The organism is Kitasatospora sp. NPDC001664, assembly GCF_053596675.1.
In genome coordinates this window covers 113,762-165,433 of record NZ_JBSFGS010000021.1, presented here as the reverse complement: position 1 = coordinate 165,433, position 51,672 = coordinate 113,762, and the positions used below count along the sequence as shown (strand labels likewise).

Annotated in this window: 35 protein-coding genes (1 of these 35 running past the window's edge); 6 read left to right on the top strand and 29 right to left on the bottom strand. The window is 73.0% G+C overall.

All coding sequences use genetic code 11. The features are described from left to right. Window positions 1-199: 199 nt before the first annotated feature. Window positions 200-1,036: an HAD family hydrolase gene (locus ACWCYY_RS27605; protein ID WP_345290593.1), complete on the top strand. Its 837-nt coding sequence runs from the start codon at window positions 200-202 to the stop codon at window positions 1,034-1,036. Window positions 1,037-1,043: 7 nt separating this feature from the next. Here the strand turns inward: ACWCYY_RS27605 and ACWCYY_RS27600 are convergent, their stop codons facing one another. The 13 genes from ACWCYY_RS27600 to ACWCYY_RS27540 form a co-directional block, all read right to left on the bottom strand. Next, complete coding sequence (locus ACWCYY_RS27600) at window positions 1,044-2,828, bottom strand: GAF domain-containing sensor histidine kinase (RefSeq protein WP_345290592.1); 1,785 nt, start codon at window positions 2,826-2,828, stop codon at window positions 1,044-1,046. Between the two features lie 9 nt (window positions 2,829-2,837). Further along, window positions 2,838-6,644: a thiol reductant ABC exporter subunit CydD gene (gene cydD, locus ACWCYY_RS27595; protein WP_449797565.1), complete on the bottom strand. Its 3,807-nt coding sequence runs from the start codon at window positions 6,642-6,644 to the stop codon at window positions 2,838-2,840. 27 nt (window positions 6,645-6,671) lie between these two features. Next, a complete protein-coding gene (cydB, locus tag ACWCYY_RS27590; protein ID WP_449797564.1) occupies window positions 6,672-7,676 on the bottom strand; it encodes a cytochrome d ubiquinol oxidase subunit II in 1,005 nt (334 codons plus the stop codon). 21 nt (window positions 7,677-7,697) lie between these two features. Further along, a complete protein-coding gene (locus ACWCYY_RS27585) occupies window positions 7,698-9,236 on the bottom strand; it encodes a cytochrome ubiquinol oxidase subunit I (RefSeq protein WP_345290589.1) in 1,539 nt (512 codons plus the stop codon). A 195-nt stretch (window positions 9,237-9,431) separates the two neighbouring features. Continuing rightward, the gene (locus ACWCYY_RS27580; protein ID WP_345290588.1) at window positions 9,432-10,880 is read right to left on the bottom strand and encodes a sensor histidine kinase; all 1,449 of its coding nucleotides are present in this window, start codon (window positions 10,878-10,880) and stop codon (window positions 9,432-9,434) included. Between the two features lie 17 nt (window positions 10,881-10,897). After that, window positions 10,898-11,662: a response regulator transcription factor gene (locus ACWCYY_RS27575; RefSeq protein WP_345290587.1), complete on the bottom strand. Its 765-nt coding sequence runs from the start codon at window positions 11,660-11,662 to the stop codon at window positions 10,898-10,900. Window positions 11,663-11,795: 133 nt separating this feature from the next. Next, window positions 11,796-12,485 carry a hypothetical protein gene (locus ACWCYY_RS27570; RefSeq protein WP_449797563.1) on the bottom strand — a complete coding sequence of 230 codons (690 nt, stop codon included), beginning with the start codon at window positions 12,483-12,485 and terminating at the stop codon, window positions 11,796-11,798. A gap of 7 nt (window positions 12,486-12,492) precedes the next feature. Next, window positions 12,493-13,692, bottom strand: coding sequence for an ABC transporter permease (locus tag ACWCYY_RS27565; protein WP_345290585.1), 1,200 nt, complete (start codon window positions 13,690-13,692; stop codon window positions 12,493-12,495). Beyond that, entirely contained in the window at window positions 13,689-14,426 is a 738-nt protein-coding gene (locus tag ACWCYY_RS27560; RefSeq protein ID WP_345290584.1) for an ABC transporter ATP-binding protein, read from the bottom strand. The genes ACWCYY_RS27565 and ACWCYY_RS27560 overlap by 4 nt, the downstream gene beginning before the upstream one ends. Window positions 14,427-14,443: 17 nt before the next feature. Continuing rightward, the gene (locus ACWCYY_RS27555) at window positions 14,444-15,763 is read right to left on the bottom strand and encodes an efflux RND transporter periplasmic adaptor subunit (RefSeq protein ID WP_449797562.1); all 1,320 of its coding nucleotides are present in this window, start codon (window positions 15,761-15,763) and stop codon (window positions 14,444-14,446) included. Between the two features lie 276 nt (window positions 15,764-16,039). Next, the gene (locus ACWCYY_RS27550) at window positions 16,040-16,432 is read right to left on the bottom strand and encodes a hypothetical protein (protein ID WP_345290582.1); all 393 of its coding nucleotides are present in this window, start codon (window positions 16,430-16,432) and stop codon (window positions 16,040-16,042) included. Window positions 16,433-16,546: 114 nt separating this feature from the next. Further along, window positions 16,547-17,263 (bottom strand): hypothetical protein, encoded by a 717-nt coding sequence (locus tag ACWCYY_RS27545; RefSeq protein ID WP_345290581.1) that lies wholly within the window; start codon window positions 17,261-17,263, stop codon window positions 16,547-16,549. Continuing rightward, on the bottom strand, window positions 17,263-24,270 hold the full coding sequence (locus ACWCYY_RS27540) for an RHS repeat-associated core domain-containing protein (RefSeq protein ID WP_449797561.1): 7,008 nt from the start codon (window positions 24,268-24,270) through the stop codon (window positions 17,263-17,265). The genes ACWCYY_RS27545 and ACWCYY_RS27540 overlap by 1 nt, the downstream gene beginning before the upstream one ends. Window positions 24,271-24,654: 384 nt before the next feature. Between ACWCYY_RS27540 and ACWCYY_RS27535 the strand changes: the two genes are divergently transcribed. Further along, window positions 24,655-28,860 carry a ricin-type beta-trefoil lectin domain protein gene (locus ACWCYY_RS27535; protein WP_449797560.1) on the top strand — a complete coding sequence of 1,402 codons (4,206 nt, stop codon included), beginning with the start codon at window positions 24,655-24,657 and terminating at the stop codon, window positions 28,858-28,860. Between the two features lie 62 nt (window positions 28,861-28,922). Here the strand turns inward: ACWCYY_RS27535 and hisC are convergent, their stop codons facing one another. Then, window positions 28,923-30,002 (bottom strand): histidinol-phosphate transaminase, encoded by a 1,080-nt coding sequence (hisC, locus tag ACWCYY_RS27530; RefSeq protein ID WP_345290578.1) that lies wholly within the window; start codon window positions 30,000-30,002, stop codon window positions 28,923-28,925. Between the two features lie 329 nt (window positions 30,003-30,331). Between hisC and ACWCYY_RS27525 the strand changes: the two genes are divergently transcribed. The 3 genes from ACWCYY_RS27525 to ACWCYY_RS27515 all read left to right on the top strand — a co-directional run bounded on the left by ACWCYY_RS27525 (window position 30,332) and on the right by ACWCYY_RS27515 (window position 33,728). After that, a complete protein-coding gene (locus ACWCYY_RS27525) occupies window positions 30,332-31,504 on the top strand; it encodes a LacI family DNA-binding transcriptional regulator (RefSeq protein WP_345290577.1) in 1,173 nt (390 codons plus the stop codon). 87 nt (window positions 31,505-31,591) lie between these two features. Next, window positions 31,592-32,752, top strand: coding sequence for a metallophosphoesterase (locus tag ACWCYY_RS27520; RefSeq protein WP_449797559.1), 1,161 nt, complete (start codon window positions 31,592-31,594; stop codon window positions 32,750-32,752). 169 nt (window positions 32,753-32,921) lie between these two features. Next, on the top strand, window positions 32,922-33,728 hold the full coding sequence (locus tag ACWCYY_RS27515) for a hypothetical protein (RefSeq protein ID WP_345290575.1): 807 nt from the start codon (window positions 32,922-32,924) through the stop codon (window positions 33,726-33,728). A gap of 66 nt (window positions 33,729-33,794) precedes the next feature. Here the strand turns inward: ACWCYY_RS27515 and ACWCYY_RS27510 are convergent, their stop codons facing one another. The 15 genes from ACWCYY_RS27510 to ACWCYY_RS27440 form a co-directional block, all read right to left on the bottom strand. Continuing rightward, complete coding sequence (locus ACWCYY_RS27510; protein ID WP_449797558.1) at window positions 33,795-35,084, bottom strand: MDR family MFS transporter; 1,290 nt, start codon at window positions 35,082-35,084, stop codon at window positions 33,795-33,797. Between the two features lie 98 nt (window positions 35,085-35,182). After that, complete coding sequence (locus ACWCYY_RS27505) at window positions 35,183-36,886, bottom strand: ABC transporter substrate-binding protein (RefSeq protein WP_345290672.1); 1,704 nt, start codon at window positions 36,884-36,886, stop codon at window positions 35,183-35,185. A gap of 68 nt (window positions 36,887-36,954) precedes the next feature. Then, entirely contained in the window at window positions 36,955-37,725 is a 771-nt protein-coding gene (locus ACWCYY_RS27500; RefSeq protein WP_380149512.1) for an SDR family NAD(P)-dependent oxidoreductase, read from the bottom strand. Between the two features lie 117 nt (window positions 37,726-37,842). Further along, complete coding sequence (locus tag ACWCYY_RS27495; RefSeq protein ID WP_449797557.1) at window positions 37,843-38,787, bottom strand: transketolase family protein; 945 nt, start codon at window positions 38,785-38,787, stop codon at window positions 37,843-37,845. Beyond that, a complete protein-coding gene (locus ACWCYY_RS27490; RefSeq protein ID WP_449797556.1) occupies window positions 38,784-39,602 on the bottom strand; it encodes a transketolase in 819 nt (272 codons plus the stop codon). The genes ACWCYY_RS27495 and ACWCYY_RS27490 overlap by 4 nt, the downstream gene beginning before the upstream one ends. Beyond that, the gene (locus ACWCYY_RS27485; RefSeq protein ID WP_449797555.1) at window positions 39,599-41,461 is read right to left on the bottom strand and encodes a M20/M25/M40 family metallo-hydrolase; all 1,863 of its coding nucleotides are present in this window, start codon (window positions 41,459-41,461) and stop codon (window positions 39,599-39,601) included. The genes ACWCYY_RS27490 and ACWCYY_RS27485 overlap by 4 nt, the downstream gene beginning before the upstream one ends. Next, entirely contained in the window at window positions 41,458-42,510 is a 1,053-nt protein-coding gene (gene argC, locus ACWCYY_RS27480) for an N-acetyl-gamma-glutamyl-phosphate reductase (RefSeq protein ID WP_449797554.1), read from the bottom strand. Before argC ends, ACWCYY_RS27485 begins: the two co-directional genes overlap by 4 nt. After that, window positions 42,503-43,822 carry an aminotransferase class I/II-fold pyridoxal phosphate-dependent enzyme gene (locus ACWCYY_RS27475; RefSeq protein ID WP_380149517.1) on the bottom strand — a complete coding sequence of 440 codons (1,320 nt, stop codon included), beginning with the start codon at window positions 43,820-43,822 and terminating at the stop codon, window positions 42,503-42,505. The genes argC and ACWCYY_RS27475 overlap by 8 nt, the downstream gene beginning before the upstream one ends. Next, window positions 43,819-44,463: a DegT/DnrJ/EryC1/StrS family aminotransferase gene (locus tag ACWCYY_RS27470; protein WP_345288911.1), complete on the bottom strand. Its 645-nt coding sequence runs from the start codon at window positions 44,461-44,463 to the stop codon at window positions 43,819-43,821. The genes ACWCYY_RS27475 and ACWCYY_RS27470 overlap by 4 nt, the downstream gene beginning before the upstream one ends. Window positions 44,464-44,536: 73 nt before the next feature. Next, window positions 44,537-45,400 carry a RimK family alpha-L-glutamate ligase gene (locus tag ACWCYY_RS27465; RefSeq protein WP_449797553.1) on the bottom strand — a complete coding sequence of 288 codons (864 nt, stop codon included), beginning with the start codon at window positions 45,398-45,400 and terminating at the stop codon, window positions 44,537-44,539. Then, on the bottom strand, window positions 45,397-45,585 hold the full coding sequence (locus ACWCYY_RS27460; protein WP_345288908.1) for a lysine biosynthesis protein LysW: 189 nt from the start codon (window positions 45,583-45,585) through the stop codon (window positions 45,397-45,399). Before ACWCYY_RS27460 ends, ACWCYY_RS27465 begins: the two co-directional genes overlap by 4 nt. 78 nt (window positions 45,586-45,663) lie before the next feature. Continuing rightward, window positions 45,664-46,989: an ATP-grasp domain-containing protein gene (locus ACWCYY_RS27455; RefSeq protein ID WP_345288907.1), complete on the bottom strand. Its 1,326-nt coding sequence runs from the start codon at window positions 46,987-46,989 to the stop codon at window positions 45,664-45,666. 98 nt (window positions 46,990-47,087) lie between these two features. Beyond that, window positions 47,088-48,401 carry an MFS transporter gene (locus ACWCYY_RS27450; protein ID WP_449797552.1) on the bottom strand — a complete coding sequence of 438 codons (1,314 nt, stop codon included), beginning with the start codon at window positions 48,399-48,401 and terminating at the stop codon, window positions 47,088-47,090. A 51-nt stretch (window positions 48,402-48,452) separates the two neighbouring features. Then, window positions 48,453-49,643: a GNAT family N-acetyltransferase gene (locus tag ACWCYY_RS27445; RefSeq protein ID WP_449797551.1), complete on the bottom strand. Its 1,191-nt coding sequence runs from the start codon at window positions 49,641-49,643 to the stop codon at window positions 48,453-48,455. Between the two features lie 61 nt (window positions 49,644-49,704). Then, the gene (locus ACWCYY_RS27440; RefSeq protein ID WP_345288903.1) at window positions 49,705-50,703 is read right to left on the bottom strand and encodes an aspartyl/asparaginyl beta-hydroxylase domain-containing protein; all 999 of its coding nucleotides are present in this window, start codon (window positions 50,701-50,703) and stop codon (window positions 49,705-49,707) included. A 491-nt stretch (window positions 50,704-51,194) separates the two neighbouring features. Between ACWCYY_RS27440 and ACWCYY_RS27435 the strand changes: the two genes are divergently transcribed. After that, a protein-coding gene (locus tag ACWCYY_RS27435) for a helix-turn-helix transcriptional regulator (RefSeq protein ID WP_345288902.1) crosses the window boundary here: on the top strand, window positions 51,195-51,672 show its 5' portion. It continues 614 nt past the right edge of the window; only the first 478 of its 1,092 coding nucleotides appear in the window; the start codon lies at window positions 51,195-51,197; its stop codon lies beyond the right edge, outside the window.

Below are 51,672 nucleotides of genomic sequence, written 5' to 3'. Positions count from 1 at the left end.
TCGTTCGGTGCGTGCGATCGGCGTGCGGCAGGAACGCCCTCGTAGCGGAGCTACTTGGGCGTTTCGGCCGTGCGGCGAGCGTGCGTGCCGGGCGGGCCGCCCCCGGCGGGAATTGTCAGACAGGCTCTGGTCCCGGTGGCGGCCGGGGCGGGTGGTCCCGGTAGCGGCCGGGGCGGGCGCGGTGAGCGAAGATGGAGCGGTGACCGACTCCTCCCGCCCGCTGCCCCGCCCGCCCCGGCTGATCGCCACCGACCTGGACGGCACGCTGCTCTGCTCGGGCGGCGTGGTCTCGGAGCGGACCGCCGCCGCACTGGCCTCGGCCGAGCGGGCCGGCGTGCGGGTGGTGTTCGTGACCGGCCGGCCGCCGCGCTGGATGGCGCAGGTCAGCCCGCACATCGGCGGCCACGGGGTGGCCATCTGCTCCAACGGCGGGGCGGTGGTGGACGTGCACCGCGGCGAACTGCTGCGGACCTTCCCGCTGGCCCCGGCCGACACCCTCCGGGTGGTCGAACTGCTCCGGGCCGAACTGCCGGGCAGCGCCTTCGCCTTCGAGTTCCCCGGCGGCTTCGCCCGGGAGCCGGAGTACTCGCTCTTCATGTGGGACTCGCAGAACGAGCACCCCGTCGCCCCGGCCGAGCGGCTGCTGGCCGAGGGCCGGGTCGACGGGCTGTTCAAGGTGCTGGTCAAGCACCCGGAGCTGGACCCGGACGTCTTCCTGGACAAGGCCCGGGCGGTGGCCGGCCGGTACGCCGAGATCACCCGCTCCGCCCCGGTGGCACTGCTGGAGATCAGCGCGCTCGGGGTCACCAAGGCCACCACGCTGGCCGGTTGGTGCGCCGAGCAGGGCATCGACCGCAGTGAGGTGGTGGCCTTCGGCGACATGCCGAACGACCTGGAGATGCTGGCCTGGGCCGGGCGCTCCTACGCGGTGGCCAACGCCCACCCGGACGTGCTGGCCTCCGTCGCCGAGCACACCCTCAGCAACGAGGAGGACGGCGTGGCCCGGGTGGTGGAGGAGCTGCTCGGACTGTCCTGAGGGGCGGTCAGAGCCGGGCCGACCAGCGGACCCGGGTGCCCCGGCCGTCCGGGCCGGGCTCGTGCCAGGCGTCGCCGCCCAGCACCTCGGCCCGCCGGGTGAGGTTCTTCAGCCCGCTGCGCCGCCCGCCGTCCGGGATGCCCACGCCGTCGTCGGTGACGGTGAGCAGGACGCCGGGCCAGCCGGGCCGCTCCGCCGCCTCCGGGTCGCCGGAGAGCGGGTGGCCCTCCGCGTCCAGGTGGACGGTGGCGTCGAGCTCCACGCCGACCCGGGAGGCCCGGGCGTGCCGGGCCGCGTTGGAGAGCATCTCGCGCAGGGCGGCCAGCAGCTGACGGCCCGTCTTCTCCCCGACCAGGCTCTCCACCGGGCCGGTGAAGGTCATCGAGGGCTTGAAGCCCAGCGCGGCAGCGGCCTGGCTGCCCTCCCGCAGCACCCGGGTGCGCAGGTTGTCGGGCTCGTCGCCGTGGTCGTCGTGCTGGAGCGCGTAGATGGTGGTGCGGACCTCCTGGATGGTGGCGTCCAGCTCGTCCACCGCCTTGCCGATGCCGGTCTTCACCTCGGGCACCAGGGCCCGCCGGGCCGCGCCCTCCAGCATCATCCCGGTGGCGAAGAGACGCTGGATCACCAGGTCGTGCAGGTCCCGGGCGATCCGGTCGCGGTCCTGGAAGACCGCGAGGCGCTGCTGGTCGCGCTGCCCCTCGGCCAGCCGCAGGGCCAGTGCCGACTGCGAGGCGAAGGCCTCGGCCAGCTGCTTCTCCGACTCGGTGAACGGCGGGGCCCCGGCGCTGCGCCAGACCGAGAGACCGCCGAGCACCCGCCCGGCCGCGATCATCGGCACCGCCATCGAGGCGCCGAAGGAGCGGGCCAGCCGGATCACCACGGTCGGGTCGGTGGACATGTCGTCCAGGTAGACGCTCTCGCCGCGCAGCAGCTCGGCGGCGAAACTGCTGGGCGGCAGCAGCTCGCCCTGGACGAACTCGGCCTTCTCCCCGGAGGCGTGCGCCACCCGCATCTGACCGTCGCCGGTCGGCAGCAGGATCATCCCCAGGGCGGCGTCGGCCAGTTCGCGGACCTGCTCGGCGGCCACGGTGAGCGCGACCTGGGCCCGGTCGGTGGAGAGCAGCGCGGTGGTGACGGCCGAGGCGCCGGCGATCCAGCGCTCCCGGCGCCGGCCCTCCTCGTACAGCCGGGAGTTCTCGATCGCCACCCCGGCGGCCGCCGCCAGGGCGTGCACCACCTGGGCGTCCTCGGGGGTGAAGGCGCCGGAGGTGGACTTCTTCTCGGCCAGGTAGAGGTTGCCGAAGACCTCGCCGCGGACCCGGATCGGCTCGCCGATGAAGGACTTCATCGGCGGGTGGTGCGGCGGGAAGCCGACCGAGCGCGGGTCGGCCGAGAGGTCGGCGAGGCGGAGCGACTCGGGGTGGTCGATCAGCGCGCCCAGGATGCCGCGCCCGGTGGGGAGTTCGCCGATCGCGGCGGCGGCCTCGTCGTCGATGCCGACGTGGATGAAGTCGGAGAGCCCGTCGTTGTGCGGGGAGACCACGCCGAGGGCGGCGTACCTGGCGTCGACCAGGTCGGCGGCCGCACCGGCGATCCGCTGCAGGGTGGCGTGCAGGTCGAGGCCGGCGCCGACCGAGACCACCGCCTCCAGCAGGCGCTGCATCCGGTCCGTGACGGCGGCCGCCGACTGGAGGCGTTCGGAGACCTCGGTGACCAGCGTGTCCAGACCGAGGGAGGCGATCTCGGGCACGCGGTGCGCGGTCGGGTCGGTGCTCTGCTCCGGAGTCTCCATGGGTTGAGCCTAGTTTGTGACGGTTTGCAGGGGGCCGTGCGCAGGCTCGTGGCGGGTCTCGGGAATCGACGCGAGGGCTCCGTCGGCCAGCTGCTCCCGCTGCCACATGGCGGTCAGCCGCCCGTCCGGATCGGCCGTCAGCTCCCGCCAGCCGCCGCGCTCGACGACCCGGCCGCCCTCCAGCACCAGGATCTCGTCGACCCCGTCCAGCCCGGCCAGCCGGTGGGTGATCAGCAGGGTGGCCCGGTCGGTGGTGGCGGCCAGCAGGTCGGCGGTGAGCGCGTCGGCGGTGGGGAGGTCCAGGTGCTCCGCGGGCTCGTCCAGCACCAGCACCGGGAACCCGGCGAGCAGCGCCCTGGCAAGTGCCAGGCGCTGGCGCTGGCCGCCGGAGAGCCGGGCGCCGTGCTCGCCGACCATGGTGTCCAGGCCGTCCGGGAGGCCCTCGGTCCAGTCCAGCAGCCGGGCCCCGGCGAGGGCCGCGCGCAGCTCCCCGTCGGTGGCGCCGGGGCGGGCCAGCCGGAGGTTCTCGCGCAGCGAGCTGTCGAAGAGGTGGGCGTCCTGGGCGCACAGGCCGATCGAGCGGCGGACGTCGTCGGAGTCCATCCGCCGGGTGTCCACAGGCTGTGGACAGTGCAGCGCGATCCGCCCGGCCTCCGGCTCCAGGAAGCGCAGCAGCGCCAGCGCCAGGGTGGTCTTGCCGGAGCCGGACGGGCCCACCACGGCCACCCGGCGGCCGGGCGCCAGGTCCAGGTCGACGCCCTCCAGGGCCGGCTCGGTCCGGCCCGGCCAACGGACCGTCAGGCCGCGGACCGTCACCCGGGAGCCCGGCTCGGCCGGGGCCACCGGGTCGGCGGGCTCGACCACCGGCGGCTCGGCGGCCAGCAGCTCGTCCAGCCGGGCGGCGGCGCCCCGGCTGCGGGCCCGTGCCAGGACGGCGAGCGGCATCCCGGAGACGGCCTCGAAGGCGGCCAGCGGGGTGAGCACCACCAGGGCCAGGCAGACGCCCGCCAGCGCACCGGTGGAGACCGCGTGCACGCCCAGGGCGGCGGCCGCCGCCACGGTCAGGCCGGTCACGGCGGCGATCAGGCCGCTGCCCAGGGCGAGCGCGGCGGCCGAGCCGGCCGCCAGCGCGGTCAGCCGCCGGTCGGCCTCGCGGGCCACCGCCAGCCGGGCCGGCAGCGCACCGGCCACGGTGAGCTCGGCGGTCCCGGTCAGGGTGTCCACCACGGCGGTGGCCAGCTCGCCCCGGGCCGGGGCCTGCTGACGCTCCGTCCGGGCCGAGAGCCGCGCCGCGAGGGCCGGGACGGCGACCCCGGCCAGCAGCAGCCCCGCGGCCAGCAGGAGGCCTGCGGCGGGGAGGAAGAGGCCCAGGCCGACGGAGGCGAGGACCGAGACGGTGGCGGCGACGGCGGCGGGCAGGCGCCAACGGAGGTGGTGGTCCTGGACGGCGTCCACGTCGGCCACCAGCCGGGACAGCAGGTCGCCCCGGCGGAAGGCCGGCAGGCCGGTCGGGGCCAGCCGCTCCAGACGGCGGTAGACGGTGGTGCGGACCGCGCCGAGGGCGCGGAGCACCGCGTCGTGCGAGACCAGCCGCTCGGCGTAGCGGAAGACGGACCGGCCGATGCCGAAGGCCCGGACGGAGGTGACGGCCATCATCAGATAGAGCACCGGCGGCATCTCGGAGGCGTACGAGATCAGCCACCCCGAGGTCGCCATCAGCGCCACGGCACACCCGAGGGCGAGGCTCCCGAGCACGGTGGCCAGGGTGAGCCGGGGCCGCACGGCAGCGGTCCGCCGTGGGTCGGCCTCCGGCCCGGTCCCGGTTTCACGTGAAACAACGCCCGGGCCGGCCGCCGCCGCAGAGCCCGGCGGAGCCGGGGCGGGCACGGCGGAGCCGGCGCAAGCCGGCGGGGCCGGGGCCGCGACCGACGCAGGCCCGCCCGGCCGAGCCCGGTCCCGCTCCGGAACGGACGCAGCGCCGTCGGCGGAGGTCTGGACGGGGACTGACGGAGACCCGCCCGGGCGGGCCGGCGCCTCCGCTGCCTCGCCCACGAGCCCATCCGCGTCCTCGCCCAGCGCGGCCTGCGTCGCGGCGGCGAGGCCCGGCGCAGCCGAAGCACGCGCAGCCACGCCCGGCGCCCCCTCGGCCCGAGCACCCGGGCCCGGCACAGCCGCCGCCACGTCCGCCGCGGCCGGCTGAGCCGCCGTCAGGTGGTGGTGACGGTCGGCGATGGCCAGCAGGGCGGGGCGGTGGGCGACGAAGAGGACGGTGCGGCCGGTGGCCGGGAGGGCGGCGAGGGCGTCGACCACGGCCTGTTCGCCGGCGCCGTCGAGGTTGGCGGTGGGCTCGTCCAGGAGGAGGAGCGGACGGTCCGTCAGCAGGGCGCGGGCCAGGGCCAGCCGCTGGCGCTGGCCGGCCGAGAGGCCGGCGCCCTGCTCGCCGAGGACCAGCTCGGGGGTGGCGAAGTCGGCGGCGTACGCGGCCGCCAGGGCCGCCCGCAGCTGGGCGTCGGTGGCGTCGGGGCGGGCCAGCCGGAGGTTGTCGGCGACCGTCCCGGCGAACAGGTACGGGTGCTGCGGCACCCAGGCGATCTGCGCGTGCCAGCTCGCCCGGTCCAGCTCGGCCAGCGGCACGCCGTCCACCCGGACGGTGCCGCCGTCGGCCGGCACGAAGCCGAGCAGCGCGGCCAGCAGGGTGGACTTGCCCGCCCCGCTCGGCCCGGTGAGGGCGGTCACGGTGCCGGGCTCCAGTGCCAGCGAGACCGGTGCCAGCCGGTCCCCGACGGTCAGTCCGTCCACCGAGACCACCGAGGTCCGCAGGTCGGGGGCGGGCCGGGTGCCGTCGGCCGGCAGCGGGGTCTCCAGCACCTCGAAGACCTCGTCGGCCGCGCTCAGCCCCTCCACGCTGGAGTGGTAGAGCGCGCCGACCTGGCGGATCGGGAAGTAGACCTCGGGAGCGAGCACCAGCACCAGCAGGCCGGTCTCCAGCGGCATCGACCCGTTCACCAGCCGGAAGCCGATGCCGACCGCGACCAGCGCGACCGAGAGGGTGGCCAGCAGCTCCAGCGCGAAGGAGGAGACGAAGGCGATCCGCAGGGTCCGCAGGGTGGCCCGGCGGTGCTCGTCGGTGATCCGGCGGACGGTCTCGGCCTGGGCCTTGGCCCGGTTGAAGACCTTGAGGGTGGGGAGCCCGGCCACCACGTCCAGGAAGTGGTGGCCCAGCCGGGCCAGCGAGGCCCACTGACGGTCCATCCGGCTCTGGGTGGCCATCCCGATCAGCACCATGAAGAGCGGGATCAGCGGCAGGGTCCCGGCGATGATCGCGGCCGAGGTCAGGTCGGCGCCGAGGATCCGCAGCAGCACCACGGCCGGCACCACCACGGCCAGCGCCAACTGCGGGAGGTAGCGGGCGAAGTAGTCGTCCAGCGCGTCGATCCCCCGGGTGGCCAGGGTGGCCAGCTCACCGGTGCGCCGGGTGGAGAGGTGGGCCGGGCCGAGCGCGGTGGCGTGCTCCAGCAGCCGCCGCCGCAGCTCGGACTTGACCCGGGCCACCGAGCGGTGGGCGGTCAGCTCGGTGAGCCAGGCGACCAGCGCCCGGCCCAGGGCGGTGGCCGCCAGCAGGAGGAGCGGGGTGGTGAGCCCGTACTCCCCCCGCTGGAAGGCCCGCACCACGATCTCGGCGATCAGGCTCGCCTGGGCCACCGTCAGGAGGGCGCCAGCCCCGCCGAGCAGCACCGACCCGGCCAGGAAGACCCGGGTGGCCCGGGCCTCCCGGAGCAGTCGGGGATCGACGGGCCCTCGGCGGTCCTTCGGCATGGCTCGGCCCTCCTGGGGGGCGGTACGTCAGTGCGCGGCGGTGGGGATGTGCTGGGTGCCGATCCGCTTGCGGAACACCCAGTAGGTCCAGCCCTGGTAGAGCAGCACCAGCGGGGTGAAGACCGCCGCCACGACGGTCATCAGCTTCAGGGTGTACGGCGAGGAGGCCGCGTTCTCCACGGTGAGCGAGTACGCCGGGTCCAGGGTGGAGGGCATCACGTCCGGGAAGAGCGCCAGGAAGAGCATGGCCACCGCGGCCGCGATGGTGACGCCGGAGAGCGCGAACGACCAGCCCTCGCGCCCGATCCGGATCGCCGCCAGCGAGCCGACCAGGGCCACCACCGCGATCACCATGGCGCCCAGGCTCCACCCGTTGCCGCCGTCGGCCTGGGTCCAGATCAGGAAGACCAGCGCCAGCACGGCGGTGAGCAGCCCGAGTTGGAGGGCCAGGCCGCGGGCCCGGTCCCGGATGTCGCCGAGGGTCTTGAGCGAGGCGAAGACCGCGCCGTGGAAGGTGAAGAGCACCAGGGTGACCAGGCCGCCGAGGACGGCGTACGGGTTGAGCAGGTCCCAGAACCCGCCCACGTAGTTCTTCTCGGCGTCGATGTCCACGCCCTGCACGATGTTGGCGAAGGCCACGCCCCAGAGGAAGGCCGGGATCAGGGAGGTCCAGAAGATGGCCTGCTCCCAGTTCCGCTGCCAGCGCTCGCCGTCCCGCTTGACCCGGTACTCGAAGGCCACGCCGCGCACGATCAGGCAGACCAGGATGATCAGCAGCGGCAGGTAGAAGCCGCTGAACAGGGTGGCGTACCAGTCGGGGAAGGCCGCGAAGGTGGCGCCGCCGGCGGTGAGCAGCCAGACCTCGTTGCCGTCCCAGACCGGGCCGATGGTGTTGATCAGGACCCGGCGCTCGGTCCGGTCCTTGGCCAGCAGCCTGGTCAGGACGCCGATGCCGAAGTCGAAGCCTTCCAGGAAGAAGTAGCCGATCCACAGCACGGCGATCAGCACGAACCAGACGTCGTGGAGTTGCATCCGAGATCCCCAGTCAGCGAATCAGTAGGCGAAGGCGAGCGGCTTGTCGGCGTCCTCGGGGTCCCCGCCGCGCAGCGTGGGGTCCTTGGCCGGCGGTTCCTCGCCGGTCACCGGGCCGGCCTTGGCGTACTTGGCCAGCAGCTTCACCTCGATCACCGCGAGGATCGCGTAGAGGGTGGTGAAGGTGGTGAGCGCGACCACCTGCATGGTGACGCTGACGTTGGGGGAGACGGCGTCGGCGGTGGTCATCAGGCCGAAGACGGCCCAGGGCTGACGGCCCATCTCGGTGAAGATCCAGCCGAAGCTGTTGGCCAGCAGCGGGAAGCCCATGGTGAAGATGCCGATCCGCCAGCTCCACTTGGTGAGGAAGGGGCCCAGCTCCTTGTTCTTCCAGAGCATCAGGCGCGGCGGTTCCTCGTCCCCGGTCCGGTACGCCCGGTCCAGGAAGAACTTCTTCCGGGTGGTCCAGAGGCCGATCAGCGCGGCCACGAAGGAGGTCATCCCGAAGCCGATCATGAGGCGGAAGCCCCAGTAGGTGACGAAGATGTTCGGGATGTAGTCCTGCGGCTGGCCGCCGTACTTGGCGGCCTCGCTCGCGGCGGTCTCGTTGATGCCGGGGACGGCCGAGGTGAAGTCGCTGTTGGCGAGGAAGGACAGTATGGCCGGGATCTCCAGCGCGACGCTGTTGTGGCCCTCGTTGACGTCGCCGACCGCGAAGATCGAGAACGGGGCGGGCGCCTCGGTGTCCCAGAGCGCCTCGGCCGAGGCCATCTTCATCGGCTGCTGACGGAACATCACCTTGGCCAGGCTGTCGCCGCTGAGCGCGGTGCCGAGGCCCGCGACCACGGCGACCACCAGGGCGAGCCGCAGCGAGGTGCGCATCACGGCGGTCTTCTTGGGGTCGTTCTCGCCCGACCGCTTGGCCTTCCAGAGGTGGTACGAGGAGATGCCGACCATGAAGGCGGCGCCGGTCAGGAAGGCCGCGGTGAGGGTGTGCAGGACCACCACCACGGTGGTGTCCTGGAACAGCACCCGGGCGATGTCGGTGAGCTGGGCCTTCCCGGTGACCGGGTCGATCGCGTAGCCGACCGGGTGCTGCATCCAGGAGTTGGCGGCCAGGATGAAGTAGGCGGAGAGCACGGTGCCGAGGGCCACCATCCACATGCAGGCGCAGTGGATCTTCTTGGGCAGCTTGTCCCAGCCGAAGATCCACAGGCCGATGAAGGTGGACTCGAAGAAGAAGGCGATGAGCGCCTCCATCGCCAGCGGGGCGCCGAACACGTCACCGACGAAGCGGGAGTAGTCCGACCAGTTCATCCCGAACTGGAACTCCTGGACGATGCCGGTGACCACGCCCATGGCGATGTTGATGAGGAAGAGCTTTCCCCAGAACTTGGTGGCGTGGAAGTACTTCTCCTTGCCGGTCCGCACCCAGGCGGTCTCCAGACCGGCCACCAGGGCGGCCAGACTGATCGTCAGCGGCACGAAGAGGAAGTGGTAGACGGTGGTCACACCGAACTGCCACCGCGCGACGGTCTCGTGAGCGACTGCTAGGTCCACTTCGCCTTCTTCCTGACCGATGCTCACATAACGGACAAAAAGAACTTTTACCAGGTCGTCCCAGGAAAACCGGCAAAGCTTGCCCGCTTGTGAACGTGAACACGTTCACAAGGGGAGTATCCCCCATGCTTAGAACGGTTCGAACACCGGGGGTGCGTGGTCGCCGTCACACCGGCGGACCGGGCTGAGGAAGGGTCAGACGGCGGGCAGGCAGAGGCGGAAGACCGCGCCCTCACCGGGGGCCGAGCTGACGGTCAGCTCGCCGCGGTGGGCCTGGGTGAGCGCGAAGGCGATGGCCAGGCCCAGCCCGGCTCCCCCGCCCTCCTGCCGGGTCCGGGAGGCGTCCACCCGGTAGAAGCGGTCGAAGATCCGCTCGGCCTGATCGGTGGTCATGCCCGGTCCGGCGTCCGCCACTTCGAGCACGCAGCCGTCCTCCGTCCGGCCCACGCCGATCCGCACCGGGGTGCCCGAAGGGGTGTGCTTGGCCGCGTTGCCGACCAGGTTGGTGATCACCTGGCGCAGCCTGGCCTCGTCCCCGAGCACCGGGGCGGGGCGCGGGACGGCGCCGCCGCCCGGGCCGGTCAGGGTGACCGGGCGGCCCGGGTCCAGCGCGGTCAGGTCGTGCAGGGCGTCGGCCGCCAGGGTGCGCAGGTCCATCGGCGCCAGGTCGAGCGGGCGCTCCTCGTCCAGCCGGGCCAGCGTGAGCAGGTCCTCGACCAGGGTGCCCAGCCGGACGGCCTCCGACTCGATCCGGTCCATCGCCCGGTCCACGTCCTGCAGCGCGCCCATCCGGTGCAGCTCGGCGAAGCCGCGGATGCCGGCCAGCGGGGTGCGCAGCTCGTGCGAGGCGTCCGCCACGAAGCGGCGCATCCGCGCCTCGGAGCGGGCCCGGGCGGCCGAGGCGGACTCCAGCTGGGCGAGCATGCTGTTGAGCGCGGCGGTCAGCCGGGCCGCCTCGGTCCGCCCCGGGGGCTGGGCCATCCGGTGCGAGAGCCCGCCCTCGGCGATCAGCTCGGCGTCCTGCTCGATCCGGCTGAGCGGCTTCAGCCCGGCCCGGACCGCGAAGGTGCCGACGCCGGCGAGGGCGACCAGCACCACCGCGCCGATCGCCAGGAAGGCCGCCTGCAGGCGGTCGACGGTGTCCTCCACGTCGTCCAGCGACATGGAGACCATCACGTAGCGGGGGGTCTCGGCGGCCGGGGTGGTGGCGGCGGCCAGGGCGTTCTTGCCGATCGGCAGCACCAGCACCCGCCAACTGCCGTGTCCGCGCTGGGCGGGCGCGTCGAAGGCCCGCCCCACCTCCGGGCCGAGGCCGTTCACCCGGGGACCGTTGGTCTCCTCCCCCATCGGCACCCGGTTCTCGGACTGCACCCGCCCGTCCGCCTCCAGGTAGCGGAGCACGTACTGGCTGGGCAGCGCCAGGGCGACCCGGCGCTCGTTCAGCGGGCGGCCGCCGTCCAGCACCTTGTCCGGCGGCCGGCGGGAGACCTGCTCGCCGAAGCGCTTCAGCTGGTCGTCGGCCCGGCCCACCAGGTTGCCCCGGACGGTGCCGAGCACGACGACGTCGCTGACGGCCAGTCCGGCGGCGGCCAGCAGCAGGACGAGCACCAGCAGACGGGTGCGGAGCGAGGTCTTCGAGAACACGGCGGGTCCGGCTCCGGCTACTGCGGGGGCCTGCGCAGGGCGTAGCCGATGCCGCGGACGGTGTGGATCAGCTTGGGGCCGTGCACCGACGGGCCGGCGTCGAGCTTGCGGCGCAGGTAGGAGATGTACGACTCGACGATGGAGAGGTCGCCGCCGAAGTCGTAGGCCCAGACGTGGTCCAGGATCTGCGCCTTGGAGACCACCCGGCCCACGTTGGCCATCAGGTAGTGCAGCAGCTTGAACTCGGTGGGGGAGAGGCCGACGGCCTCCCCGCCCCGGGTCACCTCGTGCGCGGTCGGATCCAGCGTCAGGTCGGCGACCGTCAGCCGGCCGTCCTCGGTCGGACCGCCGGCCCGGCGCAGGATCGCCCGGATCCGGGCGATCAGCTCCTCCAGGCTGAAGGGCTTGGTGACGTAGTCGTCGGCCCCCGCCGCCAGACCGTGCACCTTGTCGGTGGTGCCGTCCTTGGCGGTCAGCAGCAGCACCGGCACGTGGTCGGCCGGCTGCGGCCACTGCGCCTGCTCGCGCAGCCGCTCCACCACCGTGAACCCGTCCAGGTCCGGCAGCATCACGTCGAGCACCACCAGATCGGGGCGCTCGGCCGCGATCGCGGCCAGTGCCTCCTCGCCGCTGGCCGCCGACTCCACCCGGAACCCGGAGAACCGGAGCGAGGCGGAGAGCAGCTCGCGGATGTTCGGCTCGTCGTCCACCACCAGCAGGTACGCCTCGCCGCCGGTCGTGCCGGCCGGCTGGCCCGTCGTCCTGGTCGCTGTCCCTTGCACCGTAGATCCGCCTCCCGGTCTGCCTGTCCCCCGGTTGTCCTCCGAAGGACGATAGCCCGGCGAGGCTACGCGCGTTCCATGAAGCGGGGATGAGCTTCGTCCCATCCCCGCTCCGAGGGCCTGCCCCGGCCCGTCAGGGAGTGCCCTGACCCGGCTGGGCCCCGGCCTGTCCACCCGTCTGCCCACCCGTCTGCCCAGCGGTCTGCCCACCCGCGCGGCCACCGCCGAAGCCGCCCGGGAAACCTCCGGCCGCGCCCTCGGTGAGCTGGGTGGCGGCGTAGCCGCCGGAGCCGTCCGGGGTGCCGACCACGGTCACCGACTGACCGGGGGTCAGGTCGGAGGCCTTGCCCTGCTTGGCGAGCTGCACCTTGGTGGCGTCGGTGGTGGTGACCTTCACGGTGTTCCCGTTGGCGTCGGTGAGGTAGACGGTGTTGCCGTCCACCTGCTTCACGGTGCCGCGGGTGAAACCGCCCTGGCCGTTGGGGAGGCCCTGGCCGTTGGGCAGGCCCTGCCCGTTCTGTCCGTTCTGACCGTTCTGGCCGCCGGCCCGCCGGTTGGCGCCGCCGTACCCGCCCGGGAACTGGCCCTGGTTCGCCCCGGCCCGCGGGCCCTGGGCGCTGTTGCCGCCGCCGCCCTCGCCCTTCTGGTACTGGACCCCGCCGACGAAGCCCAGGGTGGCCACCACCGCGGCGGCCAGCACCAGGGTCGGCCAGGGCAGCTTGCGCCGGGGCGGGGCGGCCAGCTCGGCCGCGATGTCCCGGGCGTCCGGCGGGGAGGCCAGCGGGTCGGTCTCCTGCGCCGGGCCGTTCTGTGGAGTGCTCATCGGATTCCTATTCGTGTCGGAGGGCTTCGATCGGGCGCAGCCCGGCGGCCCGGTTGGCGGGGTAGCTGCCGAAGAACAGCCCGATCGCGACCGCGATGCCGAAGGCGCCGAGCACCGACTCGGGGATCACCACGGGCGTGATCCCGACGATGGTGAAGCGGGCACCGACCAGTCCGGCCACCACGCCGAGCCCGGCGCCCAGCACCGAGAGCAGGGTGGACTCGGTGAGGAACTGTCCGAGGATGGCCGCCCGGGGCGCGCCGAGCGCCTTGCGGATGCCGATCTCCCTGGTCCGCTCGGTGACGGTCACCAGCATGATGTTGGTGATCCCGATCCCGCCGACCAGCAGCGAGATCGCGGCCACCGCGCCGAGCAGCACGGTGAAGGTCTTGGTGGTGGACTCCCGGGCGGTCAGCAGCGAGGCCTGGTTGGAGATCCGGAAGTCGGCCTTCGACGGGTCCGCGATGGCGTGCGAGGCCAGCAGCACCCGGCTCACCTCGGCCTGCGCCTCGGTGGTGCTCTCGGCCGAACTCGCCTGCACCAGGATCTGGTTGACCGAACCGAAGCCGGTGAAGGCGTTCTGCACGGTGGGCAGCGGGGCGATCACCACGTCGTCCGGGTCGTTGAAGCCGCTGGCACCCTTGGTCTTCAGCACGCCGGTCACCGTGAACGGGGTCCCGCCGATCACGATCCGCTTGCCGACCGGGTCCTCCTGCGCGAACAGCTGGCTGGCCGTGGTGGAGCCGATCACCACCACCTTGCGGGAGTTGAGCACGTCGTCGTTGGAGAAGTAGTCGCCCTTCTCCACCTTCTGGTTGGCGGTCTCGAAGTACGCCGGGTAGGTCCCGACCACCGAACCCGGGGTGTGCGAGACGTCCCCGTAGCTCGCGGCGGCCGAGGTGGTCACCACCGGGGCGACCGACTTCACCGAGGCCGCCCCGTCCTGGGCGATCGCCTTGGCGTCGTTCACCGTGAGCGGCTTGGCCGCCGTGGTGGAGCCGCGCAGGTTGGAGGCGCTCACGGTCAGCGAGTTGGTGCCCAGTGCCGTGATCGAGTTCTTCACGGCGACCGAGGAGCCGTTGCCCACCGCGAGCAGCAGGATCACCGCCGCGACGCCGATCAGCACCCCGAGCATGGTGAGCGCCGAGCGCACCTTGTTGGCCGCCAGCCCGCCGAACGCGAACCGCACCATCTGCCAGACGATCACACCGCCACCTCCTCGTGCTGCCGGACGTCCGAGACGACCGCCCCGTCCACCAGCCGGATCACCCGGCCGGCCCGGGCCGCCACCTCGTCCTCGTGGGTGATCAGCACCACCGTGCGGCCGGCCCGGTTGAGGCCCTCGATGATGCCGAGCACCTCCTCGGTGGAGCGGCTGTCCAGGTTCCCGGTCGGCTCGTCGGCCAGCAGCATGGCCGGGGCCGTCACCAACGCCCGCGCCACCGCGACGCGTTGCTGCTGACCGCCGGAGAGCTCGTTCGGCTTGTGCCCGGCCCGGTCGGCCAGACCGACCCGCTCCAGCGCGGCCAGCGCGCGGCTGCGGCGCTCCGCCTTGCGCACCCCCGCGTAGGCCAGCGGAAGCTCCACCTGGGCCAGCGCGGTGGTGCGCGGCACCAGGTTGAAGGACTGGAAGACGAAGCCGATCCGGCGGTTGCGCACCAGCGAGAGCTGACCCTCGTCCAGGTGGCCCACGTCGGTGCCATCCAGCAGGTAGCGGCCGGACGTGGGCACGTCCAGGCAGCCCAGGATGTTCATCAGGGTCGACTTGCCGGAGCCCGAACTGCCCATCACCGCGACGAAGTCGCCCTCCGCGATGTCCAGGCTCACCCCGAGCGGCTGCCCGTCGGGGCCGTCCGGGCCGCGCAGCGCGTACACCGTGGCGTCGCCGCTGCCGTACCGCTTCACCACGTTCCGGAGCTGGATCACCGGACGGGCCGTCACGCTCCGGCCTGCCACGATCAACGCCCGCCGCCCGTACCGCCGTTGCGGGTGCCACCGCCGAAGCCACCTGCGGCGCCGCCACCGCCACTGAGGCCGGGGAACTGTCCGCTCGGGAAGCCGTTGCCGCCGCTGACCGTGGTGCTCACCAACTGCACCTTCTCGCCCTCGGTCAGACCCTCCGTCACCTGCACGGTGGAGTCGCCCTCGACGCCGACGGTGACCTGGACCCGCTCGGTCGAGCCGTCGTCCTTCACCACCGTCGCGGTCCGGGACGAGCCGGTGCCGGAGAGCGCGGCGCTCGGCACCGAGAGGGCGTTCTGCGCCTCACCGGTGACCACCGAGATGGTGGCGCTGAGGCCGGTGCGCAGCTTGCTGGTGTCGCCGGTGATCTCCAGCACGGCCGCGTACTGCACCGCGCTGCTGCCCTGGCCGGTCCCGCTGCTGCCGTTCGGCAGCGAACTCACGCTCAGCACCTTGGCGTTGAGCTTGGTGTCGGACTGCGCGTTCAGCGTGACGGTGGCGGCCGCGTCCTTCCGCACCTTGAGCGAGTCCAGCTCGGAGAAGTTCGCGGTGACCCGCATGCCGGCCGGGTTGGTCAGCACCACGAACCCGCTGAGCGAGCTGCTGGTGCTGGTGCCCGTCCCGGTGCTCTTGGTGCCGCTGCTGCCGCTGCCGGAGCTGCCGCCGCTGCCGCCGCTGCCGCCCGTGCCGGAGACGGTGTCGCCGACCTTGCCGGCCACCGAGGCCACCGTGCCGTCGGTCGAGGCGGTCAGCGTGGTCCCGGCCAACGCGGCCTTGGCGTTGGTCAGTTGGGTCTGCGCCGTCTCCACCTGCTGCTCGGCCTGGGCCACCTGGGCGTCGTCCACCGTCGTGGTGGTCGTGGTGGTCGGCTGGGACTGCTGACCGCGCTCGTCGGTCTTGCCCGGCGTGGTGGTGGTGACCTTCTGGCCCGCCTCCGCCTTGGTGAGGTTGGCGTTGGCGGTGGTGAGCGCGCGCTGGGCCGCGTCCACCTGCTGCTGGGCGTCGGTGGTCGCCACCGTGGCCAGCACGTCGCCCTTCTTCACCACGTCACCGACGGCCACCTTCACGGCCGTCACCTTCCCGCCGGTGACGAAGTCCTGGCCCGCGTCACTGGGCGACGACAGGGTGCCCGATCCGGACACGGTGGCCAGCACCGTCCCCTTGGTGACGGTGGCCGTACGGGTCTGCGGCTTGCTCGCCGCCACCCCGCTGTCACTACCGACGGTGGAGTACGCCACCGCCATGCCCGCCGCCAGAGCCACCACCAGCGCGGAGTTCACGAGGACGGCGGCCCGCCGTCGAGGAAGCACCTTCATGGCACCTCACCCTGCCCCCCGGCGCTTTCCAACCCCTGTGGCCCACCTGGGAACTGGCTGGGAGATTCACCAAGGGCTCCCCACCTCCTACACGCCCCCACCTCCCGCTCCCCTGGTGGCACCCCGCCGCACTCCCAGCCGCCTCCCAGGCTCCGCCCAGAACACTCATGGTCCCGGCCCGCCTGGTGGCCCGCCGGTGGTGACGCGGATGCCCGCGCCCGGGAAGAGGCGGACGACGACGCGGGAACTTCGCGCAGACCCGGCTTCGGCGGAACGTCAGGGACGGCCCAGCCGGGATCGCCATGCCGCGGACCAGACCGCCACGGGAATCCGAATCCAGGTGTGGAAGACGCCGTCGTCACCTTCCATGACGAAGACGAACCCCTGGTGCTCCCAGATCAGAATTCGCCACCCCTGCTCCAGATCGGCGAAGGGTTCACTGATCGTTCCAGTAGGAACATCAGCCTCACTCCACTCCTCCAACCGGTCCCACCAGGGAAACGCCACACCGACGCCCAGCAGGCGGTCCACGAATCGGAGCGAGAGGCCGTCGACCTCAGGGTCGTCGAACAGCTCGACCTCGAAGTTCCCGGCCTCCGGGAAACCCTCCGGGTCGAACCCCTCGATGTCCCGGTAGTCGTCGAGCACCACGGGAACCTGCTGAAGCACGGCTTCCTCTCCTCCGCTCGAGCCAACCGATGTGGAACCCTTCCGACGCCTCGACGCGAGCCGCCACCGACACGAATGTCGGTGGCGGCTCGCCCGAGCGTCCCTCGGCGGTTTCTACAGTTCGTCGGCCAGGGACGCGGCCGCGCGCAGCACCTCACCCACGCCGTGGAACTCGCGCTTGTGGTCGAGCGCCGATGACGACCAGAGGACGAAGCCCTCCCCCTCGGCAGCCCGCTGGATCAGGATCTCCGCCGCCCCCGCGTCCGCCTGGTCCTTCGACAGTCTCAAGGTCCAGTGCGAGAAGTACGGGAAGAACTCGCGCAGCCCGGCATTCTCCCGCAGGGCCAGAAGCAGTTCCCGGTACAGGAGGAAATCGTCGTCGCCGATGACGATGTCCCACTGCACCTCGACGACGTTGCCGTCCTCGTAGGCCTGGCTCAGCCGGTCGAACTCCATGAAGGGGAACCTCGCTGCGAGTTCCCTCAGCTTGACCCCGTGCTGCCACGACACCAGCACCTCGACCACCTCGGACAGGTCGGACGTGCTACCGCTCGCCCAGACATGCCCGTGGCCGTCCAGGGTGACGGCGAACCTGCGGACGCCATGGCCGAGGTTGACCCGCATGGCTCCCCGTGGTGACGCGAACTCCGCCACGCTCCACTGGGAGGCCGACGGCATCGGGCCCTCCGCGAGGACTCCCGGCTCGGTCCGGTGCGCACCCGCGACCACGAGGATCGCCGGCCGAAGCCCTCCGCTCTGCACAAGATCCGGGTAGTGGCGGAGACGGAGATCCTCCGCGGACGATCCCGGAGGATTCACCTGGTTCGTCATCAGGCCCACTCCAGGGTCCAGGCGGTGTACCACTTGCTTTCGTGCCACAGGGGCTCGGGCACGTCGATCTTTCCACTCTTGTCGTAGAACTGGATCGAATCCCAGGACCGCCGCTCACCGATCACGGCCCGAGCGAGCCAGGACATCTCCTGCGCGGTCGCGTGAACACCCGATCCGCCCGCGAGGCCCCGGGTCGCCATCCCCTCGAAGCCTCCTTCGAACTGCTCCGTGAACACGTGGATCGTCGTGTTGGGGTTGTCGATGGCCTTCTTCACCTCGGTGCTCCAGGTGTCGATGAAGCGCAGGTCCATGAAGTGGGTGAGGCCCTCGTTGTTGGCCCACTCCTTGGCCTTCGCCTTCTGGTACCCGAGCCCGACGTTGCAGTTGTGAACGAGAAGCGGACTGTCACCCGCCAGCACATAGTACGTGTGCAGGTCACTGACCGTGAGGTTCCGAACACGCTGCTGCTGGGTGAAGCGGCGGATGCTGCCGATCTGAACCTTGGTGCCGGAGGAGGTCTCCAGCCACTGACCGGGCTGGAGCTGCTCGGCCTCGGTCCAGGTCTTCTGCTCGGGGAGCCAGAAGGGGTGCTTGTCGGTCGCCGTGACGACCTGGGGGGCAGCGGCTGCGGGCTGTTCCGCGGCCCCGGCCGGGAGCACGGTGATCTCGACCAGGTTCTTGTCGCCCTCGCCGGTGATGACGGCGGTGACGTCCTTGGCCTCGATCCGGCCGGTGGCCGGGTCGGACGCGAGCACCTGGTCGCCGTTGGTCACCTGGTCGATCGGCTTGCGGGTGCCGTCGGCCATCAGGACCTCGGTGTCCGGGGTGAAGCTGTTGTTCTTGCACCCCGGGGCCTGGCGGCTGCCCGAGTTGGCGGAGCGACCGCCGGCACCGGACGAACCCTTGCCGCTGGAACCGGACTTGCCGCCACTCGCCTTGCTGCCACTCGCCTTACTGCCACCGGACTTGCCGCCCGAGGAGCCCGACTTGGCGCCGCTCGCCTTGGTCTTGCCCGGCGGCGGGCCGGCCTTCGCGCTCCAGCTGGTGCCGCGGCGGGCGGCGGAAGTCGCCTTGCTGGTGCGGCTGGTCGCCTTGGAGACGTACTTGGCGGCCTTGGCCGCGACCCGGGCTCCGGTGACGGCGCTGCCGACCACCGGGACGACGGCCGCGAAGGACATCGCGGCGTTCTTCCAGTCGCCCTCGGCGGCGTACCAGACGCCGTTGGCGACGTCGGCGATCTCGCCGATCACCGGGATCATGCCGGCCACGTCGAGGACGGTGTGGCCGATGTTGGAGATGGCCTTGTAGTTGTCCTTGACGGTGTTGACGGCCTTGCTGACGGCCTTCTTGAGGCTGCCCCAGAACAGGCCGTCGGGGTCGGTGAAGGTGAGCGGGCTGTTGTTGGCGTACAGGTAGCCCTGGAGCTGCTGCGGGTCGGACGGGTCGATGACCGGGTCGACCGACAGGAAGGTCCCGAGCCGGGGGTCGTACTCGCGGGCGCCGAGGTGGGTGAGGCCGGTGGCCTTGTCCTGGGCGCCGCCGACGAAGCCCTTCTCGCCGAGCCAACTGCCGGGCGTCGGCTGGGCGCCGCGCTCCTCGCCGAACGGCTTGGTGGCCCGGCGCTGCACCTGGAGGGTGGCCGCGTCGACCGAGGTGGTGCCGGTGTTGTGGTGGTCGGCGGCGGTGTAGGCGAGCCGGCCGTCCGAGCTGCGGACGATGGTCGGGCCGCCGGCGGTGCTGTAGTAGCGGGTGCCGCTGACCGTGTTGCCGATGGTGTTCAGGGTCAGCTCGGTGCTGCCCAGGTAGAGCGTGGTGCTGCCCGGGTCGCGGCGCAGCAGGCGGTTGCCCTCCGTGTCGTAGACGTAGGTGGACGTTCCCGTACTGGTCTTGGCGCTCTCCAGGTTGCCGTCCGGGGTCCAGGTCATCGTCTGGGTGTTGCCGGCGGCGTCGGGCTTGGTGAGGGTGTTGCCGGTCTGGTCGTACGTGAAGCCGGTGGTGACGGTGGGTCCGTTGCCGGTCTTCGTGGTGGTGCTGGTCGGGGCGTGCGGCTTCGGCTGGCCGGGCGCCGGGTAGCCGAAGGTGGTGGTGGTGTCCTTGAGCGGGTCACCGGCCGGGTCGTGGTCGGTGAACGAGGTGCGGTTGCCCGTCACGTCGTAGCTGAAGGACTGCCGGTACGGAGCCGGTCCGCCGATCTTGCCGGTCTGCGGCGCCGCGTTGGTGCAGCCGCCGATGCCGGGCACGGACGGGCCGGGCTTGCTGGTGGTGGTGCCGGTGTCGGTCCAGGCCTGGGTCAGTCGGCGCAGGTGGTCGTACGTGAAGCACTGGGTGTCACGGACGGCGCCCTGCTGGGTGCTGACCGAGGTGACGTCGCCGGCCTCGGTGTAGGTGTAGTCGGTGATGTCGACCGGGTTCGCCGCGTCCTGCTTCTGCAGCTGGGTCTGCAGCACCCGGTCGGTGGCCGGGTCGTAGCTGGAGGTGAAGGCGACCTGCTTGGGCACGTCACCGAAGGTGGTCCGCTGGACCCGGCCGAACTCGTCGTAGTCGGTGAAGTTGACGTAGTCGACGCTGTCCGAACCCATGGACACCGGAAGGCCGTTGACGTTCCGTCCGACCGAGAGCCGCTCGGAGGGGAGGCCACCTGCCGCGGGCAGGGTGGTCCGGCGGGGCAGGCCGGTCACCGCGTCGTACTGGGTGCTGGCCGTGTAGGTGCCGGACAGCGCGCCCTCGCCGTCCGGGACGGTGAGCTTGCTGCCGAGCGGGTTGTAGAGCGTGTCGTAACCGGTGACCTCCTGCCGGAAGCCCTTGCCGTTGACCCAGCTGGTGCTGGCGGTGGGCAGGCCCGGGAGCAGGGTGTCGTAGTCGTACGTGGCCAGCTTGGTGCCGTCCACCGCGCCGAGGTTGCGGGAGGTCGGGCGGCCCAGGATGTCGTAGCTGACGTAGGTGGTGACCCCTCGGGCGTCCGTGGTGGCCACCGGCCGGTCGGCCGCGTCGTACGTCGTGGTGGTGGTGCCCTTGTCCGGGTCCTCCGCCCTGGTCTGCCGGCCGTGCAGGTCGTAGCCGTACGTCCAGGCGTTGCCTGCGGCGTCCTTGACCTGGGTCAGCTTGCCTTCGGTGTCGTAGCCGTACCGGGTGGCGTCGTACTCGCCGTTGGGCGCGCCGGTCTTGTACTGGCGCCTCTCGACCGAGCGGCCGCGGGCGTCGGTGATGACGCTGGTCGCGATGTCCCCCTTGGGCGGGGTGGTGTCGGTGCGTTCCACGCCCGGGTAGGACGTGGTGCCGCGCCACTGCTCGATCGCCTTCGAGGAGAAGGTCTGGGTGACCGGGCGGCCCTGGCCGTCGTAGAACACCGCGCTCTGGCCGGGCACCATGTTGTCGTCGGCGACGAACCGGGTGGTGGTCGGGCCCGAAGCGGTGTTGCCGTACGCCTTGTTGGTCTTCTTCGGACGCCCGAGGGTGTCGTAGAAGGTGTCGCTGACGAGGCGTCCGGCCGAGCCGTTCGCGGTGTCGCTCTGCTGCTGGACGGTCTGGCCGAACGCGTCCAGGATCTCGATCCCGACCCGGTAGGACTGGTCCGCCCGCAGGGTCTTGGTGGTGACCGAGCTGGTGCCGGTGTTGCGGAGCTGGTACTCGAGCACCGTGTTCGCGCTCTGGGTGGCCTTGGCCCGCCCCGGCTGCCAGGTCGCGGTGACCCGGCCGAGGGCGTCCAGGGTCTGCTCGCTGGTCCGGCCGTTGTGATCGACGGTCTTGACCGCGGTCTCCCGGGTCGGGTGGAAGGTCGAGGTGGTCGCCCAGCCCTTGGCGTTGGTGACCTTCACGGTGTCCGGCAGGGCGGGCCCGGCCGGGGTGTAGGCGGTCGTGGTGGTGGCACCGGCCGGGTCCGTGCTGGTGACGACCCGTCCGTAGGCGTCGTAGCCGACCGTGGAGGCGGTCGAGTACTTGGGCTGGCCGCCCTCGAAGCGGTCCAGTTCCTCGGTGCCGGTGACCAGGCCGGGGCCGGTCAGCACGCCGTGCGACTGGCCGTCGTAGAAGGTGCGGTTGCGGCCGAGGGTGTTGGCCTCGGTCGGGGTGGTGCAGCCGCCCTGGATCTGGACGGTCTCGGCCACCCGGTCGACCATCCAGGCCGCCGTGTTGCGGGCGTAGGTGGTGGTGGTGCAGATGTCGGACAGGCCGTCGGCCTTGTCGACCACGCTGACCGGCATGCCGTAGACGGGGTCGAAGGTCGCGGTCTTGGAGGTGGTCTGCCAGCCGCCGTCACTGCGCAGCGCGCGGTCCCGGGCCGAGCCGCCGCGCAGCATCTGCGCGGTCAGCGGCGGCAGGCCGCCGCCCCGGCCGTGGCTGGCGGTGACCGGGGAGAGCCACGGGTCGGACTGCGAGGAGACGGTCAGCGCGCCGCCGTCGCCGGCGAAGGCCTGGGTCTCCCGGACCGAACCGGCCAGCGGGTTGCCGTCCTTGACGGTGGCTCCGGTGCTGTCGGTGAAGGTGACCGAGCGCTTGCTGCCGTCGGCCTTGACGTCGCCGTCCATGCCGCGCAGGTAGAAGGAGGCGGACTTGCCGACCACGTCGGGCGCCGCGCCGGTCCGGGTGATGACCTGCTCGTAGCCGCGGAACTGGTTCCAGGTGCGGCGCTTGTCCTCGGTCAGCTCGTCGTCGTCGCGGTGCCAGGCGGCGTCACCGACGTACTCGTACCGGACCAGCTGGTCGGGCGAGGTGCCGAACGGGTCCCGCTCGGTGACCGCCGAGACCACGTACTTGTGGAACCAGTCGAGCGTCGGGTCGACCGGGCTCTTCTCGTCCGGGTTCCAGTAGACGGGGTAGCAGCGCTTGGTGTTGCCGTCCTGGGCGGTGGGCAGGGCGCCCGGCGCGCAGTCCGGCTCGGCGTACGTGACGTCGGTGACCTGGCCGGTCTCGGCGGTGATCGCGACGATCCGGCGGCGGTTCAGCGGCGGGCGGTTGTCGCCGCTGGAGTCGACCCGGTTGTTCTTCAGCTGGCCGGTGAAGGTGACCGGCGGGGTGCTGAGCCTGGCGGCGCCGTCGTGGCCGTTGTGGGTGATGGAGGCCAGCCAGAGCGCCGGGGCGGTGTGGTCCTGCGGGTCCGGGAACTCGTGGGTGAGGTCGTACGAGTCCACGTCCAGGTAGGAGCCGCCGCTGAGCACCTGGGTGGTGATCTTCGTGAGCCGCTTGGTGGACCAGAAGGTGGCGGAGTAGTTCTCGCAGGTGCCGGTGGCGGCGCAGTTCTGGTCGAACGGGACGTCGGGCCACTTGGCCGCGTCGGCCTTGGTCAGCTTGGCCGGGGCGCAGTCGAAGCCGGCGTCGGGCAGGCAGCGCTCGGCGGTGCCGAACAGCACCTGGGCGGTCGGCTTCACGGTGTCCGGGTCGGACAGCTTGGAGCCGTAGGTGATCCGGTTCAGGGTGCCACCGCGGACGTACGAGGTGAGCGTGCCGGTCGGGTTGGCGGCCGAGAGACCGCGCCGGTAGTTGTTGGTCTCGGTGTCGTACCAGTGGGTGATCACGCCGCCCTTGGCGTCGACCACGAAGTCCAGGTTCCAGCGCCAGGCCTGGTTGCAGAACGAGTCCGCGAAGGCGGCCTTGTTGCACTCCTCACCCGCGTTGTTGCCGTAGACCGGCGTGGTCCAGGCGGAGTTGGTGGCCGGTGCGGTGGGGGTGCCCGGCTTGCGGCCGGCCCCGAACCAGTACTGGGTGCCGTCGGTGGTGGTGACCCGCCAGTGCTCGCCGTTGTTGTCGCCGTTGTCGGCGCCGGTCAGCAGCTCGACCTTGGACGCGTCGTCACCCTCCAGCCGCCAGGTGCCGGTGCTGTCGTCCTTGACCAGGACGGAGGAGCGGCCGTTCAGCGAGATGGTGGCGTTGTAGCCGGAGATGCACTGCTCGCCCGAGCCGGTCTGGCCGTCCTTGGCGCAGGGCTTGAACCGGCGCTCGACGAAGCCCGGGGTGTAGTCCCAGCCCTCGCCGATCCAGGAGGCCTGGTTGTTGGTCGCGGCGGTGCGGCCGTCGACCGCCTGGGAGCTGTAGGAGAGCCCGACGTTCGGCTTGGAGCCGCCGAGGCCCTCGGGCACGTCGATCGGGTAGGACCAGGTGAAGCCACCGGTGTTGCCACCGGCGCTCCAAGTGCCCGACGGAGCCAGGCTGCTGACGCCGTAGTTGCCCGCGCCACCACCGGGGGCGGCGGTGGCCGCCAGCACCACGGCACCGCCGCCGGACGCCGCGCTCAGCCGCATGGAACCGGCCGGAGCGGTCGCCGGGCCGCCGGCCGGCATCGCGAGCTCGGTGCTCAGCAGGCCGGGACGGCCCGGGTCGGCCGCGGTCACGACCGGCGACTGGGTCCGGCACTCGGCCCGGTCGGGCGTGGTCAGCGCGCACTCGGGCAGCGCCACCAGCCGGGCCCGGGAGATCCAGTCACCGCCGTACGCGCCGGCGATCCGGGAGACGTCCACCGAGACCTTGACCGGGGCACCGGCCTCGGTGCCCTCGCCCGCTCCGACCGTCAGCAGCAGGCCGTTGACACCGAGCTTCTCGGCGCTCGCCCGGTCGGCGAGCCGGACCTCGGCCTTGCCGGCCTTGGGTCCGGCCGACCGGCGCTGCGCGCCGGGGGCGACCACCGCGGCCGGTGATTCGAGCCAGACCGGGGCGTTCCCGGCCTGCCCGGAGGAGGACGCGCCGGAGGCGGCGAACAGCGAGCCGCGGACGGCCGGGGCGGTGGCCGCGAGGTTCACCTCGGCATCGGTGGCGGCCGGCCAGTTCACCTCGGTGGGCCGCCACTTGGGCGCGCGGTCACCCGTCGCGGCCGGGCCGGCGCCGGAGTCGGCGTCCTTGCCAGGCACCGACTGGGACACCGTCAGCTTGCCCGGCGACCAGCGCCGGGGATCCTTCGGCTTCCACTCGGCGGCCTGGGCCGGACCGACTCCGGCCAGTAGGGAGAGCACCAGCACGGCGGTGGTGCTGGTGCGCCGGAAGGCGGCTGACCGCCGTCTGGGCACGGGAAGTTCAGGCACGGCCGGCACGGCACGCCCCCCAATTTCAGTAATGATCAATTTCGGCGGGAGCCTACCTGCGGCAAAGTGATGGTCAATCATCAATCCCGGAATGACGGCCCGTCATAAAGGTCATCAATTCGTGACGCCGGCTCAGGGCGTCCAACGCACCGTCACATCGACGGCGAGGGACTGTCCAGTTTGGACTGTTATGGCGACATATCATCCTCACCTAAAGAAACGATGAGAATTACCCGAGAGAGTGGATCAACAACGCTCAGTACACGTATGATCTGCGTCACCCGACCCCCTCCATGACGGCGCGTCAGATTCATTCCCGCGAGTGCTAGCGTCGCGATCCATCGTCTACGCACCATGAATACTGGGAGTACTCCAATGGGGGCCATGCCTCGGAGGCGGCCGGGTCACCGGTCCGCCGCGCTCACGGGTCTGGTCAGCCTGTCCCTCTCGGTCGGTCTGCTGGGAGCGGCTCCCGCCGCGCTCGCGGCCGACCCGCAGCGGGCGGCTGACCGCACCACCGCGCCGGACCGACCGGTCAGCGAACGCGAGCGTGCCGAGTCCGCCGCGCAGGCCGAGGCCAAGCGCACCGGAAAGCCGGTCCCCGTACCGGCGTTGACCACCGAGACCGACACCGTGGTGGCCAACCCGGACGGCTCGTTCGCCCTCTCCCGGAGCGTCGCCCCGGTGCGCACCAAGCAGGGCGACCGCTGGGCCGAGCTGGACGCGACGCTGTCCCGGTCGGCCGACGGACTGCTCCGGCCCAAGGCCACCGTCGGCGCACTGGCCCTCTCCGGTGGTGGCACCGCACCGCTCGCCACCCTGGAGCAGGGCGGCAAGGCGATCACGCTGAGCTGGCCGGAGGCGCTCCCCGCACCGACCCTGGAGGGTGACACTGCCACCTACCGGGACGTCGCGCCCGGTACCGACCTCAAGCTGACCGCCGATCAGGCCGGCGGCATCTCCCAGGTCCTGGTGGTCAAGTCGGCCGAGGCGGCCCGCAACCCGAAGCTCGCCAAGCTCACCATGGGCCTGAAGAGCCGGGGCGTGAGCGTCACCGCCGACGAGCACGGCAACCTCAAGGCCACCGACGACTCCGGCCGGGTGGTCTTCCACGCGCCCTCCCCCGTCATGTGGGACTCCAGCACCGCCGCCACCCCGGCCCCGGCCCCGGCCCCCCGGATGCTCAGGTCGGCACCGCTGTCGGCCGCACCGGCCACCGCACCGGCCCCGGCCGCCGCCAAGCCCGGCTCCGACGAGGACGGCCCCGGCGGCCAGGCCAAGGTCAGCCGGCTGAAGACCGACCTCGGCGCGGACAGCGTCGCGCTCACCCCCGACCCCGCCTTCCTCAGCGACCCGAAGACCACCTACCCGGTCTTCATCGACCCGCCCTGGCAGCCCACCAACCGGGGCACCCAGCACTGGGCCTGGGTCCAGGAGGGCTACCCGAACACCGTCAACTACGACTCCTACGCCGCCGGTTACGACCCTGGCGTGGGGTACCAGCAGTGGCAGACCGCCAAGGGCCTGGAGCGGTACTACGTCCAGCTGGACACCAGCGACCTGCGGGACAAGAGCATCAAGAAGGCGTCGCTGTACGCCACCCAGTCCTACGCGGCGGACAACACCTGCAGCAACAACCGCGGCGTGGTGCTGCACGCCACCGACCCGCTCGGCTCCGGCACCACCTGGAACTCCCAGCCCTGGGACTGGGGTGCGATCGGCACCTCCTGGCTGAACAGCTCCGGCGGCAACGGCTGCCCGGGCACCACCACCCGCGGTGAGTGGGACGTCCGCCAGCACCTGGCCGACAACGAGTGGCGCGGCAACCTGACCTTCGCGCTGTTCTCCGCCGACGAGTCGAAGACCAGCGGCAACTACTCGTTCAAGCGCTTCACCCGGGACCGCAACAACCTGCCGTTCCTGTACATCGAGTACAACCGGGCACCGTACGAGCCGTGGAGCCTGGCGATCGACCCCGCGCCGCAGAACGCCAACGGCAACGGCTGCGGCTGGATCGGCGCCACCAACTCCGCGTCCGGCATCCGGTTCGGGGCCTGGATCGGCGATCCCGACAACCAGAACAACGACGTGCACTTCCTCGTGCACGACACCACCGCCGGCGAGCCGGTGGCCTGGGACAGCGGCTGGATCTCGGCCGGCACCGGCACGCACTGGGCCTCGGCCGTCACCACCGGCCTGCAGGACGGGCACCGCTACTACTGGAGGGCCCAGGGCGGCGACGGCGACCGCACCTCCAACTGGACCACCGGCTGCACGTTCAGCCTCGACACCACCCCGCCCTCGGTGCCGGTGGTGACCTCGGCCGAGTACCCGCCGGCCGGCACCCTGCCCGGCTCGGCCAAGTACGTCGGTCAGCCCGGCACCTTCACCGTCCGCTCCGCCGACAGCTCCAGCGGCGTGCTGTTCTACGAGTACGCGTTCAACGGGAACATCCCGGTCGGCAGCGCCAAGCGGGTGGACGCCACCGGTGACGGCAGTGCCGCGATCGACCTGACGCCCACCACCTGGGGCACCAACACCCTCCGGGTGCAGGCCGTCGACCGGGCGGGCAACCGCTCGCAGCAGCAGACCTACACCTTCTACGCGCCGGACAACCCGGCGGCCAAGACCGTGCTCGGCGACATCACCGGCGACGAGCGGGTGGACCTGCTGGCCCCGACCCCGGGCGGCGACCTGGTGGTCTACCCGACCGCCACCGACCCCGCCGCCGGCGTGGTCGCCTCCGACAAGGCCAACAGCCCGGGCGGCAAGGGCTGGAACGGCACCCAGGTCACCCACCGGGGCGGCAACGGCATCCGGTACGACGACCTGTTCGCGTACCGCGACAACGCCCTGTACTACTACCGGAACTCGCTCACCCAGGGCGGCCTGGCCGCCAACGGCAACCTGTACTTCGCCGCCGCCAAGCAGCTCCCGGTCGGCCGCCCCGACCCGCAGGACTGCCTGGTGCAGGCCACCGGCAACCCCTGCGGCGACGAGTACGCGGCGGACTGGAGCCGGGTCAGGCAGATCCTCGCGGTCGGCGACGCCAAGAAGGAGGCCGGCGACCCGCGCAACGACCTGATCACCGTGGAGGGCGACGGCAAGGGCGGCACCCAGCTGATCCTGTTCCAGGGCAGCGGCGGCACCGGCACCCTGCGCGACCCGATCGTGCTCGGCTCCGGCGGCTGGGACGGCCTCTCGCTGATCGCCCCGGGCGACGCCACCGGCGACGGCCTGCCGGACCTCTGGGCCCGGAACGACGGCAACGGTGAGGTGTACCAGTACGCCAACGGCGCCGATGTCGCCGCGCTCGCCGACCACGGCAAGCGGACCCGGATCGCCCAGCAGCTCAACGCCACCGACTACCCGGTGCTCAGCTCCTCGGGCGACACCAGCGCCGACGCGGTGGCCGACCTCTGGGCACTGGACGGCCGGCAGCGGCTGGTCACCCTGAACGGCACCGCCGCCAACAAGGTGGTCACCGGCTTCGGTGCCGCCAACACGGTCGGCGACGCCCGGATCTCCCGCTCGCACTGGAAGTTCGACGAGGGCACCGGCAGCACCGCCGCGGACCTGCGCGGCCGGACCAACGCCACCCTGAGCGGCACCGGCGCCGGCTGGGCCGACGCCACCGTCGCGGGCCGTTCCACCAAGGTGCTCGACCTGGACGGCCGGACCGGTGTCGCCACCACCTCCGCCCCGGCGGTCGACACCAGCCGCAGCTTCACCCTCTCCACCTGGGCCCGGGCCGACGCCACCGGCGGGGTGGTGCTCAGTCAGGACGGCGCCCACGCCTCCGGGTTCATCCTCTGGGCCGAGGGCGGCGACAGCACCTGGCGGTTCGCCATGTCGCAGCGCGACAACGACGACTGGGCCTACGACCAGACCACCACCATGAACGCCGCGGCCGGCGTCCGCCTCGGCACCTGGACGCAGCTGACCGCGACCTACGACCAGCCCACCGGGCAGATCGCGCTCTACGTCAACGGGACGCTGGCCGGGACCGGCCACCACGCCCGGGCGAACGCCTGGAACGCCACCGGCCCGCTGGTGGTCGGCCGGTACAAGTACCAGTCGAAGCCGAGCTCCACCTTCGACGGGGCGGTCAGCAACCTCTCGGTCCTCGACCGGTCGTCCGTGCCCACCGCGGCGAGGACCTCCCTGGTCTCCGGGGTGAGCGAGGCCAAGTGCCTGGACGACAACGCCGCCGGCACCGACAACGGCACCGCGATCCAGATCTGGGACTGCAACACCTCGACGGCCCAGCAGTTCGAGCTCCGGGGCGACGGCACCCTCCGGATCATGGGCAAGTGCCTGGACGTGCACGACAACGGCACCGCCAACGGCACCCCGACCGCGCTGTGGGACTGCAAGGACCCCGGCGGCACCGACGCGGGCAACCAGCAGTGGCTGCCCCAGGCCAACGGCGCGCTGCTCAACCCGCAGTCCGGGCGCTGCCTCGACCTGCCGAACGGGAACATCGGCAACGGCACCCGGGTGACCCTGTACGACTGCAACGGGACCAACCCGCAGCGCTGGTCGGCCGCCGGGCTCGGCTCCCCGGCCGCCGGGCTGTCCGGCAGCTGACGACCGGTCAACCCCGAAGGGCCCGCAGCCACCGAGCTGCGGGCCCTTCGGGGTTCAACCGCTCAGAGGGACTTGCGGAAGGCCTCGGCGGTGGCGAGGAAGATGTCGTTGCCCTCGGGCTCGCCGATGGTGACGCGGACGCCCTCGCCCGGGAAGGGGCGGACCACGACTCCGGCGGCGGCGCAGGCCGCGGCGAAGTCGAGGGTGCGCTCGCCGAGGCGGATCCAGACGAAGTTGGCCTGGGTGTCGGCCAGCTGCCAGCCCTGGGCGGCCAGGGCGGCGGTCACCCGGCCGCGCTCGGCGACCAGGTGCTCGACCCGGACCAGCAGGGCGTCCTCGGCGCGGAGCGAGGCGACGGCCGCGTCCTGGGCCAGCTGCGAGACGCCGAACGGGACCGCGGTCTTGCGCAGCGCGGTGGCCACCGGCTCGTGGGCGACGGCGAAGCCGACCCGCAGGCCGGCCAGGCCGTAGGCCTTGGAGAAGGTGCGCAGCACGCAGACGTTCGGGCGGTCGCGGTAGAGGTCGATGCCGTTGGGCACCCGCTCGTCCCGGATGAACTCGATGTAGGCCTCGTCGACCACGACCAGGACGTCGCTCGGGACGGCGTCCAGGAAGCGCTCCAGCTCGGCCCGGTGGATCACGGTGCCGGTGGGGTTGTTCGGGTTGCAGACGAAGACCAGGCGGGTCCGCTCGGTGATCGCGGCCAGCATCGCGTCCAGGTCGTGCTCCTCGCCCGCGGTCAGCGGGACGGGCACGGGGGTGGCCCCGGCGACCTGGGTGATGATCGGGTAGGCCTCGAAGGAGCGCCAGGCGAACAGCACCTCGTCGCCCGGGCCCGCGGTGGAGAGCACCAGGGACTGCGCGACCGAGACCGAGCCGGTGCCGACGGCCACGTGCTCGGCCGGCACGCCGAAGCGGGCGGCGAGCTCCTCGACCAGCTCGGTGGCGGCCATGTCGGGGTAGCGGTGGAAGGAGCCGGCGGCCGCCACGGCGGCGTCCAGCACGCCGGGGAGCGGCTCGAAGGGGTTCTCGTTGGAGGACAGCTTGTACGAGTCGGCGCCGGCCGGCTTGCCGGGCTTGTAGGTCGGGATGCCGTCCAGCGTCGGCCTCAGGCGGGGGCCCTGTGCTGCCGTACCGGTCACGGTGCGCTCCTTGTCGAAATCGTGGTGCCGTACGCGGCCGGGATCGCCGTACGCGCGCCAGGCCCCGTGGTGCGTACCCGTCCCACCCCGGTCGGGTGCCCCGGACGATGGTGGTCGCACTCACCCGTGCGGGTGAGTTGCTCGTTCGGGGTACGGGTACCGATCAGCCATTCTGCCGGGTTCCCATGGCACATGTCAGAGGTAAGAGGCCTGGATTGCGACCGGTATCGAAGGGATGCACGGCCGAAGGTTCATGGAGAAACGGTTCTTCTGACTCTCTGTCGGTACCGGTCACACAGCGCGGTCACGCGCCATACGATCGGTCCGCCATGACAGCAGCAGCCAACCAGAGCGGTCGGCGACCCACCACCTCGCGGCGACTGGAGCGGGCCGGCATCCGGGATGTGGCAGCAGCCGCCGGAGTGTCGATCACCACGGTCTCGGACGCCCTCAACGGTAAGGGCCGCCTTCCCGACGAGACCAGAAGCCGAGTGCGCGAGGTGGCCGAGCGCCTCGGCTACCGCCCATCGGCCGCCGCCCGCACCCTGCGCACCGGACGCTCCGGCCTGATCGGACTGACCGTCACCACCTACGGCGAAGAGCCGTTCACCTTCACCGAGTTCGCCTACTTCGCCGAGATGGCGCGGGCCGCCACCAGTGCCGCGCTCAGCCGCGGCTACGCGCTGGTCGTGCTGCCCGCCTCCTCCCGGCACGACGTCTGGGGGAACATCGCGCTGGACGGCACCGTGGTGATCGACCCGCCCGACCAGGACCCGCTGGTGAGCGAGCTCTACCGGTCCGGCGTCCCGGTGGTGAGCGACGGCAAACCGGGCAACTGCCCGGTCACCGCCTGGGTCGACAACGACCACGAGGCCGCCGTGCTCGGCATCCTGGACCACCTGAGCGAGGCGGGCGCCCGCCGGATCGGCCTGCTCACCGGGACCTCCACCGACACCTACACCCGGCTCTCCACCGACGCCTACCTCGGCTGGTGCGAGCGGGTCGGGCAGGAGCCGGTCTACGAGGCCTACCCGGCCCACGACCCGGCCGCCGGGGCGCTGGCCGCCGACCGGCTGCTGGCCCGGCCCGACCGGCCGGACGCGGTCTACGGCCTCTTCGACCCCAACGGCACCGACCTGCTGGCCGCCGCCCGCCGGTACGGGCTGCGGGTGCCGGAGGACCTGCTGCTGGTCTGCTGCAGCGAGAGCGACGTGTACGCCGGCACCGAGCCGCCCATCACCACGCTCTCCCTGAAGCCCCGTCGGATCGGCACCACCGTGGTCAACCTGCTGATCGACGCCATCGAGGGGGTCGACTCCTCCCCCGGGGCCTCCTCCGATCCGGTCAAGGGCACCCGGCTCTTCCCGCCGCGCTACCGGACCGCCTCGGCCGGACCACCGCCCGGCACCCTGATGCCGACCGAGCTCATCGTCCGCGCCTCCTCCCAACGCCGGAGCCCGCGCACCACGGTGAGCCCGCCCCGGCCACCGGGGGAGATGTAACGCAGGCCACGGACCGGACCCGGCCGACGGACGATTGGTGGGCACCAGGTGGGGACTAGGGGAGAGCGGTCTTCCTATGATGGGCGAATGACACCCGAGGACCGCCTCCCCGGGCCTGAGCTCCCCGAGTCAGGCCCCCGCCAGCCGCAGGACCTCGACGTGCTCCCGTACGGCTCCTACTACGAGCCTCCCGAGCCGCCCGGCGGCTACGGCTACGACGCCACGTACAGCGGCTACGGCGGTGCCCGGTTCCTGGAGCAGCACTGGCCGACGGTCAGTCAGACCGCTTCCGGCTACGGCCCGGAGGCGGTCCAGGAGCCCGTCCACGAGTACGGGCACGAGGCGGCGGGGTCCGACGACCCGCCGACCATGGAGCTGGCCCAGCCGGTCCCGCCGGAGGAGGTCCACTACCCGTACCCGCAGCCGGAGCCCGGCGAGGCGCCCGGCCCGCTGTACGTGGTCGGCGACGTGCACGGCTACCTCGACGAGCTGCTGGCCGCACTGCACCAGCAGGGCCTGATCGACGCCGAGGGCCACTGGTCGGCCGGCCGCTCCCGGCTCTGGTTCCTCGGGGACTTCACCGACCGGGGCCCGGACGGCATCGGCGTGATCGACCTGGTGATGCAGCTGGCCGCCGAGGCGGCCGCGGCCGGCGGGTACTGCCGGGCCCTGATGGGCAATCACGAACTGCTCTTCCTGGGCGCCGCCCGCTACGGCGACGAGCCGGTGCAGTCCACCGCCGGGACGGCCTCCTTCCTGGCCGCCTGGCGGCTGAACGGCGGTCAGCAGAGCGACCTGGAGCGGCTGGAGTCGCACCACGTCAGCTGGCTCTCCCGGCTGCCCGCCATCGCCCTGGAGGACGGCCACCTGCTGCTGCACTCCGACACCACCGCCTACCTCGAGTACGGCGCCAGCCTGGACGACGTCAACGAGGCGGTGCACCGGCTGCTCGCCGACGAGGGCGCCGACGAGTGGTGGGACGCCTTCCGCCGCTTCACCAAGCGCTTCGCCTTCCGCGGCCCGGCCGGGGCGCAGGCGGTGCACGAGCTGCTCGGCGCCTACGGCGGCCACCGGGTGGTGCACGGGCACAGCCCGATCCCGTACCTGACCGGCTCCACGCACGCCGAGGACGGCGTGCCGCCGCACGTGCCGGGGCCGTACATCTACGCGGACGAGCTGGCCGTGGCGATGGACGGCGGGGTCACCATGGAGGGCCGGCTGCTGGTCGCCCGGCTGCCGCTGGACTGAACCACCGTCAGGAAGCGTCCTGAAAGGTCACGTTCACGTCCCCGGCGCGCACCGGAACGTACGGAAAACCGGAAAGCGACTGTGTTCCGGGCGCCTCCGGCCCCTACCATCGAGTCGATCTCGCACACCCGCACCTCTCGCAGCGCGACGACGGAACGGGGGTTCCTCCGTGGACCAGGCCCCGCAGCACACCGCACGCTTACTCCCCGAGGACCGGCCGGACTTCGACCGGGCCCTGGACGAGGCCCTGCGCGACCCCGCGCTGGGCGCCGCCTTCGCCGCCCCCGGGCCGCACCTGAACCCGGCCCAACTCCGCACCAAGGCCGCGCAGTCGGCCGACGCGGTGGCCGCCCCGGCGGCCGACGAGTACCAGCGCTACACCGCCCTGCGGGCGGCCGGGCCGCCCGCACCGCTCGGCCTGACCGACCGGCTGCGCAGCGAGGAGGGCGCCGGGCTCTTCCCGGTGCTCACCGTGCTCACCCCGATCCTGGCCGGCCTCGCCGGGCTGCTGCTGCTGGTGATCGGCTACGCGCTGCGCGGCGCCTCGCCCGGGCTGGCGCTGGCCCGGGCGGTGGTGACGGCCGGCTGGGTCTCCCTGGCGGTGGCCGTCACCGCCCTGGTGGTCGGCATCGTCGGCCTGCTGCTCACCGCCCTGCGGGACGGCGCCGCCCCGGCCCAGGACGCCGAGCTGGCCGGGGCCCGGCAGGCCTGGCTGACCGCCCTGCACCAACGCGCCCTGCTGCCCTGGCTGGTGGCCAACCTCTACACCGATCCGGCGCCGGCGCCGGCCGCCGTCCCGAGACCGGGCCCGCGCCCCGGCTCCCCCGGCTACTCCAGCCCCGGCTTCACCAGCCCCGGCGTCGAGGGCGTCACGACCCCGGACGGCCGCACCCAGCGCCCGGCCGACTTCACCGGCCCGGGCTACACCTCGCCCGACTTCGCCTCCCCCGACTTCACCGGCCCCGACGAGGTCTGACCCCAGGTCACCACCGCGGCGGCCCGCCCTCGCGGAAGGCCCGGACCACGCACGCCGGGCACCGCGTCAGCGGTCGTCCGACCGCGCCGGGCCGGCGGCGACCTGGGACTCCGCCGTACCGGCGGCGGCGGCCTCGGCGGCGGCGACGGCCGTGGTGCGGCGGGCGACCGCCGGGCCGAGGAGGTACTGGGCGAGGGCGGCGCCGAGGCCGATGGCGGCGCAGGCGAGCCAGAGGGTGGCGGAGCCGTGGCCGAGCAGCCAAGCGCCGACCAGGGGGGCGGGGAGGCCGCCGAGGGACCAGGCGAAGCCGTAGACGCCGCTGTAGCGACCGCGCAGGTGGGGCGGGGCCAGGGCGACGGCGGTGGCGGCACTGGCGCCGGTGAAGGCGATCTCGCCGAGGGACCAGATCACGGTGGTGGCGGAGAAGCCGAACGGGGAGGAGGCCAGGGAGTTGAGGCCGAAGCCGACGCCGACCAGGACCATGCCGGCCACCAGCACCTTGTTGAGGTCGGCCCGGCTGAGCCGGCTCGCCGCGAGCGGCTGGACGACGCTGATCACCACGCCGTTGACCGCCATCGCGACACCGAACGCGGCGGGCGACAGGCCCTCCGCCCGCATCGCCAGTGGCAGGGTGGACATGGTCTGCATGTAGACGAAGGCGTAGCCGCTGGTGGTGAGGACGAAGGCGGTCATCACCTTGTCCCGGAGCACCGTGCCCAGGCCCTCCGCCCGCTTCCCGGCGGCCGCCACCGCCGCGGCGGCCCTGGCCGGCGCGGTCTCGCTCACCGCGAACCAGACCATCAGGCCGAACGCGGCGCAGCTGGCCGCGTCGACCCAGAACAGCCACTGGAAGCCGAACTTGACCAGCACGCCACCGATCAGCACGCCGGCGGTGTAGCCGAGGTTCACCGCCCAGAACAGCAGGCTGTAGGCCCTGGTGCGGTCCTGACCAGGGATCAGGTCGGCCACCAGGGCGGTGGAGGCGGGCCGGTAGACGTCGATCGCCACCCCCAGCAGGAACAGCTCCACCGCGAAGGCGCCGATGCTCTCACTGCCGGCCAGCGCGACCATCAGGGCCGCGCTGGCCAGCATTCCGCCGAGCAGCGTGGTACGCCGGCCGAACCGGTCGGCCAGCGCGCCCGCGATCAGCTGGGAGAACACCTGGCCGACCGCGAACAGCGCCAGCAGACCACCGGCCGAGGCCACCGAGAAGCCCCGGCTGGTGGTCAGGTAGAGCGCGAAGAAGGGCTGGACCATGGTGCCGATCCGGTTGACCAGGGTGCCCGCCCAGAGCACCCAGAAGGAACTCGGCAGACCGCCCAGACCCCCCAGGCCGGCGCGCAGTCGGGACGTCACGGAGCTCCTGCGGAGCGGTTCGGTCGACACCCGGTCATCCTCCTCTGTTCACGATCGGATCGGCAACGGCCTTGCAGGACCGACTTGCCGGCGTTCCGTCAGCTCAGTACGTGCACGCGGGTGAGGTTGGGGAAGGAGTACAGCGCGCTGACGAACAGCCCGCCCACCTCCGGCCCGACCAGCGAGAACTGCCGCTTGTAGAAGACCGGGATCAGCGGCGCGTGGTCGGTCATGATCTCCCGGTCGATCTCGGCGTACCCGGCCGCCGCCGCGGCCCGGTCGGTCTCCTTGCCGAGCTCGGCGAGGCGCCGGCTGATGTCCGGCACGTCGAAGTACGAGAGGTTCATGTTGCCGGTCGCGGTGATCCGGTCGCCGCGGAACAGCACGTCCATCACGCCGGCCGGGTCCGGGAAGTCCGGCCCCCAGACGCCCCAGATCAGGTCCACGTCGGTGTCCCGGCGTCCGACCGTGCTGTAGTACGCGGCCCGGTCCACCGGGACCAGTTCGATCCGGAAGCCGGCCCGCTCCAGCGCGGTCTTCACCACCGGGGCCAGCTTGCGCAGCGGGGCGATGTCCTGGAAGGCGTACCGGAGCACCGGCACCTCCTTGCCCTCGATCAGCCGCTTGGCCCGCTCCACGTCGCCGTTGGGCCCGGCCGGGTAGGCGTCGTACGGCTGGTGACCGGGCATCATCGGGGCCAGCACGGTGGTGGCCGGCTCCGCGGCGGCCGAGCCGCCGGCCGCCTCGACGTAGGACTCGCGGTCGAAGGCGTAGATCAGCGCGCGGCGGACGTCGAGGTCGGTGACCCGCTGCGTGTTGATGTAGACGTACTGGGCGTACGGGGTCGGCCCGTCCAGCACCCGGGAGAGCTTCTCCGGGTCGATCTGCACCGAGAGGATGTCGGCGGGTGCCACGTCGGTGGTGGCGATCGAGGTGGCGTCGTCCGCGTCGGGCTCGGCCAGCCGCCGGGTCTGCGCGGTCCGGTCCACCCCGAACTCCCAGCGGATCCGGTCCACGTACTGACGGCGGATCGGGTCGGTGGCCGGGCTCCAGTGCGGGTTGCGCTCCAGCACGAAGTACTCGCCCGGCACGCTCTCCCCACGCCGGTACGGGCCGGTGGAGAGCCACTCGGTCTCGTACTCGGCGCCGGGGGCGCGGTCGGCCGGGACGGGGGTGGTCGTGGTGGTGGCGGCGAAGAACGGGAAGTCCGGGTACGGCTCGGCGAGCCGGAAGACGATGGTGCGGTCGTCCGGGGTGGTGACCCCGGGGGCGGGGCGACCGTCCGGGCCGGGGCCGCGGTAGGTGCGCTCCGGGTCCAGCGCGCGCTGGATGAACTGCGGTCCGTAGTCGCCGAGTTCGGAGAAGGACCGGGCCACGGCGTGCGCCACGTCGGCCGAGCCGATCGGGGTGCCGTCCGAGAAGGCCAGGCCCTCGCGCAGGGTGTAGGTCCAGGTCAGGCCGCCGTCGTCGGTCCGGCCGGCGTTGGTGGCCAGGTCGCCGACCAGGGTGAGCACCCCGCCCTCCGGATCCTCCACGTACCCGGTCAGCGAGCGGTGGAACAGGGCGGTGGCCACCGCGAGGGTGGTGCCGATGTAGGTCTGGGCCGGGTCCATGTGCTCCGGCGGGGCGTCGGCGAGGAGGGTGACGGTACCGCCGGGCCGGGCACCGGGCACCTCGGGCGCCGGGGCGGTCACCACTCCCTGATGGTCGATCACCAGTCGCTGGCCGCCCGGGTGGGCGGTCGGGTCGAGGGTGGTCGGGTCGAGGGTGGTGTCGTCCTGGGGGCCACGCCGATCGGTCATGATGCTGGACTCCTTCGGTCCGGGCCGGCGGGCTGCCGCCGGCGGGTGGTCGGGTGAACGGCGGTGGGTCAGAGCAGGCTGCGGGTGGCGCCGCCGTCCACCGGCAGCACGGTGCCGGTGACGAAGGCGGCCCGGGTGGAGGCCAGGAAGGCGGCAGCCGCGCCGAGCTCCTCGGGCTCGGCCAGCCGGCCCGCCGGGATGTCGGCGGTCAGGCCGGGGATGCCGCCGGGCAGACCCTTCGCCCAGTGCTCCAGCTCCGGGGTCCTGGTCATCCCCGGGGCGAGCACGTTGACCGTGATGCCGTCCGGACTAAGCTCGTGCACCAGCGACTTGGCGTAGCCGAGCAGGCCGGGCCGGACGGTGTTGGAGAGCGCCATGCCGGAGATCGGCTGCTTGGCGGCCAGGGAGGTGATGAACAGCACCCTGCCCCAGCCGGCGCGGCGCATGTGCGGCACGGCGGCCGAGACCAGCGAGACCGCCGAGAGCAGGTTCAGCTCCACCGCGTCCCGGTACGTCTGCACGCTGTGCTCGGTGGCGTGGCCGGGACCGGGGCCGCCCGCGTTGGTCACCACGATGTCGACCCCGCCGTGCAGTTCGGCGGCCCGGGCCACCCAGTCGGCCACCGCCTCCTCGTCCCGGACATCGAGCGGGAAGCCGCTCACCGAGCCACCGGCGGACTCCTTCTCCAGCGCCGCCACCGCCCGGGCCAGCCGCTCGGGGTCGCGCCCGGCCACCGAGACGGTGGCCCCTTCCCGGGCGAAGGCGGTGGCCACCGCCAGGCCCAGTCCGCTGGTGCCCGCGGCGACCAGCGCCACCTTGCCGGCGAGTCCGAGATCCATCCGTGTCGCTCCTCATGTGTGCTGCGGGTGTGCTGCGGGTGTGTTGTGGTCGGGTGGGATCTCCTGCCCTGCGGGCAGGTCGGCCGGTACGTCGGCCAGGCGGGCCCAGGGGCCCGCTCAGTCGTGGGCGGCGGCCTCGGCGGCGGCCAGCACGGCCGGGAGGTCGAGGCCGAGTTCGGCCAGCACGTGGTCGTGGTCACCGCCGTGCGAGGGCCAGCCCTGGCCCGCGTTGACCCCGTGGACGGTGGCCTGCCGGAGCAGCAGGGCCAGCGCCGAGGCCACCCCGCCGGCCGCCCGGTGCTCCTCGACCACCACGAACCGCCGGTACCGGCCGGCCAGTTGGGCAGCGGCCTCGGCGAGGTGACCGTGGTCCAGGTAGCAGAGGTGGGCGTGCGCCAGCTCCGGCCGCTCCCGGCGGGCGGCCAGGCTGAGCTCGGTGCCGACCTCGCCGACCGAGACCAGGCAGACCTCGGCCGCCTCCGGTGCGGCGTCCCAGCGCAGCGCGCCCAGCTCCTCGCCGTCCCGGTGCAGGCCGACCGGATTGGCGCCGCGCCCGGTGCGGATCCAGTGCGGACGCCCGGAGGCGGCGGCGGACCGGATCACCGCCCGCATCTCGGCCTCCCCGTACGGCGCGGCGATCACCACGCCGGGGACGGCGCCGAGCACCGCGAGGTCCTCCAGGCAGTGGTGGGTGGTACCGAACCAGGCGCCCGAGACGCCCGCGTACGGAGCCACCACGCTGATGCCGGCGCCCAGGTAGCCGAGCGCCAGCTTGAGGCTCTCGGCGGCCCGCAGCGCGGCGAACGGCGCGAAGGTGGAGACGAACGGGCGGAATCCGGCCAGCGCCAGCCCGGCCGCCATGTCGATCATCGCGCCCTCGGCGATCCCGACGTTGAAGAACCGGTCGGGGTGCTCCTCGGCGAAGGGGTGCTTGCGCCCGCCGAGATCGGCCTCCAGGCAGAGGATCCTCGGGTCGGTCCTGGCCAGTACGGCGAGCTCGGCCCGGTAGGCGTCCCGGCCGGACAACACCACCGGATCGTCCAGGAGTTGCGTGGCAGTCATCGGACGAACCGCTTCCACTTGGCCGCCCGGGCGGCGTCGACGCTGACGTAGTGCGAGGCCGCCTTGCCCTCCAGGGCCGGGACGCCCTTGGCCTTGACGGTGGTGGCGACCACCGCGAGCGGCGGGCCGTCGGGGTCGCGGTCGGGGGCGAGCAGCGCGTGCAGCGCGCCCAGGTCGTGGCCGTCCACCTCGGCGGTCTCGAAGCCGAAGGCGGCGAACCGCGCGGCGAGGTTCGGCAGCGGCGAGATGTCCGCCACCAGCCCGTCGTTCTGTCCGCCGTTGCGGTCCACCAGCACCACCAGCCTGCCCAGTCGCCGGGCCGCCGCGACCTGGCAGCTCTCCCAGACCAGGCCCTCCTGGAGCTCGCCGTCCCCGAGCACCGCGAAGGTCAGCCCGGCCCGGCCGGAGAGCCGGAGGCCGAGCGCCCAGCCGGCCGCGTACGGCAGCCCGTGGCCCAGGCTGCCGGTGGGGAACAGCACGCCGGGGACGGCGTGGTTGGGGTGCCCGGTGTAGTGGTGGGCCGGGTCGGCGTAGAGCGGGGCCGGGTTCTCCGCGAGGATGCCGCTGACGTGCAGGGCGGCGTAGAAGCCGGCCGCCGCGTGCCCCTTGCTGAGCACCACGTGCCCGCCCTCGTCCTGCCCGGCCCGGTGCAGCGCGGCGATCAGCAGGTCGGTGACCGAGAGGCTGCCGCCGAGGTGGCAGCCCCGGGGGGTGGCGGCCATGTCGATGACCAGCTTCCTGGCCTCCCGGGCCCGGTCGGCCAGGACGTCCACCATCCGCTCGGCGTCGGCGAGTTCGGCCTGCAGCACGCTCATGACGCCCCCTCCGTCCGGGCGGGGGCCGCCGCGAACCACTCGGCCACCGCGCCGGCCAGCACCGCCCGCGCGGTCCGGTACTCCTCGGCCGTCACGTGCTCGCGGTCGGTGTGGTCCAGCGCCGCGTCGCCGCCGCCGTAGGCGACCATCGGCACGCCGTGCCAGCCGGTGGCCAAGGTGTTCATGTCCGACGTCCCCTTCTTCACCAGGTACCTGGGCCGGATGCCGGCCTTGGCGAAGGCCCGGGCGAAGGCCCGGGCCGGCGTGCTGGTCCGGCCGCCGCTGTGGCCGGGGGTGGCCCGCAGCTCGGTCACCTCGACGCCGTCGCCGGCCTGGTCCGCCGCCGCCTTCCGCACCGCCGCCAGGTCGGCGCCCGGCGGTACCCGGAAGTTCAGGACGGCGGTGGCCCGTTGGACCTCCCGCTCGGTGCCGGAGCCGAGCGAGATCAGCGCGTCCAGGGCCTCAGGGGCCTCCTTGAGCACCGCGGCCCGGATCCGCTCCAGCGCGCCGAGCAGCGCGTCCGGTGCGGACAGCGCGTCGTAGCCGGCCGAGTGGCCGCTGAGCACCGTCGTGGTGATCCGCAGCTTGAACAGACCGAAGTACCCGAGGGTGAGCGCCCCCGAGCCGCTCGGCTCGCCGACGACCACGGCCTCGGCCGGGTAGTGGTCGCGGACGTGGAAGGCGCCGCGCGAGGAGGAGATCTCCTCCTCCACCGCACCGACCACCAACAGCTGGGCACCGTCCGGCACTTCGGCCTCTGCCGCGACCTCCAGGAAGGCGGCCAGCGCGGCCTTGGCGTCCACGCTGCCCCGGCCGTGCAGGGTCTCGCCCTCCCAGCGGACCGGCCAGTGGTGCGGCACGGTGTCCAGGTGGCCGAGCAGCAGCAGCCGGCGCGGGCCCGCTCCCTTGGCCGCGACCAGGTTCCCGGCCTCGTCGATCCGGGCGGTCAGACCGTGCTCGGCGGCCCACTCGGCCAGGTACTCGGCGAGCTCCCGCTCGTCCTCGGAGACGGACGGGACCTGCACCGCGCGGCCCAGCAGTTCGAGATCGGGCGCGGGGGCCGGGGCCCGCCAGAACCTGGTCCGCCCGGCCGGACGGGCCAGCGCGTGCGGACCGGTGATCGCCACGTCCGCGACGCCGCCGGCCAGCGCCAGCTCGGCCGCCCGGACCTTCTGCTTCATCCGGCCGCCCGCGTACCGCCCGGCCTCGCCCGGATGGGCGTCGCGCAGGGTGGCCGACGGGTCGGCCGGGTCGGTGAGCAGTCCCGCGGTGCCGGTGACCAGCCGCAGGTGGTCGGCGCCGGTGGCGTTGGCCAGCTCGGCGGCCAGCACGTCGGCGTCCACGTTGATCGCGGCGCCGCCGTCCAGGTCGAGCACCGGCGGGCTGACGCAGACCACGTCGTGGGTGTCCAGCAGCGCGCTCAGCCGCGCCGTGTCCACCGCCGCCACCGTCCCGGCCCGGTGGTCCCTGACGACCCGTGACCTGCCGTCCACCGACACCTTCAGCGGCCGGTTCGCCCTCCCCGAGACCAGCCCGGTGCGCGACGCGACGCCGGTGAAGACGTTCAGCCCGTGCGCCGTCAGCCCGTCCGCCACCAGCGGCAGGGTCAGCTCCTCGTAGGCCGCCACCACGTGCGGCACCTCGTCCGGCGGCAGGTAGCGGACCTTGTCGCCGTTGGCCAGCTCCAGCCAGCGGATGGCCCGGCCGGTCGCCTCGTAGTGCCGCTCGATCCCGGCCGCGCCGCCGGAGACCAGCAGCACCCGGGCGCCCCGGCGGGACAGCTCCGCCACCTCGGCGAAGACCTCCGCACGGTCGAGCGTGCTGCTGCCGAGCTTCACCACGTACAGCGGCCGGGTCACGGGGCCACCGCCGTGAACGGCAGACCGGTCACCTCGGGCAGCCCGTGCAGCCGGTTGAAGGCCTGCACGGCCTGACCGGCCGCGCCCTTGAGGAGGTTGTCCAGGGCGGCCACCGTGACCACCCGGGTGCCGCGCACCGCGACGGCCACCTCGGCCACGTTGGAGCCGACCACCGACTTGAGCATCGGGAAGTCCTGCGGCGACTTGGGCGCGGGCCGGAACCGGACGAACGGCGTGCCGCCGTACGCGGCGGCGTAGGCCCGGCGGACCTCCAACGAGCCCGCCCCGTCCCGCAGTCGGCTGTAGGCGGTGGCCACGATGCCGCGCGCGGTGTCCAGGCTGTAGGTGGAGAACTGGAGGTCGGGGACGGCACCGGCGTGGTCGGCCAGCGCCTGCGCCACCTCGGGGCCGTGCCGGTGCCCGAAGGGCTTGTGCACCCGGAAGTTGCCGCTGCGCTCGGCCGGGTGCTCGGAGATCCTGCGGCCGGAGCCGGTGGATCCGGTCTTCACGTCCACCACCACGTCGTCCTCGATCAGCCCAGCCGCCAGCAGCGGCTGGAGGGCGTAGAGGGTGGTGGCGGCCATGCAGCCGGGCAGGTTGACGAAGCGTCCGGTCGGCAGCTCGCCGAACTCCGGGACGTAGTAGGCGAACGGCTCGGTCCACTGGGCCGAGGCCGGGTAGTGCGCGGCGGCCTGCTTCGGGTCGCGCAGCCGGAAGTCCCCGGCAAGGTTCAGCACGCGCTGGGCCCGCTCGGCCACCAGGCCCATCCGGCCGGGGAGTTCGCCGCCGGGCAGACAGCCGAAGGCGACGTCCACCTCGGGCAGCTCGTCCAACGGACGGTACGTCAGCTTGGCGGCGGCGGGGTGGTTGCGCAGCCAGGGCAGCACCGAGCCGACGGCCTTGCCGGCCGAGCGCTCGGAGGAGACGAAGACCAGCTCGGCCGCGGGGTGGTCGAGCAGCAGCCGGATCAGCTCGGAGCCGGTGTACCCGGTGGCGCCGAGCACCGCGACGGTGAACCGCCGCTCCTGGGGGGCGAGTCGCTCAGCCAAGGCGGGCCGCCTTCTGCTGCGGGCGGAGGTGCTCCTGCTCGGTGGCGATCTTGCGGATGGCGTCCGGGCGGCGGGCCACCTTGCGGAAGGCGTCCGCGTAGCGCAGCGCGCGCTCGTACTCGACCGGGGAGCGCAGCTCGCGGCAGAGCACCAGCGTGCTCTCCAGCATCGCCACCACGTTCGGGAAGTCCTCCGGGCGGTGGTCCCGGACGGCGCCGGGGTTGAGGGTGAACGGGTAGCCGTTGCCGAAGCCGCCCCGGTGCCGGAACGGCAGGTGGCAGGGGATCGGGGTGTTCTGCCACTCCCGGGCGGGCACGCCCTCGGCCACCAGGAGGCGGTGCACCGCTTCCTTCACCGCGTGCACCGGCAGGTCGTCCAGGCCGACGCCCTCGGGGGTGAGGGTGATCCGGTACATGTTGTAGGCGTGGGTGCTGCCCTCGGGCACGTGCGGGGCGCGGAACAGACCGGTCCCGGCCAGCGCCTCGCCGAGCAGCGCGGCGTTCCGGGCCCGGACGGCGTCGTAGAACGGCAGCCGGCGCAGCTGGCTGCTGCCGAAGGCGGCGGCGATCCAGGACATCCGGTAGTCGATGCCGTGCCGCTCCAGGTAGTCCACGGCCCGCTGGTGGGCCTCGTCGGTGGCGAAGAAGGCGATGCCGCCCTCGCCGCCGAGCGGGAAGTTCTTGTCGGCCATCAGGCTCTGGCCGGCCGCGTCGCCGATCGATCCGGCCACCCGGCCGTCCTGGGTGGCGGAGTGGGCGTGCGAGGCGTCCTCCACCAGGGCCAGTCCGTGCCGGTCGGCCACCGCGCGCAGGGCCGGCAGGTCGGCCGGCAGGCCGTGCACGTGGACCGGCATCAGGGCCCGGGTCCGCTCCGTGACCAGGGCCTCGGCGGCGGCCGGGTCCAGGCAGTAGGTGACCGGGTCGATGTCGGCGAAGACCGGGACCGCCCCGGCCGCCACCACCGCCTGGGCGGTGGCGATGAAGGTGAAGGCCGGCACGATCACCTCGTCGCCGGGCCGCACCCCGGCACCGACCAGGGCCAGGTGCAGGCTGGAGGTGCCGCTGGCGGTCGGCAGCGCGCGGTGCGCGCCGACGTAGGCCCGGTACGCCTCGGTGAAGTCGTCGACGGCCTTCTGCGGCTCGGCGCGCTGGGCGAGCAGCATCCCGAAGACGTCCTCCTTGGTGATGACCGGGAAGATCGTCCGGCGCAACTCCTTGGCGATGATCGGGTCTCCGCCGAACTCGGCCAGCTGGGCGTCCAGTTCGGCCGGGTCGGGGAGCGGGAGCGGGGCGGCTGGGAAGTCGGTGATCACGTCGTTGCTCCTGACGTGGCCGGGACGGCGGTCGCGGCCTGAAGGAGGGCCAGCCGGGCGCAGGCGGCCACCAGCGGGCTGAGGCGGTAGTTGAACTGGACTCCGGGAACGAGCTCGGTGCTCTCCTCCTCCTGGGTCCACATGGTGCGCAGGTCGAAGGCGCCGAAGATCTTGAGCCGCTCGGCCCGGGCCCAGATCCGCGGGTCGTCGGTCAGCACGGCCGCGGCCGGGCCGAAGCCGAGACCGGTGAGGTCGACCACCAGGGCGGGGGCCCCGGCGGCCGCGCCGGTGCGGGCCAACTCGCCCAGCCGGTGGGCGTTGTGGCCGTCCAGCGAGATCTGTACGAAGGACGGGGTCTCCCCGGCCTCCCGCACCGTGACGCCCAGCCAGGAGACGAAGGCGGCGGTCGGCCCGTCCAGGCCGGGCAGCACGGCGGTGTCGCCGTAGCCGATCTCCTGGCCGGTCAGCGCGGCGTGCACGGCTGCGGTCCTGGTGTTCACCAGGACCGCCTTCCGGCGGCCGGTGATCTTCGTCAACTGCCGTTCCAGTCCCGGCAGTTCCCGGTCACTCTTCTCGATGCTCATCACGGTCCCCGAGGTCAGTACCCGGGTCAGGACGACCGCCGTGTCGAACAGTTCCATCGAACCCTCTTCGTCGGTGTGGCAGGGCAGTTGGCCGGACCGGCCGGCCCCGCCTGGCGGTGGGGCCGGCCGGTCAGCCGGGCAGCGAAGCGGCGAGGTGGTCGGCCAGCCGGCCGGCCACGTCCACGCCGTGCAGGGCCGAGGACTTGGCGAACTCCGGGTTGGCGTTGACCTCCAGCACGGCGGTCTCACCGGTCTCCCGGTCCTCGATCAGGTCGACCCCGTAGAACCCCTCGCCGAGCTGGTCCACCACGGCCAGGCAGAGCTTGGCCATCTCCTCGGTCAGCTCGGCCCGTTCGACCTGGGCGCCGAGGTGGGTGTTGGTCCGCCAGTCCTCGGAGACCCGGCGGAAGGCGACCACCGGCTCCCGGCCGACCACCACCACCCGCAGGTCGTGGCCCGGCTTCTCGACGTACTGCTGGACCAGCACCGGGAAGAGCTTCCCGGTCGCGTCCACCGACTCGCGGGCCCCGGTCCAGACGTCCAGGCACTCCTCGTCCACCAGCCGGACCACGCCCCGGCCCCAGGAGCCGCTCACCGGCTTGACCACCGAGGGCCAGCCCAGCTCCTCGACCGCCTCCCGGACCTGGTCGTGGGTGAAGGCGTGCAGCGAGCGCGGGTGCGCGATGCCGTGCCGGGCCAGCATCAGGGCCTGCAGGCCCTTGTCGTTGCAGACCTCGATGGCGGCGGCCGAGTTGAAGGTGGGCACACCGGCCTGCTCCAGCCGGCGCGCGGTGCCGATCGCCTCCCGGTGCGAGAGATTGCGCAGCACCACCAGCCGGGGCGCCGCCTCCCGCCCGGACAGCACGCCCGCCAAGTCCGGCGGGAGCGCGGTGCGCACGGTCACGCCGCGGGACCGCAGGGCGTCCAGCAGCAGCCGCTCCTCCGGCCGCAGCATGGTGAGCGAGAGCAGGATGTCGGCCGCCTCCCGGCTCACTCGCCCCAGTCCTCTTCGACCTCGGGGGCCAGCTCGACCTTCACGGTGGCGTCGGTCTTCTCGACCACTTCGTGCTCCTGGCCGCAGGCCCCGCACTCCAGGATCTCGCCGACCTCCCAGCCGGGCTGGACCTCGATCGGGCTGTCACAGACCAGGCAGGCGGGGGCGGTTGTGGTGGCTGACATGGTTCCTCTCCTCTGTGTTCGTCGGGTAGTGGTGGTTCGGGCGGACCGGGTGTCGACCGGTCCGGTTCCGACCGGGGGTCAGCCGGCCGGTGCCGGGTCGACGACGACCCGGACCTGCTCGGCGAAGGTCTTGGTGGCCTGGGCGATCGGCTCGCCCAGCGGGGCGTCCAGGATCAGCGAGGCGGAGCGGTGGCCGGAGTCCACCTGCGGGCCGAGCAGGTCACCGGGTCGGCGGCCGGTCAGCACCGCGTGCAGCGCGGCCGGGGCGTCGGCGGCGAGCGGGGCGAAGGACGGCCAGCGGTCGTCCCGGGCGGTCCAGTACACCTCGGCGCCCTCGGCGGTGACGTCCGCCAGCACGCCGTGCCCGTGCTCCAGGAAGTGCTGCCGGGCCCGCCGCCGGGGCTGCGGGTACGAGGCCGGGAGACCGAGCGCCAGGTCGAGCATCACCGGCTCGACGCCCTGGCCGGTGGCCAGCTCCCAGAGGAAGGTGATGCCGTCGCCGGGCAGCCGGGCGGCCACCTCCATCAGCACCACGCCGCGCTCGGTGTACCGGTACTCGGCGTGCGTGATGCCGTCCCGCAGGCCGACCAGCCGGAGCACCTCGCGGTTGGCCGCGACCAGCGCCTCCCGGGCCTCCTCGTCCAGCTCGGCCGGCGAGGTGTGCTCGACCTCGGTGAAGTAGCGGCCGCCGGCCTCGTTGCTCTCCTTCCCGGTGACGCCGGACCAGATCACCTCGCCGCCCTGCACCAGCGCCTCGACGGAGTACTCGGGCCCGCTCACCCGGGCCTCCACCAGCGCCGTCTCGTGCCCGGCCAGTGCGCCCAGCGCCTCGGTCAGCTCCGCCTGGGTGTGCACCATCCGCACCCCCGAGCTGTAGAACCGGCCGGCCGGCTTGACCACGACCGGGAACTCGCCGGCCGGCAGGGTGAAGGTGGCCCGGTCCTCGGCCGGGACGGTCCGCCAGGCCGGGGCGTAAGCCGGGGCGGCGATCCGCTGGAGCAGCTTGTCCCGGCAGATCAGTGCGGCGGCCGAGCCCGTGCCGGGCAGGCCGAGCGCGTCGGCCAGCACCCCGACCGGCTCGACGAAGACCTCGCCGACCGAGATCACCCCGCGCACCCGGTAGCGGTGCAGCAGCGGCGCCACCGCCGGGGCCACGGTGGACGGCTTGGCGTCGGCCACCCGCACCACCTCGGCCAGCCCGGCCAGCGGACTGGCCGGATCGGCCCGCAGCGCGGCCAGCCGGTCCTGGTCGGTGTCCGGGCTGACCACCGCGATCGGTGCCAGGCCACGCCGGACGGCGTCGGTGATCAGGCGGCCCTGACGGGCCAGCACCACCAGGTCGCCCATCAGCAGCAGGGCGTCGGGACGGTTCTCGGGCGGTTCGGTCCGGTGGTCGGAAGGCATGATGATTCGTCACTCCGTGGGTCAGAGGGGGGCCGGGGCGGGTGGGGTCCGCCGCCGGCCTCGGTACGGGTGCGGGTCTCGTCGGGCGGCGGGTCCCGTCAGGCGGCGGCCGGGACGGCGTCCCGGGCGGCGGCCGGGTCCTCGTGCCGCCCGCCCTCGCCGTCCGAGCCGGAGCGGAGCAGGGTGACCGCGAAGACCAGCCAGCCGAGCAGCAGGGCCACCGCCGCCACCCACAGGGCGGGCCGCAGGCCCAGCCCGCTGCCGGCCGCGCCGCCGAGGGCGGCGCCGATGCCGATGGTGCCGAAGGCCACGAAGCGGTTGGTGGCCGAGGCCGGGGCCAGCAACTCCTCGGTGGTGGTGCGCTGACGGGCCGTCAGACTGAAGATGTTGAAGACGGTCAGGCCGAAGCCGTAGACCACGAAGGAGGCGGTGCAGAGCGCGGCGGTCAGCCAGACCGGGCCGGAGACCAGCGGGAAGACCAGCGGTCCGGCCGAGGCCAGGCCGATCCCGGCGATCAGGGTGCGGGCCGCGCCGAGCCTGCGGCCGATCCGGGAGGCGGCCATCGAGCCGAGCACCGAGCCCGCCCCGCCGATCATCATCGTGATCCCGAGCAGGCCGGGGGAGAAGCCCAACTCCTTGACGGCGTAGACCAGGTAGAGGGTGAGCACGGCCTGCTCGAAGAGGTTGAACCAGGCCGCCTGGAGGGTGAGCCGGCGCAGCAGCGGCACCCGCCAGGAGAACGCCAGGCCCTCCCGGACGAGCCGGACGATCCCGGCCCGGGGGGCCGCCGCCCCCGCCGCGGCGGCCGGGGCCGCCCGGTGCCGGATCAGCGTGAAGGAGACCACCGCCAGCAGGTAGGCCGCCACCCCGAGGGAGAGCGAGAGCGAGCCGCCGAGCGCGCCCAGCAGGATGCCGCCCAGCCCGGGCGCGGCCACGGTGGCCAGTGCGTAGGTGGTCTCCAGCCTGCTGTTGGCCACCACCAGCCGCTCGCCGTCCACCAGCGCCGGGGCGTAGGCGAGGGCGCAGACGTCGGCGAAGCAGGTGATCGCGCCGATCGCGAAGACCACCGCGTAGAGCAGCCGGATGTCGAGGCCGCCGAGCGCGGTGACCAGGGGGACGAGGGCCAGCAGCACCGCGTTGGCGGTGTGCGCGGCGATCAGCACCGGGCGGTGCGGACGGCCGCTCAGCCAGGCCCCGGCGAACAGGGTGAACACCAGCAGCGGCAGGAACTGCGCCGCGTTCAGGAGGCCGACCTCGGCCGGGCCGGCGTCCAGGGCGACCACGGCCACCAGCGGGATCAGCAGGGTGATGCCCTTGCCCGCCAGATTGGCCAGCGCCTGGCCGAGCCAGAATCGGCCGAAGTCCGGCGAGATGACCAACGCCTGGGTCCGGCGCGGGAGTTCGGAGGGCATGACGATCCCATCGGGCGAGTTCGGAAACGGAGGTGGAAGGGTGACCGCAGGTCAGCAGAACGGGGCGAAGCTCTCGCCCACCAGCGCCTTGGCAACCGCCCCGGAGGCTCCGGTGAGCTTGGCCAGCTCGGCCGCGTTGTGCGCCCGGAACGTCGCGTCGTGCGCGGCCAGCGGGCTGTCCCCGGCCAGGTCGAGCAGCCAGAGCGGCCGCAGCTCGGCACCGCGCAGGGCCTTGGCGTCGGCCGCCTCGATCCCGGCGTGCACCCAGCGGCAGCCGGCCGCCGCCGCGGCCCGGATCGGCGCGTAGTAGACGGTGTTGAAGTACTCGCAGGCGTCCTGCAGCCGTCCGTAGTCGAAGCCGGCCGCCCGCAGGTAGGTGGTGTCGCCCCAGACGTAGTAGAGGCAGAAGCCGACCGGCGGTTCGCCCTCCCGGCCGCAGAACGCCACCCGGGCGGCGTCACCCATCGCGGCCGCCTGCCGGCGGAACGACTCGGTGAGCACCTCCGGATCGGCGCCGTGCCCGTACCGGGCCTGGGTGCCGACCAGCAGTTCGGCCGCCACCCGGGCGGACTCGCCCAGGGTGGAGTCGGTGATCCGGTAGCCCGCCTCCTCGAAGCGCTTGACGTCCCGTCGGACCATGTCGGTGCGGCGCTTGGACGGCAGGCCGTGCAGCCACTCCGTCCAACTGCCCTCGGGGATCGGGATCCAGGCGTCCGCCGCCAGCAGCAGCGGCGGCCCGGCGGCCCCCGCGGCCCGCAGCGCCAGCACGTCCTCGGTGGTCAGGAAGAGGCCGAAGGCCGGCACCGGCCGGTCCCCGGCGGAGGAGGGCAGCAGCTCCGATCCGGCCAGGTCCGACCGGAGCTTCTGGATCTGCTCGTACAGCGCCGCGGCGGCCCGGTCCCGCCCGAGGCCGGAGGAGGCCAACAGGTGGGTCTGGTAGCCGCGGCGCTGGCCGAGCAGCAGGCCGGCCGCCCCGCCGCCGGAGAGTCCGAGCGGCTCCAGGTGGGACTCCCACTGGTAGAAGGAGTTGGGCTCGTGCTCGACGGCGGTGACCGGCACCGCCGCGGTGCCCTCCTCCCCCACGGCCACGTGCAGCCCGCCGGTGGTGGTGGTCCCGCCGATGTCGGTCGCGCAGAACCGGAGCCAGTCCGCGGAGGAGTAGAGCCGGTCGGCGGCCAGGGTGTTCCAGTCGTCGGCGGGGATTCCGCCCCGGAAGTCGGCGAAGGCCGAGGTGAGTGTCATACCGGTGGGGTCCTGTCTCTGAGGGCGGCCGGCCCGTGGCCCAGCCGTGCGTGACGGCGGGTCAGCCGCGACGGGCAGCCAGCTCCGTCTGCTGCACCTCGGCGCCCTTGCGGGTGCGCAGCACCACCCGCGGGGTGTCGCCGTCCGGGACGACCTGCACGGTGCGCTCCTCGGTCCAGCCCGCGAAGCGGAACTCCAGGCCGTCCAGGTGCACCAGCCGGAACTCCGGCTTGCCCGCCAGGGTCAGCACCAGGTGCTCGCCGTCCCGCTCGACGGCGGCCGCCAGCTGCTCCTGCGGACGCAGGAACTCGCCTTCCTCCTCCTCCCAGTTGGCGAACGAGGCGGGCAGGTCGAAGCTGACCAGCACGGCCTCGGACTCGGCCTCGGTGAGCGGCTTGCGGCCCCGGTCGAAGACGATGTCGGCCGGGTCGACCGCCTCTCGCACCGCGTCCGGGAAGAGCGCGAACAGCTCCTTGCTCGGCAGGGTGTCGATCACCAGGTGGACCCGGGTCTCGGTGCCGGAGTTCTCCACCTTGTGGGTGCGGCTGAAGTCGCCGAACCAGAAGGTGCCCGGCTGCCACTGCTGGAGTTCGCCCGCGATGTACATCCGGGCCTCGGAGTGGGTGAGGATCGGGACGTGCACCCGGGCGGTGCCCCAGGCGACGCCGTACTTGTTGTCGTAGTGCTCGGCCGAGGCCGCGCCGGGGCCGAGCGCCATCAGGCGGGCGCTGCGGATCTCCGCCGGGATGGTCTCCAACACCTCGGCCAGGTACGGGGCCTGGGCCAGCCACTCGGTCGGGGCGAAGTCCACCAGCCCGGGGCCACCCGGGTCGGTGCGGTCCGGGTCGCCGCCGGGGCTGCGCAGCGGCAGCACCCGCCAGTCGATCGGCGCCTCACCGATCACGCCGTCGGCGCCGTAGGTGCGCTGCAGGCTCCAGGCCCGCCGGCGCAGCTCCGCGACGTCGGCGGCCAGTCGGTCGACGTCGAAGTCGAGCCCCAGCCGGGCTGCGGGCGGCAGGCCTGCCACCACATGCGGCTGGTGCTCCGTCACGTCGGTCATCTCGTGCTCTCTCCTCTTGCCGGACTCGGTGTGCGGACGGTTCGGGCAGCCGGGCTGACGACCGGTCAGCCCCAGCCCGGGTCCCCGGGAAGGAGGGAGACGGTGCCCGCCGCGACGACGGCCAGGGCCGCGAGCCGCAGGAGGAAGTGACGGAATGGGCGCATGTTCTGCCTCGCTTTCGCCGGGTTGGGGAACGCTTGGAACATCAGCTTGGGCGAACCCCGGGCCGATCCGGGAGTACTTCGGGGTCGCATGAACCTGAACTGCAGCAAGGTGAGGGGAGACCTCGGACACCATGCCCCGGACTACCTCAAGTCGGTGATTTCTCTGCGATTCGTCCACGGAGTATGAAGGCCGTGTTAAGGCTTCCCCTGGAGGTGACACAACTCCGGCCATCTCACGGATAGTTGCAGTAATCCGCAGCTCGCCCACCAGCATGCGAACTGCCTCGACCAGCAACCGAGTCGCCCCCACCACACGAGGTTGACATCGTGATCTTGCCGAACGCCGGACCCGCCCCGCTCCTGCCATCGCTCAGCTCCACCAGCGTGGCCATCTACCGGCTGGCCCTGGAGACCGGCACCCTCACCCTCTCCTCGGCCGCCGAGGTCGCCGGGGTCACCGAGTCCGAGGCCGGCACCCTGGTGGACGGACTGGTGGCCATGCACCTGCTCCAGCCCCAGGCCGACGGCTGGGCCGCGGTGCACCCCTCCACCGCCCTCACCAACCTGATCGCCCCGGTCGAAATGTCCATCCTGCTACAGAAGTTGGACATCACCCGGGTCCGCGAGGAGCTCACCGCGCTGCTCCCGGTGTACGAGGAGCACAGCACCGCACCCGAGCCGTCGACCACCTCGATCGAGGTGCTGGAGGACCTGGGCGCGGTGCGCACCGCGCTGGACGCGGCGAGCGCCCGGTGCCGGCAGGAGATCCTGACCGCCCAGCCCGGCGGCGGGCGCCAGCGCGAGA

What these genes read in the sequence shown, in the direction of transcription:
- ACWCYY_RS27500 (WP_380149512.1), bottom strand. Translation starts at nt 37,725, where the DNA reads ATGGATCTCGGACTCGCCGGCAAGGTGGCGCTGGTCGCCGCGGGCACC.
- ACWCYY_RS27505 (WP_345290672.1), bottom strand. Translation starts at nt 36,886, where the DNA reads ATGACCGATCGGCGTGGCCCCCAGGACGACACCACCCTCGACCCGACC.
- ACWCYY_RS27570 (WP_449797563.1), bottom strand. Translation starts at nt 12,485, where the DNA reads ATGAGCACTCCACAGAACGGCCCGGCGCAGGAGACCGACCCGCTGGCC.
- ACWCYY_RS27545 (WP_345290581.1), bottom strand. Translation starts at nt 17,263, where the DNA reads ATGACGAACCAGGTGAATCCTCCGGGATCGTCCGCGGAGGATCTCCGT.
- ACWCYY_RS27440 (WP_345288903.1), bottom strand. Translation starts at nt 50,703, where the DNA reads ATGACCGACGTGACGGAGCACCAGCCGCATGTGGTGGCAGGCCTGCCG.
- cydB (WP_449797564.1), bottom strand. Translation starts at nt 7,676, where the DNA reads ATGCAACTCCACGACGTCTGGTTCGTGCTGATCGCCGTGCTGTGGATC.
- ACWCYY_RS27600 (WP_345290592.1), bottom strand. Translation starts at nt 2,828, where the DNA reads ATGGAGACTCCGGAGCAGAGCACCGACCCGACCGCGCACCGCGTGCCC.
- ACWCYY_RS27525 (WP_345290577.1), top strand. Translation starts at nt 30,332, where the DNA reads ATGACAGCAGCAGCCAACCAGAGCGGTCGGCGACCCACCACCTCGCGG.
- ACWCYY_RS27445 (WP_449797551.1), bottom strand. Translation starts at nt 49,643, where the DNA reads ATGACACTCACCTCGGCCTTCGCCGACTTCCGGGGCGGAATCCCCGCC.
- ACWCYY_RS27455 (WP_345288907.1), bottom strand. Translation starts at nt 46,989, where the DNA reads ATGCCTTCCGACCACCGGACCGAACCGCCCGAGAACCGTCCCGACGCC.
- cydD (WP_449797565.1), bottom strand. Translation starts at nt 6,644, where the DNA reads ATGCCGAAGGACCGCCGAGGGCCCGTCGATCCCCGACTGCTCCGGGAG.
- ACWCYY_RS27490 (WP_449797556.1), bottom strand. Translation starts at nt 39,602, where the DNA reads ATGAGCGTGCTGCAGGCCGAACTCGCCGACGCCGAGCGGATGGTGGAC.
- ACWCYY_RS27450 (WP_449797552.1), bottom strand. Translation starts at nt 48,401, where the DNA reads ATGCCCTCCGAACTCCCGCGCCGGACCCAGGCGTTGGTCATCTCGCCG.
- ACWCYY_RS27495 (WP_449797557.1), bottom strand. Translation starts at nt 38,787, where the DNA reads ATGACTGCCACGCAACTCCTGGACGATCCGGTGGTGTTGTCCGGCCGG.
- ACWCYY_RS27520 (WP_449797559.1), top strand. Translation starts at nt 31,592, where the DNA reads ATGACACCCGAGGACCGCCTCCCCGGGCCTGAGCTCCCCGAGTCAGGC.
- ACWCYY_RS27470 (WP_345288911.1), bottom strand. Translation starts at nt 44,463, where the DNA reads ATGGAACTGTTCGACACGGCGGTCGTCCTGACCCGGGTACTGACCTCG.
- ACWCYY_RS27555 (WP_449797562.1), bottom strand. Translation starts at nt 15,763, where the DNA reads ATGAAGGTGCTTCCTCGACGGCGGGCCGCCGTCCTCGTGAACTCCGCG.
- ACWCYY_RS27535 (WP_449797560.1), top strand. Translation starts at nt 24,655, where the DNA reads ATGCCTCGGAGGCGGCCGGGTCACCGGTCCGCCGCGCTCACGGGTCTG.
- ACWCYY_RS27460 (WP_345288908.1), bottom strand. Translation starts at nt 45,585, where the DNA reads ATGTCAGCCACCACAACCGCCCCCGCCTGCCTGGTCTGTGACAGCCCG.